Here is a 56,453-nt window from a genome sequence, read left to right as displayed (position 1 = left end):
AGCTATCAAGGCCAAAGGTCACAGTTCCAAAGTCTCCTGGAAAGAGTTTTGCTGGCACAGTGAGCCGATGCAGGTAACGCCCGTCAGGAAGTTCGCTTACCAAGGTGGATGCGTTGCTCAGAGTCAAACCTAGGTAATACGGCTTATCCCAAGGAAAGGGTGCAATTACTGCTACGCTGTAATCATCTGATTCATACGTTTTTGTTGATCTATTGAATACTGTCAAACTTAGTCGGGGATTGCTTGCCGGCACAGCTACCTCGAGCCCGTCTTGATCTAAAGACACATTACCGACGAAGACCTCGAGCCCGATTTGTTCTAGCTCGCCATCGATTGCTTCATAAGCAAAGTGTTTTACCCGTGGTGCTAGTTCCCTTCGAAGATCCTTGATCTGCCCTCCATAAACGACATGGGGGAAATGCCTCAAATCGAAGGGGATGTCGTCCGCTTGTTGCGTGAGAAGAATGACGTTCTTTCCTTGTGAGTGCGCATATCCAACTTCATAAAAGACATTGGGATTACGCCCAGTCATATCAGCTACTAGCAGATCAGCCGTCGAGATTTGGTTATAGATTCGATCAAGCATCGAGCCTGGAAAAATCTGTTCATCAACCCGTTCACAATAGACGCTAGCATCTTCGCAGGCTCCCCTAATACCAAATTCATACACATCATCGAATTTCCTATCGAATGGCATCAGTACGAAACAGAACGGTTTGGGGCGGGTACTGGCGTTCATAATTCCTCGTTAGTGGGCTACAGATTAGGCTCAATGAATTTGGTGCCGAGCGGCGAGTAGCTTTCATGAATACGATTGGGTGAATTGGAAGACGCGATGTTGGCGAATCAAGACGATTTAGGGTCGAGCCGGGTGACCAGCAGCTGGTCGATGCGGTGGTGGTCGACGTCGAGCACCTCGAAGCGGAAGCCGCCGTGGTCGACGCGCTCGGTCGGGCGCGGCACCTTGCGCAGCACGTACATCAGGAAACCGGCGATGGTCTCGAACTGGTCGTCGTCGGGGAAGGGCGGGACGCCGAGCAGGGCTTCGAGGTCGCCAACCGGAGTGAGCCCGTCGACCAGCCAGGAATTGTCGTCGCGGCGGATGATCTGCGCCTCGTCGGAAGCATCGAGGGTGGCGCCGACCAGCGTCGCGGTGACATCGTTGAGCGTGATCAGGCCGACGATCAGCGCGTATTCGTTGATGATCAGCGCGAAGTCCTCGCGCGCCGCCTTGAACTGTTCGAGGATCTCGCCGAGCGTCAGCGTTTCCGGCAGGATCAGCGCGTTGCGCAGCAGTCCCTCGGCCTGCAGGGTGAGCTGCTCGCCGTTGAGGATGCGGTTGAGGATGTCCTTGGAGTCGACATAGCCGACCACCTCGTCGATGCCGCCGGTGCAGACCGGGAACTTGGCGTGCGGATGGGCGCGCAGCTTGGCGCGGATCGCCGCCTCGTCCTCCCGGCTGTCGAGCCAGACGATGCTGTCGCGCGCCGTCATCGCCGACGGCGCGGTGCGCGCTTCCAGCTCGAAGACGTTCTCGATCAGCTGCTGCTCCTGCGCGGCGACGACCCCGGCGCGCAGGCCGGCCTCGGTCATGGCGACGATGTCGTCGGGCGTGACGTCCTCGGGCCGGCTTTCGGGCAGGCCGAAGCGCGCCATGATCAGGTTGGCGGCGCCGTTGAAGGCCCACACCAGCGGCGCCAGCAGGCGGATGCACAGCGCCATCGGGCCGGCGATGCGCAGGGCGATGGCCTCCGGGGCGACGATGGCGACGCGCTTGGGCAGCAGGTCGGCGAGCAGGACGAAGGCTGCGGTGACGAGTGCGAAGGAGAGGAGCGAACCGAGCGTGGCGGCGGTGGTCGCGCTGCCGAAGTAGGGCAGCAGCACGCCGGAAAAGAAGCCGCCGTACGCCTGTTCGCCGAGCACGCCGGCAAGGATGGCGACGGCGTTGAGGCCGATCTGGATGGTGGTGAAGAAATGGCCGGGCCGGCTCTGCAGCGCCAGCACCGTCGCGGCGCGGCCGTCGCCGCCCTCGGCGAGCTGCGCCAGCTTGAGCTTGCGCGCGGCGGCGAGGGCGATCTCGGAAGTCGAGCAGAAGGCGCTGATGGCGATCAGCAGCAGGATGATCAGGGTGTTCTCGAGCAGTCCCATCGGGCGCTCCGCGGTGCATGATGACCGCGTATTATCCGCGATCGCGGTATTTTTCCCACATGCTCCAGCTGAAAACGCCGAGGCCGAGCCAGATCAGGCCGAAGCTGACCAGCCGCGCCGGCTGCAGCGCCTCGCCGAAGAGCCAGACGGCGGTCAGGAACTGCAGGGTCGGGTTGATGTACATCAGCATGCCGACGGTGGCCAGGTCGAGGCGCTGGGTGGCGGCGGCGAAGGCCATCAGCGGCAGGGCGGTGATGATACCGGCGCCGATCAGCAGGGTTGCGGTCGACGCGTCGTGGGCGGCAAAAACCAGATGCCCGTGCTGCGCCTGCCACAGCGCCCAGAGGCCGCAGAGCGGCAGCATGGCCAGGGTTTCCAGCCACAGGCCGGACAGCGCATCGACCGGCACCTGCTTGCGCACCAGCCCGTAGCAGCCGAAGGTGGCGGCGAGGAAGAGCGATACCCAGGGCAGGCTGCCGAGGCTGACGATCTCGTTGGCCAGCGCCGCCAGCGCGAGGGCGACCGAAACCCATTCGAGCCGGTTCAGGCGTTCCTTGAGCACGGCCAGCCCGAGCAGGACGCTGACCAGCGGCGTCAGGAAGTAGCCGAGGCTGGAGGCGACCACCTGCCGGTTGGCGACGGCCCACAGGAACATCAGCCAGTTGCTGCCGACCAGCAGCGCGGCGAGCGCCAGCATGGCGAGCTGGCGCGGCGTTTTCAGCACCGCCAGCACGTTGCTCCAGCGCCGGCGCAGGGTGAGCAGCAGGCCGACGAAGACGCAGGCCCAGACGGCGCGGTTGGCGAGGATGTCCATCGGCCCGAGGTGCGCGAGCTGGCGGAAGAAGAGCGGAAAGAAGCCCCAGATGCCGTAGGCGATCAGGCCGAAGCCGATGCCCGCCAGTTGCCGGTTCGAGCGCATCGGCTCAGGGCTGGTCGCGCAGGATGTGGAGCGCCGGCGAGCGGAAGTCGCGCCGGTAGAGCACGATCAGCACGATGAGCGCCAGCGCGGCGAGGGCGACCGGGTTGAGCAGCCAGCCCGAGGCGGCGAGGCCGAAGTAGTAGGCGCGGATGCCGCGGTTGAAGTCGTCGCCGGCCAGGTTGTTGGCGCCGGCGACGCGCCGGGCGTAGGCGTCGATCCCCGGCGCGCCCGGCTTGCCGAAGGGCGCGGCGCCGACGAGGATGGAGAGCAGGTTGAACTGGCGCAGCGACCAGGTGAACTTGAAATAGGCGAAGACGAAGCTGGCGAGCACCAGCATCAGCTTGATTTCCAGCACTTCGCGGTTGGCGATGCCGCCGAAGGGCAGGTCGGCGGTGAAGTTGATCAGCTTGTCGGCGGCGCCGAGCGCGGCGACCAGGCCGGCGATGATGTAGATGGTGGTGTTGGCGTAGAACGAGACGCTGGTCATCAGATTGCCGATCAGCGTCGAATCGGTCACCCGCACGTCGCGCTCCAGCATGCGGTAGGCCCATTCCAGCCGGTAGTTCTGGCTGGTGCGGATGAGCCCGGCGGCGGCGCGGCGGCTGTGCTCGGAGAACCAGGCGTAGCCGCCCCAGCAGGCGAAGAAAATGGCCAGGGCCAGCCAGTCGACCGCAGCAAGGTGGGGGAATGCGTGCATTGCGGCATCTTGCCATATCCGGCCGCGGTCCGGCATTGGGGAAAACCGGGGGCGGCCGGCGCTTTCCATTTTCTCCGGTTTGGGGAATGATGCCCGTTCGCCGACAGCGTTCGCACGGATTGGGATCAAGCCGATGAAGAAACGACTGCACCCCCTGACCCTGAGTTTCCGCGACCCGGAGGCCGAGCGCGCCTTCGCGGCGCATTCGCTGGCGCGCCTGCGCCTGCAGGGGCGGGCGGCGATCCTGGTCGGGACCTTCGTCTACCTGTTGTACGGCGTCCTCGATCGCTGGTTCGTCCCGGAAGACCAGCAGGCGACGGTCTGGCTGATCCGCCTGCTGGTGCTCACGGTGCCGGCGGCGGTCTTCGCGCTGACCTCCAGCCCGGCCTTCGAGCGCTTCAACCACCTGCCGCTGGCCCTCACCGGGCTGGCCGCTTCCGGCGGCCTGATCGCCATCCTCTGGCACCTGCCGCTGGCCGCCGCTTCGTATTTCTATCCCGGGCTGGTGCTGTCGATCTTCTATACCTACAACTTCATCGGCACCCGTTTCATCTACGCGCTGGTCATCGATGTCATCGTAATCTTGGCCTATGTCCTGGTCTTCGGCCTGCTACGCGACTTTCCCGGGCCGGTGTTGGCGAGCCACGTCTTCTTCATCGTTTCCGCCAACCTGATCGGCGGCGGCGCCGGCTACCTGGCCGAATACCAGCGGCGCCAGCTCTTCGTCCACGAGACCGAGCTCGATCTCGAACGCAAGCACCACCTGGAACGCTCGCTGCACGACCGCCTGACCGGCCTGCCCAACCGCGAACTGCTGGAAGACCGCATCGCCCAGCTGCTGGCCCGGGCGCGTCGCGACCATGGCTGCCACGCCGGCCTCTACATCGACCTCGACGGCTTCAAGGCGATCAACGACACGCTGGGGCACGACGAGGGCGACGCCGTGCTGTGCACCGTGGCGCGCCGCCTGGTCGCCGCCGTCCGGCAGACCGACACGGTGTCGCGCCTGGGCGGCGACGAGTTCTTCGTGCTGGCGCACGACGTCGATACGCGGGCCGGCGCGGTGCAACTGGCGGAAAAGCTGCTCGACTGCATCCGCGAGCCGCTGCCGGGGCTGGCCGACGGCGAAAGCCTGGGCGCCAGCATCGGCATCTGCGTATTCACCGGCGGGCAGCCGGGCAGCAACGAGCCGGACGAGATCATCCGCCAGGCCGACCGCGCCATGTACCGGGCCAAGGCCGGCGGCAAGAACCGTCACGCCCACCCGCCGCCCTGACGCGCCGCGAAGGTTCGACAAGGCGCTTGCGCGCCGCTATGCTCCCTGCCTTTGCAAATTGCGGGAGCGATCATGGGGCAAGCCAAACAGCGCGGCAATCGCGAACAGCGCGTGGCGCAGGCGCAGGCCAAAATCGAGGCGACACGGCCGGAAAAACTGGTCTGCAACGGCTGCGGCGCCGATGTGACGACCATTCATCCGGTCAGCACGCGCGGCCTGCCGGGCGTCGAGGCGATCTGGCTCGGCCAGTGCGACTGCGGGCAGACCACCTTCGCCGCCAACGGCAAGCCGGAAGCGGTGCAGGCCTTCTTCGACGCGCTGAGCGCCGATACCGAACTGACGCTCGGCAGCCAGCGCCGCGACGGCAGCGGGCACGAAACCGCCTGAAGCGGCGCCTGCCGTCTCAGCGCGCGCCGCGCGGGGCGGCCGGCACCTTGTAGAGGTCGACCGGCTTGCCGGGTTTGGCCGGCGGCACCGGCGCGACCGGCGGCACCGGCCGCGGGTAGGGCCGGTAATAGCCGCCGCCATAATAGGCAGGCTGCTGGTAGGTCTCGTTGTAGACGGGCTCGATCCGCCCGGTCAGGCTGCAACCCGATTCCAGCTCGGCGCGCCGCGATGAATCAATGTTCATGCGACTGACGGTATTCAGGCACTGCTGGACGACCGCCGGCGACGGCAGGCCGCTGGCCTTGCGCTGCGCTTCCGCGTCACGGCGTGCCTGGGCCTCGTCGGCGAGACGGTCGGCCTGCATCTGGTCGGCCTGCCGCCGCATGCGGTCGGCGTTGCGCTCCGCCTGCTCGCGTGACGCTTCGGGCACGACGTCGTCCTGCATCGTTCTGACGGTGCTGCTGCCGGCAGCGCACGGCTCGCTGGAAATTTCCGTCCGCCCGTCGGGCTGGCGGCACTTGTAAACCTCGGCCGTCGCCGGCAACGCGAGCGCGAGGAAAAGTAGCGGTATCAATCGGCTGGTCTTCATGTTTCGTTTATAGCGCAAGCCGGGGCAAATGGGGAGCCGGAACGCGGCAGGCGTCCATCAAGCCGTTTCGCGGTCGCCGGCGGCAATCTTTCCGGAACTCGTGGTCGGGGCGTTGTCCAATCGAAGAAACCTGCCATCGCCGTCGGCGTTCGTCGCTCGCGCCCGGCGTTACCGGCGGGTAAAGGAGGTCGATCATGATGATGTCCCACATTCCCCACATGCTGGTTTCCGAAAAGGACGGCTGGGAAGAAATCGATCGCTCGCATTTCTCCGCCCGCTGGTTCTTCAAAAGTCTGGTGCTACCGATGTCGCTGTTGCCGCCGGCGCTTTACGCCTTCGCCGAGCTGGTCCATCCGGGCGCCATCTTTCCGCTGTCGGTGCCGGCCCTGACGCCGATGCAGCTGGCGGTGTCGGGCGTCGTCTTCTACGTTGCGCAGTTGCTGATGGTCGGCTACATGGCGATGCTGATCCAGCGCATGTCGCTGGCTCGCGACCATGATCCCGGCTATGACAGCGCCTACGCACTGGCCGCCATCGCGCCGGTGCCGCTGTGGCTGGCCTCGCTGTCCCTGCTGGTGCCCAGCCTCGGCTTCGTCCTGGCCGTCGGGGCGGCCGCCTGGGTCGCGTCGATCATGCTGATCCGGCACGGCGTTCGCCCGCTGCTCCATATCAGCGACGAGAAGACTGCGCACTATGTCGCCAACGTGGTGACCGGCGCCGGCATCGTCGCGTGGATCGCCTTGCTGGTGGTCAGCGCGATGATCCTCAGCATCCTGCTCGGCGTCTGGTCGGCGATGCTGTAGGCGGCCGTCGCGGCCGCCGGCGTTCAGCCCGGGCGGCCGCGCAGGCGGCGGAACAGCGCCTCGCCGATTTCGCTTGGCGCCTTGCCCTGCGCCTGCATCAGCCGGACATTGAGGACCAGGTTTTCCAGTACCAGCTTGGCGGCTACCGCCAGCAGCATCGTCCGGCGGTCCTCTTCGCCGAGCAGCGCAGTCTGCTCGGCGATTTCGCAGATATGGCCGCATACCAGGCGGCGCAATTCGTCCTCGTCGTAGGGCAGGTCGCCGTAATCGATCGGGTCTTCGACTTCGATCTCGCGGATCAGGGCGGCAAGTTCGCTGCTGGTGATAGTCATGGCATCCCCCGGTTTGTCGTATGGGACCGCAATTTTCCGGAAAAGGTCGCATGCGCTGCCTGCCGGCCAGGAACAGGAGGCGACAGTCGGGACTCCAAATAACAGGGAGTCAGGCTTCCGGACACCGCGAGTTGGGCAGGGCGGCCGGCGCGAGGAATGCGATGGAGAACGCAATGTTCGGCTTTATCGACAAACTGGCGCACTGCACGTGCAGCTTCCGGGTTCCCGGAGATCCGCGCAAGGTCAATTCGACCTACGTTTCCGAATTCACCGGCTTCATTGGTCACTACCTCGACGAGCATCCCGAAGTCGTCGCGGACCAGCGGACCGGGCGGCTGATCTATTGGGAGAAGCGGGTCGACCTGGCGGCGCAGGCCGCGGCCGAGCGGGAAAGCGCGCCGGCCGACGGCTACGGCTTCTACTGGCATCACGGCACCCAACATTGAATCGGCGGCTGTCGTAGCCCCCAACGAACAACGCCCCGCAGCAGCGGGGCGTCGGGAGGTCGGCGGTTGCCGGCGGGCGCTCAGAGGATCATCCCGGCGCCGACCGTGTTGTTGGTGCTCTCGTCGATGACGATGAAGGCGCCGGTGCCCCGGTTTTCCGTGTAGGGGTCGACGAACAGCGGTTGGGCCAGCTTGAAGCTGACTTCGGCGATATCGTTCATGGCCAGCTTGTCGGCGGCGACGTGTTCCAGCGTATTGACGTCGAGGCGGTGGTCGATGCCGGTCAGCTTGGCCTTGGAGTCGCGTGTCGTGTGGCGGATCAGGTAGGTGCGGGCGCGGTCGAGCGGCGCTTCCGCGAGCCAGCAGACGGTGGCGCGGATCTCCTTGACGGCGGCCGGCGCTTCCTCGCTCTTGACGATCATGTCGCCGCGCGAGCAGTCGATCTCGTCGGCGAGCAGCAGGGTCACGGATTGCTCGGTGAACGCCTCGCCGATGTCGGCACCGCCGATCTGCACGGCCTTCACCGTGGATTCGAGGCCGTTGGGCAGCACGGTGACCTTGTCGCCGACCTTGATCGAGCCGGATTCGACGCGGCCCATGAAGCCGCGGTAGTCGTGCAGTTCCGGATTGGCGGAATCCTGCGGTCGACAGACGAATTGCACCGGAAAACGGAACTTCTCGGCATGCTCGGTATGGGCGCCGGGGGCGGCTTCGAGGATTTCCAGCAGGGTCGGGCCGTCGTACCAGTCCAGGCTGTCGCCGCGGTCGACGATCATGTCGCCGTTGAGCGCCGACAGCGGGATGAAGCGAATGTCCTCGATGCCGACCTTCTTGGCGAATTCGAGGTAGTCGGCCTTGATCTTCTCGTAGGTTTCCTGCGAATAGTCGACCAGGTCCATCTTGTTGATGGCGACCACCAGGTGCGGGATGCCGACCAGGGCGGCCAGCTTGGAGTGGCGGCGGGTCTGGGTCAGCACGCCCTTGCGCGCGTCGATCAGGATGATCGCCAGGTTGGCGGTCGAGGCGGCGGTGACCATGTTGCGGGTGTACTGCTCGTGGCCTGGCGCGTCGGCGATGATGTACTTGCGCGTGCCGGTCGAGAAGTAGCGATAGGCGACGTCGATGGTGATGCCTTGCTCGCGCTCGGCCTGCAGGCCGTCGGTGAGCAGCGAGAGGTCGACGGCGGCCATGCCGCGCTTCTGCGAGGTCTTTTCGATGGCGGTCAGCGTATCGGCGAGGATGGTCTTGGTGTCGTACAGCAGGCGGCCGATCAGGGTGCTCTTGCCGTCGTCGACGCTGCCGCAGGTCAAAAAGCGCAGCAGGCCGTGGTCTTCAACTTGGTGGGCGCTCATTAGAAGTAACCCTCTTTCTTGCGTTGTTCCATGGAGGCTTCGCTGGTCTGGTCGTCCAGACGGGTAGCGCCGCGCTCGGTGATGGTGGTGGTGGCGGTTTCGAGAACGATCTTGGCGACGTCGTCGGCAGCCGACTCGACCGGCGCCGTGCAGGAAATGTCGCCGACGGTGCGGAAGCGCACCTGCAGATCGACGATTTCCTCACCGGCCTTGGGCAGGTTGGTCAGCTCGCCGCTCATCAGCGGCACGTTGACCGGTACGATCGCGCCCTGGCGGATGACCACCGGGCGCTTGTGGGCGAAATAGATCGACGGCAGTTCCAGGTCTTCGCGCTCGATGTATTGCCAGACGTCCATTTCGGTCCAGTTCGAGATCGGGAAGGCGCGGATGTTCTCGCCCTTGTGGCTGCGCGCGTTGTAGAGGTTCCACAGTTCCGGGCGCTGGTTTTTCGGATCCCACTGGCCGAACTCGTCGCGGAAACTCATGATGCGTTCCTTGGCGCGGGCCTTTTCCTCATCGCGGCGGGCGCCGCCAATGCAGCAGTCGAAGCCGAATTCTTCAATCGCTTCGAGCAGGGTCACCGACTGGTGCTTGTTGCGCGATTCGCCTTCGTGCTTGAGGACGACCGTGCCGCGCTTCATCGAGTCTTCGACCGAACGGACGATCAGGCGCTCGCCGAGTTCGGCGGCGCGCTTGTCGCGGAACTGCACGACTTCCTGGTAGTTGTGGCCGGTGTCGATATGCATCAGCGGGAAGGGGAACTTGCCCGGGCGGAAAGCCTTTTCGGCGATGCGCAGCATGCAGATCGAGTCCTTGCCGCCGGAGAACAGCAGCACGGGGTTGGCGCACTGGCCGGCGACCTCGCGCATGATGTGGATGGCTTCGGCTTCGAGCCAGTCGAGGTGGCTGAGCGTGGAAGAGGTGGAGCGTTGGGTCATTGCAGGGAAATCCGCGGGGATTGTCGAATGCTCGCCATTGTAGCAAGGGCCTAATATTCGTTTAAGAACGAGTGCGCATCTTGTTATTTCGTTTCGCTATAAAAGCCGGCACAATATTGCCTCCGTTCCCGGTACCCGATTCTCGAACTTCACAAAGGCCATTCAAGATGAAACTGCTTGCAAGCACCGCCGCCCTGCTGCTTTCGCTGACCCTCCCGGCGCACGCCGGCGACGCCAAGGAGGAAAAGACCGCCTCCGGCATCGGCATCACCACGCTGAAGGAAGGCACCGGCGCCAACCCGAAAATGACCGACACGGTGAAGGTCCATTATCGCGGCACGCTGGAAAACGGCCAGGAATTCGACAGTTCCCACAAGCGCGGCCAGCCGGCGACCTTCCCGCTGAGCCGGGTGATCCCGTGCTGGACCGAAGGCGTGCAGAAGATCAAGGTCGGCGGCAAGGCCAAGCTGGTCTGCCCGCCCAACCTGGCTTACGGCAACCGCGAGATTCCCGGAATTCCCGCCAATTCGACACTGATTTTCGAAGTCGAACTGCTCGATATCGTTCGCTGACGATCGATTTTTCCAGGAGGCCCGAACCGGAATCCATCCCGGTTCGGGCATTTTCATTTTTGACCATTTTTTGCTGTCGACCGCAGCAGACGCCGGCCCAGAGCAGTGCCGAAAGGCGGTCGAGGCCTATGGGGCCTTTCAATTCCTCGAGGATGGGCGTCCCATGCAACGATGGATCGAGCTGCCCTTACTCGTAGTGCGTCCACATACGGAGCACACGAACCACCCGTTCGTTGGGGAAGACTTCATAGACGAGGCGATGTTGAATATTGATGCGCCGTGAATATGCGCCAGCCAGATCCCCTACCAGTTTCTCGTATGGCGGCGGGTTTTGAAACGGATCGGCGGCAAGGACAGCCAGAGGTTCCTGTGCCTTTGCCTTCAGACCCGCCGTCGCCAGTTTCTTCGCGTCCTTCTGTGCGTGCTTCGAATAGACCACCTGCCAACTCACCATTCAAGCTCCGTGGCGCTCTTGCCAAGAGGCTCGGCCATGCCTTCCTTGATGGATTCGCGCATGCCCGGCACCGAGAGCAGGTGTAGCGTTTCCTGTATCGCGTCCCAATCTTCGGTAGATAGAAGAACCGCACTTGTTCGCTTACCGGCAATGTGGATCGGCTGATGTGATTCAGCCGCCTGGTCAATTAGACGATACAGGTTGGCGCGTGCTTCACTCGCAGTAAGGGTGGCCATGTTTGTTCTCCTGGTGAGGGAGTTATTATGGTACGTATTAGCGTACGTATCGTCAATCTACGCTTTGAGCGGCTTACGTTGATGTCACCGGCGCTGCGCGGCTTCCTCGCGCAGCGTCCGGTTCGCTGCCGTGTCATGCAACTTCACGGAGTCGTCTCCCTGCGAGTGTCGGCCGAAACGGTGACGGCGGCGGCCGGGCGGCGAAACAGGGCGTAAAGCATCTGCTGCGTGTCAAAACGCCACAGACGCAAACCCATGCCGCTGATCTGCGGTTGTTCGGTGGTGACCGGCCGGCGCAAGGTCTGCACGCACGGGGAACCCGTGCCGGCCGCAGCGTATTGATCCACGACGCCCCGCGAATCCTCGCGGCCGTTCTCCCGCATCCAGGAATACGTGACCAGGCCGCCAGGCACGCGCACCGGCAGCGCAAAGCCATCGGGCAGCCATTCGGGCGTGAAGGCAACCGTGGCCGCAACGGGTGGTGTCATTGTCCAGTCCGAGTAGGCGCGCTGGTCGTTGGCGTCTCGCCAATGAACTCGCCAGTTCGCCGGTGCCACGGCGCCGTGCCAGAACACATGGACGTCCTCGCCGTTCCGGCAAAGATAATTGGAACTTGCGTTGTCCACCGGAACATATTGGCCACGCACATTGAGTTCGATGCGTTCGATGCGCACGCCGGCGGGGGCTTGCCAACGCTCTGTCCAGACCTCACCAATTTCCGGCACAGTGAAGCGCTGTTGCTCAAGCACCTGATGCAACGGCGGCCTTTTCACGCCGGGCGAAAAGTTTGAACCTGGCGCAGCGCCAGTTCCATCCATGGCGCGCGCCAGATTGAACACCCAGGGTTGCACCTGATTGGCGAGCAGCACCGGCACCAGCACCATGAGCAAGCCTGAAAGGCCAATGGCCAGCCCATCCTTGCGCGCAAGTCCAGCGGCCAGACCGGCGAACCAATGCAGGCCGAAATAAACCAGCGGGCCGGCGGTGATAGCGAGCAGGTAGAACGCCGCCAGCGCCTCGGGCCCGCCGATGGCACGCGCCGGGATCACCACTGCCGCGGTGGCAGCGGCAGCAATCGGCAGGGTGGCAAGGCGCACGAACAGCCAGGCACCGGCCTGGTTCTGCGCGGCGAAGCGGCGCCGCTCGTAAAAAACGGCAACCAGCACAGCGATCACCATGAGCAGTGCAAACACGCTCCAGATCGCCATTACAGTCGGCGGCATCCTGCCGACGATGGCGTTAAAGCCTGCGTTCAAGGCTTCCATGTCAGGGTGGCAAAGGCCAAACGGTTGAAGAGGTGGTCATAACGTTTGAATTAGAAGGCGGTTGTAGTGTTTGACCTATCTGCGAATGCCACTTTTATACAAGAGCTCTTCCACAGTTGCGCGGTAGTTGCCGATTACGCGCTGCAAGTCTGGCCTACGACAGTTAAAGTAGATCTTGTGTGCTGCGAAGTTACCAAGGCTACGCAACTCATCCAGCATTACTTTTGTATCTCTGGCTAACCGTAGCGTCGTGTGATTCTTGGCATTGGCAATGATTCTCTCCAGTGGAAGATATTGGCCATTCCCATCTTGGATTTCTGAATCAATTTGGTTGTGCTCATAGGACAAGACCAGCAAGACCTCAACTAGCCGCCTCATAAGGACTGCACAGCCATCAAAAATGTTGTATTCGTAGGAGGCGTTGATCTGTCGGGCCAGTAGCTCTATGAAACCTCGGGTGTTTTCGTAGAGCGAGCGGGGAAGGATGCAGTCAGTTGATTCGACTTCTTCGGAATGGCTCGTGATGCCGGGAAATAGCCCCTGTAACTCATCTAGGTCGGCCGCATGTAGCTTCCATGATTCAGGACTGCTCCCTCGGACGAAGCTTTTAGATCTTTCTATCCGTCCCTTTAGGCGAGAAATATTCGGCGCATGGAGATGCAGACTCTCAAACCAAGAGCGGATATCTTCTAGACCAAACTCGCGCATCCCCACGGCCTTGTGCTGAAAGTAGGCTATCAATCGGACCTTCTCGATCTCAGTTTGATCGATGATTTCAGCCAATTTGGCAAAAGTTTCTAGCTTCATCTAGCTCTTATTCTTGTTTTGTCGGGGTAGATCATGCTCAACAAATACCGACCCTCGATGGGGAATGCGAAGATTTCCTTCGCTGTCAAACTCGACCCAGCCTTCCTTGTTCTTGGTGTCGATGAAACTCTGCCGGAAGGCCTCAGGAGGCCGGCGCCCGACCTCCGAGTAACATGTATATGCGTGATTGAGGGTCACCTGAGATAGCCCAACGATCTTCTGCAGATAATACACAGCGACTGCATTGAATTCCTTTGCTGATCCTGGTTGCTTTTCCTCAACAAAGGACTTGAAACCAGGAATGCTTTTGTCCCCTCGAAGATTTAGCTCCCGGTCAAGTTTGTAGCTCTCCTTCGATGCACCTCGTTTCGGCGCCACTTTCTCAATAGGTGCGCCATCGCTATCCACCTTCTCAGCTGAACTGCGCCGTCTCGTACGCTTCTTTGCTGGTGGTGCTGCAGAAGGGGAAGAAGGGCTTGCGAGAGGGGCGTTGCTTGAGAGTTGCAGCGCTTGTCCTAGAAAAGTCCGAACGAGAAGATCAAAAACTTGTGGCTTGACTGTTTCGGGGAATCGATCAACAACCTTGGATATGGATTCGAGTTCGCTCTTCAGTTCATCGTAGCTCGGCATCGCAGCCTCCTTTAGTTTGGAAATTGTTCCTGTGGGCCAATGACTGTGATTTCTAACTTCTAACGTCTGAGTTCAGGGGACGCTCCGCCGATAGGCGGAGCGTCCCCTGAAACGATGGGTTAGCCCGCACATCGGCTTCAATGAGCCCAATGAAAAGATGATGAAACGTCTCGCATGCTCGTTTAGCCTCTATTGAGTCCGAGCAGCCGTTCGGATTCCATGCGACCGACCTCGTAAGGAATTACCGTTCCGTCGGCGTTAGTTACAACTGGCCCCTTTGTTCTTAAAGCCTCTGTTCCCGTTTCAACTTTTCCACCGAGCTGAACGATTTGATTAGCAACCTCATTCATTCGTGACAAGAGAGCTTGCGCATCCAAAGTATTTGAATCAGCTAGCTGAACCCACGCCCGATGTGCGCCATACAACGCTTTGGCATACTCGAATATCAAGCTGCACTTTTCGTTAGAACTGCTATTCAACGTATGGCTCCCCTCTGTTACGAATTGGCAAGAACAGGCGTTTATGCGGGCTAACGTGATGTAGACGGCATTATTGACGTATACGCCGGACGACCGCCGCATAAGCTGACGAACACGGCACCGTAAAACGCGCGTGCCCTCTGGGTTTTCAGGAATATACTGTACATATGAACAGTTATATTAAACTGGAAATTAGTTCATGGATATAAATCAGCCACCAACCTTGCTTGGGCGGGTTCGCGAGGTGATTCGTTACAAGCATTACAGCATAAGGACGGAGCGGACTTATGTCGACTGGATAAGGCGTTTCGTCAATTTTCATGGCCGGAGACATCCATCGCGAGATGGGGGCGGACGAGATTCGGGCGTTTTTAGCCATTTGACATCCCATCTGGACGTGGCGGTTTCCACGCATCAGCGGGCTTTGTCGGCGCTGGTTTTTTGTACCGCGATGTGCTTGAGCTTGAGTTGCCGTGGCTGGAGAAGCTGAACCGCCCGATCAAGCCCAAATGCTTGCCTACTTTGCGGGCGGCAAACCCTGCATGATGTTTCCGCGAACCGGACGTGAAAGAAACGTTCTCGCCAGCAGGTCAAGCGAAAACGATTCATGCCGATTCCACGGCAGCAGGGATACGCAGCGCGCCATTGCGCAATAGCCGAATATCAGTTGCGCCCACGTTCCAATCGTGGGTACCCAGTAAATGATCCGTAGAGGTTCCGGAAAGGCAACAAGAAGAAGCATCAAGTACCAAAACCGGACCTGGACCGGAAAGGCGGTAACGTTGTGCTCGCGTATCGTGAAGTGAATCAACTGAAATACCGTGAGGCCGATTGCCAATGTGAAGCCGAATGGGTATCCAGTGACGCCCGCGGTGAGCAGGCAGGCGGTCACGAGCCAGTACCACCAACTGAGTCGTTTGTAGTCAATCATGAACATGCGGGCCTCCTTGGGTTTCACCACGCATCATGTAGCGCCAATTGGCGTGGAAGAGCGCAAGGCGTTCAGGCGAACCAGCGCAGAAACGCCGCCGAAGCCAGGGCCGTGACGCCAAGGAGGAGCAGCAGGGTCCAGACCAAGGCGCGTCTGGCGGGCTGCCAACCGGTGGCACGCTGCAGGTAGACGGTGGCCAGCAACACGCCGCCCGCCGCGCAGGCCAGCTTGATGAACAGCGCGCCGCGGGCGATGGCGTGGATGTCGGGGAATTTGCCGTAGAAGTGGTAGCTGACGGCGCCGAAGCTGGCGCCACTGGCAGCTTGGGCCAGCCAGCCGCCGAGCACCAGCCAGGCCAGGCAGCGCTGCGTAGCGGGGGCGTCGCGGACCAGCCAGTGAGCGGCGACGGCGCCGCCGACGATTGCCACGGCGCCGAAGTTGTGCACCAGCTGGACCAGGGCGTAGGCCAGGTTCTGGGGATCCACGGTCGCCGCGCCCAGAAAAGATGGTTCAGGCCGCCGTCATTCGACCATGACCTTGACGCACTTCTCGACGCCGATCGGCGTGTGGTTCTTGTTCACCACCTTGACGCAGATTTCGTGCGGGCCGGCGGCCAGCGTCTTGAGCGAGGCGCTGCCCTTCAGTTCGCGCAGCACGGCGACTTCCTTGCCGTCGACATAGAGGTGGCTGTGGTCGCCCTTCGGGCCGGGCACGATCTCGTAGGTGACGCGGTTGTCGGCCGCGGCCTGCAGCTTGGCGCCGTCGGCCGGCGCGCTGATGCTGACCGAGCCTTCCTGGGCCAGGGTGGTGAGGGGGAATGCGAGCGCCAGCGCGAGCAGCGGGGCGAAGTGGAGGCGGTTTTTCATGCTTGTTCTCCTTCTCGTCGGGGAAATGGCCGGGCTAGTCGAGGCCCGGATGGATCATGTCGGCCGGCACCACCCAGCGCGCGAAGTCGTCGGCCGTCACGTGGCCCGAGGCGAGGGCGGCGGCCTTCAGCGTGCTGCCCTCGTGGCTGGCGCGCTTGGCGATTTCGGCGGCCTTGTCGTAGCCGATGTGCGGCGCCAGCGCGGTAACCAGCATCAGCGAGCGTTCCATCAGCTCGGCGATGCGTTCGCGGTTGGCGGCGATGCCGCGTGCGCAGTGGCGATCAAAGCTGTCCATGCCGTCGGCCAGCAGGCGGACGCTTTGCAGCATGTTGTGGGCGAGCAGCGGCTTGAAGACGTTGAGCTCGAAGTTGCCGGCGGCGCCGCCGACACCGATCGCCACGTCGTTGCCCATGACCTGGCAGCAGAGCATGGTCAGCGCCTCGCACTGGGTCGGGTTGACCTTGCCGGGCATGATCGAGCTGCCCGGCTCGTTTTCCGGGATGGTGATCTCGCCGAGTCCGGAGCGCGGGCCGGAAGCCAGCCAGCGGATGTCGTTGGCGATCTTCATCAGCGCCACGGCCAGCGTCTTCAGCGCGCCGTGGGCGGCGACCAGGCCGTCGTTGGCGGCCAGCGCGGCGAACTTGTTGGCGGCGCTGACGAAGGGCAGGCCGCTGCGCGCGGCCAGCTCGGCGGCGACGCGGGCGCCGAATTCGGGATGGGTGTTGAGCCCGGTGCCGACGGCGGTGCCGCCGACCGCCAGCGGGTGGAGCGAGGGCAGGGTGGCGGCGATGACTTCCTCGGCATGGTGCAACTGGGCGACGTAGCCCGAGAATTCCTGGCCGAGCGAGAGCGGCGTCGCGTCCTGCAGGTGGGTGCGGCCGATCTTGACGATGTCGGCGAAGGCCGCCGCCTTGCCCGACAGCGTGGTCTTGAGCTGGCGCAGCGCCGGCAGTACGCGCTGGCTGATGCCGATGGCGGCTGCCACGTGCATGGCGGTGGGAAAGATGTCGTTCGACGACTGGCCGCGATTGACCTCGTCGTTGGGATGCACGAGGCGCCCGTCGCCGCGCGGGCCGCCGAGCAGTTCCGAGGCGCGGTTGGCCAGCACCTCATTGACGTTCATGTTGGTCTGCGTGCCGGAGCCGGTCTGCCAGACGACGAGCGGGAATTGCCCGACGTGGCGGCCGGCCGCCACCTCGTCGGCCGCGGCCATGATGGCGAGCGCCGTGACGTCGGGCAGCAGGCCGAGTTCGCGGTTGACCCGGGCGCAGGCGCGCTTGACCTCGGCGAGCGCGCGGATCAGTTCCTCCGGCATGCGTTCGCCGGAAATGGCGAAATGCTCCAGCGAGCGCTGTGTCTGCGCGCCCCACAGACGGTCCTCCGCCACCTCGATGTGGCCGAAGGAATCTTTCTCCAGCCGGGTCATGGCGGGGCGTCCGCTTTAGTGCCGTGCGCGCAGGTCGTTGTTCAGCTCGTCGACGACCTCGGCCCAGTCGCCATCCTCGAGGATGGCCTCGCGCAGGAAACCGGCCTGCGCGGGCGTCCAGAAGGTGGCCTCGTGGAGCTGCAGGCTGTCGGGCAGCGGGGCGTGGGTCTCGATGAAGCGCGCGATCGAAACTTCGTCGTTGGGCTTGCCGAGCTGGGCGAACAGGTTGCTCAGGTTATGCACGGGTCTTTCCATGACATCCTCCTTGACGGGCATGCCGGCGGCCTTGCCGGGGCTTGCAGATTGGATTCCGTTCGGCGGGAGAAGTTCGGGCGCCATTTTTGCCTGTTTCCGGACGTCGACCGCAACCGACGCTGCCGGCCGTCAAAGCGTCTTCAGATACTCGACCAGGGCATCCTTTTCCTCGGCCGACAACGCTGTCCCGAACTCGTGTCCGTGGTTGCCGCCGCCCTTGCTGGCGGTGTCCAGCTTCGTGCCGATGCGCTGCGCTGCCGGCGTGTCGCTGACGAAGCCGACCTTGGTCTGGTCGTAGACGTCGTAGCCGCGCCAGAACACTTTTGGCCGTTGCGCGGCGGGTTCGAGCAGGTCGCGCAGGGTGGGGACCGAGCCGTTGTGCAGGTAGGGCGCCTTGAGCCAGATGCCATCGAGGAAGGGGACGATGTAGCCGATCAGGTCTTCCTCGACCAGCCCGCGCCGTTCCAGCCCCATTTCCCGGACCACTTGGTTGGCCTTGATGGCGGCGCCCTTGTTCCATGAATCGAGGCGGCCGCGGTCGGTGCCGACCTCGGCCAGCGGCAGCGGCGTGCCGGTCCGCTCGCTGGCGTGGCAGGCGGCGCAGTTGGCGTCGAACAGCGGCTTGCCGGCGGCGGCGCGGGCAGCGTCGACGGGGAAGGGGTATTTCGGCGGCGGCAATTCCGACATGTAGTCCTTCAGCCACTGCACCTGCGTGAGAAAATCGGCCTTGTCGGCGGGCGGCGCGCCGAGCACGCCGAGCGCCGAATCCATCACCACCGAGTAGGCGTCGTGGCTGTCGCCGGCGTAGTTCATGCGGTGGCCTTTGTCCCAGACGTATTTCTTCAGGTTCCACACCGAAGGCATGTCGGTGGGGCCGAAGGTGTCGTCCATCGGCGCCCGGATCATGAAGTACTTGGTCAGGTTCATCGCGTCGTCGCGCCCGCGTCCCCATTCCGGGAAGTCGGGGCGGTAGAGCCAGGCGAACTGGGCCTCGCGTTCGAGCAGGCGCTTCTTGGTGACCGGGATGATGACGAAGCGGTAGAGCAGGCTGTCGATGAAATCGAGGTCGGTGACGCGGTTGATCTCGGCCATCAGGATGTCGGCGTTGAAGCGCGGGTCCCGGGCACAGTCGATGAGCAGCCGGAAGAAGCCCTGGACGTTGGCGGTGTGGGCCGAGCCGCCGACGACGAACACCGGGTTCGATTCCGGCGACACGCGGTAGCTGGTGGTGTGGCAGACGGCGCAGTTGTTGGCGACGCGGGCGAAACCGATGGTCTTCTTGGTGAAGCCAACCGGCAGTTCCTGGCCCTGTTCCCAGGCGACGCCGAGCGCCGCGTAGCCGCCAGGCGCGACCTTGCCGTCCTGGACGAATTTTTCCGGGAAGACGCGCGGCAGCACGTAGAAGATCCAGTAGGGCACGCCGGCGTCGTGCTCGGCGCCGATCGAGCCGTACTTGAAGCGCATCTCCGGCGTCGCCGTCACCCAGTCGGGCTGCGGGTATTCGCGGAAGCCGCGGTCGTAGCCGATCATCGCGCCGATGACGGCGATGACCACGACGGCGAGGCCGATGGCCTTGAACCAGGTCTTGCAGGAGCACGAGGTCGTCATGATGTCACCGCCTCTCAGAATGTCTTGAGGAACTCGACCAGCGCCGTTTTCTCGGCGGCGCTCAGTTCGGTGCCGTAGGCCTTGCCCTCGTGGCCGCCGTTGCCGTTGCCGGGCAGCGTGGTGTCGAGGCGGAAGAGTTTCTTGCCGTTGGCTTCGGGCTGGTCGGAGACGAAGCCGACCTTGACCGGGTCGTAGACGTCGTTGCCTCGATAAAAACTCGGTGGGCGGTTGGCGGCGGGTTCGAGCAGGTCGCGCAGGCTGGGCACCGAGCCGTTGTGCAGGTAGGGCGCGCGCAGCCAGAGGCCGTCGAGCGGCATGTTGGCGTAGCCGTGGGTCTTCTGGAAATGCGTGAAGCGCCACGGGTAGCCGGCGTAGAGGGTGGCCTGGTTGACCGCCAGCGTGTAGGTGTAGGAATCGAGGCGGCGGCGGTCGGTGCCGATCTTCGCCAGCGGCTCGACGGTGCCGACGTATTCGCCGCTGAAGTCGCTGCCCGAGGCGCCGTGGCAGGCGGCGCAGTATTCCTTGTAGATCGGCGCGCCCTGCGCGGCAAGGCTGCGGTCGACCGGGAAAAAGGCGGCAAAATCGGGCGGCGCGGCATCCAGGATCCACGCCTCGACGCGCTTGATGCGCTCGATGTCGATTGTCGGCGGCGTCGTGCCGGTGCCGAAGGCGGCGCTCTTGTTGCGCTCCTCGACCGTCGTGTTGTTGCCGTCCCAGTGCAGCTGCATCTCCTTCGGTTCCTTGCGCTGGCGCTGCCGCCAGATCGACGGGAAGTCGGCGGGGGCGTCGAACTCGGCCGGGTCGAGATGGGCCATCGGGAAGTTAAAGATGACCTTGGCCGAATTGAAAGTATCGACCCGTCCCGGTCCCCACTCGTGCTGCTTGAACACCCAGTCGAAGCGCCCGGCCAGCGCCAGCACGCGGTCGCGCATGATGGCGATGGCGATCGGGTAGACGAGGTAGCGGTCGAGCAGGTCGAGGTCGCCGCCCTGGCGGGCGATTTCGGGCAGAATGTATTCCTTCGAGAACTTGGGGTCGGCGGCGCAGCGGAAGAAAAATTCCTCGAAGCCCTTCATGTTGAAGGTGGCGGCCGGCATGCCGAGGACGATGGTCGGTGGCTGGTCGGCCCCGGTGCGCACGGTGCTGACGTGGCACACGGCGCAATTGACGAAAACGCGGTCGATGCCCTGGAAACGGCGTTTGGAGGTGCCGACCGGCACATCGCGCTCGCTGCCGTCGGGGTTTTTCTCATAGACCATGCCCAGCGACTGGTAGCCCTTGCCCGGCAGGTACTGCGGGCAGACCTCGGGCAGCGCGCGCCAGATCCAGTAGGGAAAGCCCATTTCGTGCTCGCCGCCGGTCGAGCCGTACTTGAAATGCTCGGTCGGGCTGGCGTAGTCGACCGGCACATCGCCGCTGAAGCGCTTGAGCAGGATCAGCCCGACCAGCAGCGGCAGGGCGACGGCGATCAGGAAGAGGAGGGTGAAGCGTCGCTTCCAGGGACTTGCGGCCTGTTCGCGTTCGTCGTTCATGGTGCTTCCCCCTCGATCTTCTGGTTACGGCGCCGGCAGGCAGGGCCGCAGGGCTTCGTAGCCGTTGACCAGCAGTTGCCGGAGGTCCGGCGGGCGGCCGGTTTCGGCGCGCAGCCAGGCGTCGACCTGCGCCAGCAGCGCCTGGCGGGCCGGGCTGGCGCGCCACGCGGCGCGGTCGGTGGCGAAGGCCGGCAGCATGCTTTCCGGCGGCATCGGCGTCTTGTCGCGCTGTTCGGGCGCCAGGTCGGCCATCGCCAGGCGCACGTAGAGGCGCGGCGCGCACTGGCGCAGGCGGGCGGCGACCTGGGCGCCGTCGCCGGCCAGGAAATTGGGCGGGAAGGTTTCCGCCGTCTGGTGGCAGGCCGCGCAGTACGGGTAGAAACCCTGCAGGGCGGGGTCGACCGGGGTGCTCGCCGGGCTGCCGGGGGCGATGGCATCGGTTTCCAGGCGCGCGGCGGGCAGCGCTTCGGCGGCGCGGCAGCAGGGGGCGGCGGCGGGGGCGCCAAGCTGGCCGAGCAGGGCGGCGAGCAAGGCCTGGCGCGGGAAGACGCCGGGCCCGAACAGGCTGGCGCCGGCCGGGCCGGCGGCCAGCGTTGCCAGCGCCTGCTCGACGGCGGCGAACTCCTCGCGCAGTTCCAGCGTAGCCGTCCACGCGGCCGGGTCGCCGGCGCCGCGCTCGATGCTCAGGCGGGTGATGGCGTGGCCGGCGGCGCTGCGCGGCGGGCGGCCGGCGAGACGCGGCGCGAAGGCCGCGCCGTTCGCCGTGGCCGGGCCGGCGAGCGCAAGGTCGAGATTGCTCAAGGCGGTACCGCCGGGCAGAGTCAGGCGCGCCAGCTGGCCGCCGCGCGGGCGGCCGCTGGCGAGGTCGATGCTGCCGGCCAGGGTCGGGCCGGCTTGCCCGCGCGGCGGCGCGCAGTGCAGCGACCAGCGCGAGGCCGGCGGACTGGCGTTCACCGTGCAAGGCACGCTCAGGCGCGTCATGGCGATGCCCGGCTGGCGAGCGAGGGCGGCTTCGATGCGCTGGCGGTCGGGGGTTGAAACGAATTCGGCGAGGCCGGCGACCAGCACGGTGAGCGCCTGCGGCGCGCCGGCCTGCCAGGTGTCGCGTGGCGGGCGCGGCAGTAGCGGCTCGAAGCGGGCCGGCACGTGTGAACGGGAGATGCGCGCAGCGTCGTCGGCCGGCCAGGCGTTCAAGCCCTGCAGCGGGTTGCGGTTGGGCAGATCGGGGTCGCCGACGGCCAGCCCGCCGGGCCAGCGGCGGCCGGCTTCGGCGCGCAGCGGCGCGGCGACGGTTTGTTCGAAATTCGTGTCCGGCGCCCAGGCCTGGCCGCCGGACAGCGCATGGCGCAGCGCGGCGGCGAACAGGCCGGCACGGCAGCGTCGCGCGGCCTGGTCGTCGCCGCCGCAGCCGTCGCGCCACAGGCGCTGGGTCAGGGCGAAGCCGTTGGCGCGTTCGGTGGCATTGTCGATGGCGTAGGGAATGTCCACGCCGCGTTCGGGCGGGATGCCGTAGAAGCTGCGGCGAGTGCTGGCAGATTCGGCGGCGAGTAGCGCGGCGGCCTGCGGGTTGGCGTTGGTTTCGTCCCACAGGGCGCGCGAGAAGATCGGCGCGCCGTTCTGGTGGCAGGCGAAGCACAGCGTGCGGTTGGCGTAGACCACCTGCGGCGTGGCGCCGGCGCGGTAGTCCTTGACCAGCTGGAACTCGAAACGGCCGGCGGCCTCGTTGTAGCTGATGACTTCGAGCACCGCCGATTTTTCCTGGTAGCCGATGTACAGGCGGTCCTTCAGGTAGGGCGTGGAATTCGCTGCCGGCTGGCCGTCGACCGCAACCACCACGCGTGGATAGGCGAAATAGTCGGGCGCCGCCGCGGTGCGCTGCAGCGAGCGGCCGAGCGGTATGAGGACGCGCTTGGCAGGCGGCAGCGCGCTGCCCGGGTCGGGCGCCAGTTGCGCATCGAGACGGGCGAGCAGGGCTTCAAAGGGAAACGGCAGTTCGATGCTTGAGCGGCCGTTGCGGTCGACGGCGAAAAGCTGGTCGAAAAGGGAACGGCCGGCGGGCGGCAGGTTGTCGCCGGGGACGGCCGGGTCGACGACCCAGGTCGGTGCCGGGTGGGCGGTTTCAGCCGCTGCCCACATGACTGCTCCCGGCCCGCAGGCCAGGGCCAGCAGCCCGGCCTGGAGGGCGTTGCGCAGGTTCATGGCGGGCTTCCATCGCTGGCTTTCAGTATGCTGCTTTGGCGGCCGCAGCGACGACGGTGCGCGCCTGCGTGCCGGGCCAGCACTCTTCCTGCACCTTGCCGGTCCTGACGAATTCTTCGCGCGCCTTGTCGTCGGTCGCCTTGTCGTAGAGGGTGAAGTTGAGCGCGAAGCCGCGGTCGAGGTAGGCGCGGCCAAGGTAGAAGCCGGGACGGATCATGCGGATCTCGTCGCGCACCTTGAGGCCGCGGCGGCCGGCGAGGAAGTCCGGGCTTTCCTGGTAGCCGGGGATTTCGTCGCTGAAGAAGTAGTCGATGATGATCGACTCGCGGCGCGCGTCGAGCAGGCTCTGACCGCAGTAGAGCTTGGCCGGGAAGAGTAGCCAGGTTTCCTTGCCGCCATAGCTCATCTTCTTCGGCTCGCCTTCGACGAGGCCGATCTTCTTCAGGATCGAGAGGTCTTCGATGCGATTGCGCAGCACCCGTTCGTCGCGGAAGAAGACCTTGCCGCGCCACAGGGTCTCGCCGATGTCCTCGACGACCAGGCCCTTGAGGTGCAACGCGGTGCCGGTGAAGCCGCCGACGATCTCGGACAGCCGGAACTTGCCGCTCTCGCCGCGCGGCAGCAGGATGCGGCCGTCGAAGGCGCCGTCGGGGATGGGGCCGGCGGGCAGGCGGGCGTAGATCTGGTCGAGCTGTTCCTGGTCGAGCGTGGCCAGCCAGTCGGGCGTGATCTTCGCCAGCTCGGCCGGCGCGATCGGGTACTTGTAGTCGACCTGGGCGAGGTCGAGCTTCGTCTGGTAACCCTTGTCGTAGGGGGCGAAGCCGACGTTGGGCGCTGCCGGCTGCCGGTCGCAGGCGGCGAGGACGAGGACAGCGAGGGCGATGAGGCCGGCGCGCGGAGTGATGGTGTGCGGCAGTCGCATGATGGTCCCCTCCCTCAGAGCGTGGCGAGGAAGGCGGTCAGCGCCTTCTTGTCGGCCGCGGAAAGGTCTTCGCCGAAGCGGTGACCGCCGTTTTCGATTTCCTCGGTGCAGGTCTCGTAGTTGGCGCTGAGGAAGTCGCGCTGTTCGCGCAGGATGTCGACGAAGCGGGCCGGGTGCTTGAGTACCTCGTCGGCGATCGCCTGCAGGGTTGCGAGCTGGGCCTTCTTGCCAGCCGCTTCGAGCTTGGCCGGGTCGCGCTTGGCGAGGAAGAGGTCGCCGACCAGCTGCTTGTGCTGCAGCCCGTTGAGGAAGCCGGCGCTGGCACCCTCGGGGATGCGGACCTGGCCGAAGCCGCCGAGCGGCTTCTCGGTCTTGCCGTCGAGCGGCCGGATGCCGACGTCGATGATCAGGTCGGCGTTGGTCAGGGTGCGCTTGGTGCCGCGCTCCTTCGGGTTCAGCAGTTCGTGCATCGACAGCTTGTAAAGCTGGAAGCGGCCATCGACGGTCGGATCGTAGCGCAGGCAGTCGGGCTGGCTGGCGAGCAGCTTGCCGTCCGTGCCGACGTAGCGCGCACGGTGGAAGTCGTTGGCCTTGTTGGCCGGCTTGCCGCAGATTTCCGGGCCGATGGCGTTGTTGTGCATGAACGGCGCGGTGGCCCAGACATTGACCAGCGAGATGTTGCGGTAATAGCCACGGCCGCCGTCCTTGAGTTCGGTGCGTTCCGGAATGTCCGCCACGACCGGCCGCTGGTGCAGGGTGTTGGAGGCGTATTCCATGTACAGGTGGCCGACCTCGTGATTGGAATGCAGGGAACGGCAGCGGAAGGTGCCGACCTCGGTGACCGGCGTCGCCTGGTCGTTGCTCAGGAAATCGGCGCGCACCTTGCGCGGGTGGGCGTCGTTGGGTGCGGCGAAGTCGCGCGTCTTGAAACTGCCGCCGGTACTTTCCGGGATGCTCGAATGGCAGCGCGCGCAGTTGTCGGCGAAAACGGCCTGGCCGCGGGCGACGGCGCCCTTGCCGAATTCCTTGTCGAGATCGGCGGCGAGGTCGGCGCGGCTGTAGCCCGGCTTGCCGGCCTTGGCGCGGGCGGCGTGGAGGTCGGTCTCGTCGGATTCGGCGGAGGCGAAGAAATCGAGGACGTTCTGCAGGCGATCCTCGACGGCGCGGAAGTTGGGGCAGTCGCGCCGGCACTGGCCGATGTCGAACGGCGTCTGGCCGAAGCCACGTTGCTGCGGATCGACCTGGCGCATGTCGGAGAAGTGATTGACCCAGCACTGCTCGGAACACGAGCCGATGTTGAAATAGACGCGCTGGATCGCTTCCAGGCCGCCGATCGAATCCTCGCCGCCCTTCAGGATGTGATGCACGCCGGGCAGCACGACCTTCTGGCCGCCCAGGAAAACCGTGGTGGTGTCGTCGTCACGCAGGCTCTTCTGCCAGCACTTGCCGCTGTAACCCGGTTCGCACCAGCACTTGCCCTCGTCCTTCTCGCCGCCGCAACTGGCGACCTTGCGCCACTTGGTGACCGCCTCGCCCTTGAACACCGGGCGCTGGGCGACGTTGATCAGGGCGTTGATGGTGCCCGGGTTGTTGATCTGGTCGTGCGAGATCGCCGAGGTGTCGGTCACGCCGGGGCGGGCGTGGGCGAACATCTGGTATTCGAGGCTGCTCATCGGCATGCCGGAGCCGAGCAGTTCGGACATGCGGGTGTACTGGTTGCCGATCAGCCCCTTGATGTTCTCCCATTTCGGATGGGCCGGGTCGGCCGGCGGGTTGAGCGGGTCGAAGGCGATGTGGCAGGAGCCGCAGGTGGTGCCGATCAGGAAGGGCGGCTCGACCGAGGCGTCGGCCAGTTTGGAAACGCGGCTGTCGGATTCGATGCCGGTGGCCGCCGCCTTGGTGGCGGCGAAGCCGGACCAGTTGGCGTTGCCACCATTCAGCGCCTGCCATTTGGCGGCGTCGAAGCGCGGGTTGGGGAACTTGCGCAGGCCGAGGGCGCCGGTCGAGGTGCCGAACCGCAGGTCGCAGGCCGAATGGCGCTGGTCCACCTTGCCGCCCTGGGTGTGCGGATCGTCGGCGTCGAGCGCGGCGTCCTTGAGGCCGCAGGCAGGGTCGACATAGCCGTTCTTGCCGACGTACTTGAGCAGCACGTCGTCGCCCGGACACCAGTCGAGGCCGTAGGTCTCCTCGGCAGTTTTGGCCGGGCAGTCGGGCGCGCCGGGCTTGCAGCAGGCCGGGTCGTTGATGATGCCCCAGGCCCAGAAACGGTCGTCGCGCTGGTCGGTGCGCAGCACGCGGAACCAGTCGACGAGGACGCCGATGCGCTGCTGGAAGGTGTAGGTGTGGAAACGCTCGTTGCCGCCGGTGGCCTTGAACCAGATCAGCCGGCCGACGCATTCCGATTCGTTGAGCCCCTCGCGGGCGCAGGCCTCGAAGTAGGGGGCGTCCTGGTCGACGCTGGCGGTCTCGGGAACCGGCTTGCCTGGCGGGGCCGCGGCGGCGGCCGGGGCGTTTTGCGCATGGGCGCTGCCGATGTTGCGGTCCTGAACCTGGAATATCCCGATGCCGACGGCAAGGGTGGCAATTGCCGCGATAGCGGCCAGCAGAGCACGTTTCATACGTTTTCTCCCCGATCAGCCACTACGAATTCCGGGTTGCCGGAATCACTGTAGTAACCTGATGACATTGATGCAGCGGAGAAGTTCAAACGCATGCACCCGCCGGCACGGCGCGGCGGGCGCGGTTTTTGGCCTTTTTTAGGCGTCGACCGCAACCGGGCGCCCCGCAGCGAAGTATCTGCAGCGACACGTCGGCATTCCGCTGCGGGGCCGGCGCGCCGATTACTTCTGCTAGGCTGCGACGGATTCCGCTCGCAGCGCAGGGACGGCTTGCGCGTCGCCCGCTGCTGGCCGGATCTTGAACCAGATCGCGTACAAGGCCGGCAGGAACACCAGGGTCAGAATCGTCCCGGCGAAGGTTCCGCCGATCAGCGTATAGGCCAGCGTTCCCCAGAACACCGACTGGGTGAGCGGGATGAAGGCCAGCATGGCGGCAAGCGCGGTCAGGATGACCGGGCGGGCGCGCTGCACGGTGGCCTCGACCACTGCATCGAAGGGCGCCAATCCATCCGCGATGTTGTCGCGGATCTGGCCGATCAGGATCAGCGTGTTGCGCATCAGGATGCCGGACAGCGCGATCAGACCGACCAGGGCATTGATGCCGAACGGCTGCCCGAACAGCAGCAACGTCGGCACGACGCCGATCAGGCCAAGCGGTGCGGTGGCGAATACCATCATCATCGCGGCGATCGAGCGTACCTGGAAAATGATGGTGATCAGGGTCAGTGCGATCATGATCGGAAAGACCGGTGCCAGGGCGCGATTGGCCTTGCCCGACTCCTCGATGGCGCCAGCCATTTCGATCCGGTAGCCGGCCGGCAGTTTGGCGATGATCGGTTGCAGATCCTGCCACACGGCGCTGGAGACATCCGGCGGCTGCAAGCCCTCGGCGATATCGCCACGCACGGTGATGGTTGGGGTGCGGTCACGGCGGCGCAGGATGGGGTCTTCCATGCGCACCTCCACCTTGCCGACCTGCGCCAGCGGAATCTTTTGACCGGCCGCGCCGACCAGCGTGAAGTCGCCAATCCGGCCCGGATCAAGGCGCGTGTTGCCGGCCGAACGGGCGGTGACCTGCACCGAACGGATATCCTCGCGCACTTCCGTAATGGGGATGCCGCTCAGCAGGAACTGCAGCTGCTGGGCCACATCGGTAGACGTCAGGCCGATGTTCTGCAGGCGATCCTGGTCGAGCGAGAAATGCAGCGCCGGCACGCGCTCGCCCCAGTCGGTGTTGACCGTCCGCATCTGGGCCGAGGCCTGCATGACGCCACGCACCTCTGCCGCGATGTCGCGCAGCTTGTCCGGGTCCGGTCCCATGACGCGGAAGGCCACGGGAAATGGCGAAGGGGGTCCGAAGACGATCTGGGTCACGCGCACCCGCGCCTCGGGCGCCAAGCCATCGGCCGCCGCCTGGCGCAATCTGAACTTGAGGGCTTCGCGTTCCTTGTCATCGCCCGTGAGGACGACGATTTTGGCGAACGACGGATCGGGCAGTTCAGGTGACATCGCCAGGAAGAAGCGGGGCGCGCCCTGGCCGATGTAGGACGTGACGAACCTGGCCTCCTTCTGCTCTGCCAGCCAGGTTTCGACCTTGGCTGTCGCGGCGCTGGTTTGCGCAATCGAGGTGCCATACGGCATCTGCACCTCGACCAGCACTTCCGGCCGGTCGGAGGTCGGGAAGAACTGCTTGTTGACCACGCCCATGCCGAGAATCGCGACGACGAAGGCGCCGATCACGCCCGCCGCGACCAGCCATTTCCGCCGGATCACCCAGACTAGCAGCCGGCGGAAGCGCTCGTAGTTCGGCGTGCCGTAGATGGCCGCGTGCCCGCCCGCATGCTTCTCGTAGTTCGGCAGCAGCTTGACCCCGAGGTAGGGTGTGAACACGACAGCCACGATCCACGAGGCGATCAAGGCCGTGCCGACGATCCAGAACATGTTGCTGGTGTACTCGCCGGCGGTCGACTTGGCGAAACCGTTCGGCATGAAGCCGATCGCCGTCACCAGCGTGCCGGCCAGCATCGGCGCGGCGGTATGGCTCCAGGCATAGGCGGCGGCGCGGATGCGGTCGTAGCCTTCCTCCATCTTCACGACCATCATCTCGATGGCGATGATCGCGTCGTCGACCAAGAGCCCGAGGGCCAGGATCAAGGAACCCAGCGTGATGCGGTCGAAATTCTTGCCGGTCGCCGCCATGATGATGAAGACGGCGGCCAGGGTCAGGGGCACAGCGCCCGCGACCACGATGCCGGCGCGCCAGCCCATGCTCAGGAAGCCGACCAGGATCACCACGCCGAGGGCGACCATGAACTTGACCATGAATTCGCCGACGGCGGAGTGGATATTGACCGCCTGGTCGGTGACCTTGGACAGGCTCATGCCGAGCGGCAGCTCGGCGTTGATCGCCGCCGCTTCCGCCTCCAGCGCCTTGCCCAGATCGAGGCCGTTCCAACCCTCGCGCATGACGACGCCGAGCAGCAGGGTCGGTTCGCCGTTGTTGCGGATCAGGAAGGTGGCCGGGTCTTCGTAGCCGCGCTTGACCTCGGCGATGTCGCCGAGCTTCAGCGTCCGGCCGCGCGCCGCGACCGGCGTATTGCGGATCGCCTCCAGATCGTCGATGGCGCCGTCCAGGCGGATGAAGACCTGCGGGCCCTTGGCTTCGACCGAACCGGCGGGCGTCATGACGTTACGGCTGTTGAGCGCGGCGAAGAGGTCGCGCGGCGAGACGCCCAGCGTCGCCAGGCGGTCATGCGAAAACTCGACAAAAATCCGTTCGGCCTGCTCGCCGATGATATTCACCTTCTTGACGCCGGGTACGTGCAGCAGACGTTGACGCATTACCTCGGCGTCGCGCACCAGGTGCCGATGCGGCTCGCCCTTGGCTTTCAAGGCGAAGAGCGCAAAGGTCACGTCGGCATATTCGTCATTCACCATCGGGCCGATGACGCCCCGCGGTAGTTTGAGCGCCTCGTCGCCGAGTTTCTTGCGCGCCTGATAGAACTGATCGGGGACTTCGGCGGGCGGTGTACTGTCGAGCAGGTACACCGTGGTGAAGGCCAGCCCCTGTCGCGTAAAGGTCTCGGTTCGGTCATACCAGCGCAGTTCCTGCATGCGTTTTTCCAGCGGCTCGGCGATCAGTTCTTCCATCTCTTTGGCCGTCGCGCCGGGCCAGGCGGTGACCACGGTCATCTGCTTGATGGTGAAGGCGGGGTCCTCCGCCCGGCCCAAGGTCAGGAAGGCCACGATGCCGGCGATGAAGATCGCCAGCATCAGAAACAGGGTGACCGGGCGCTCGCGTACGGCGAGGGCGGAGAGGTTGAAGTCACTCATTTCCCTTCCTCGCCGGGTACCGTCACGCTTGGCGCTGCTTCGCCGTCAGCGAGTCGCACCTGCTCGCCTTCGTGCAGCAGATGCGCGCCGAGCACGACGACGCGATCGCCTGCGGCGAGGCCGCCGACGACTATAGCGGTTTCGCTACCCAGGCCGACCACCTGCACGGCACGCCAAGTGACCTGAGACTCCTTCCCCGCGACCAGCCAGACGCCGGGCCCTTTGCCGGGATCGAAGATCGCCCCGAGCGGCACCTGCAGCGCCGGAACAGAGCGGTCATGCGGGATGTGGATGGCGACGGTCGAGCCCAGGGGCGCATCGGCCAGTTGGCCTTCAAGCACGTAGCGCGCCTCGAATGTCCGCGTCTGCGGGTTGGCGGCATCTGACAACTGGCGCAGTTTTGCCGCGCCGGTCAGTCCGCTGCCATACAACGCCGCACGGGCTACCGATCCGATCGCCGGGCGCAGGGTTTCGGGGAGTTCGATGAGCGCCTCGCGGCGACCGGCATGGGCCACCCGGACGACGACCTGCCCGGCCCCGACGACCTGGCCCGGCTCGGCCAAGGTCTCGACCACCACGCCGTCGGCGTCGGCGAGCAGGGTCGTGTAACCTGTTTCGTTGCGGGCAACGTTGGCCTGAGCCTTGGCTGCATTGAGCTCTGCCCTTGCCGACTCGGCGGCGGCCTTGATCTTGTCGTAGGCCGAGGCGGACACCGCCCCCGCCGCGACCAGATCGCGGTACCTGGCCTCGTCGTCGGCGCTCTGGCGGGCGCGCGCCGTGGCGGCAGCAACGGCCTCGTCATGGGCACGCGTGGCGAGCTTCAAATCAGTGGGGTCGATGCGCATCAGAGGCTGGCCGCGCTTGACGGCCTGCCCGGTATCGACCAGGCGTTCCAGAATCTTGCCGGGAACGCGGAAACCCTGGTCGCTCTGCACCCGCGCCGCAACGATGCCGGTGAATGAACGCTCGGTGTGGGCGGCGGCCTCCACCGCACCCACCCGTACGAGGGGGCTCCGGGTACGCGGATCGTTTGACGACGTGGCGTCGCTGCACGCTGCCAAAGCTATGGGCAACAGACCGACGACGGCGAGGAAGGGAAGATTTCGGTGCTGAAGCATGGCGACCTCCAGGAATGCGAAGGTCTTCATCTTCAATCGAGTGACCATTGTTGTCAATAGTCACTTTTTTGCCCAACTAGCGTTCTAAGGCGCGAGACTACGCAACACGAGGTTCGACAGCTGGGTTGGCGCATCCTCGACGAGGTCGAGGTTGTACTGAAGCAGGAGCGGATTCACATAGGGCTGCATGACGAGATAGATCGCATGCACCGTCTCGTCGAGCGGCGTCTTGCGCTCGAACTCGCCCATCTCCCGCCCTTCGCGGACAATTTCCGTCAGGGTCTGCCGGATACGCTGTCCGTAGGCAAGGGCAGACGGCCATCCCTCGCCGGCGGAATGCGCGGCGATGTCATACAGCTTACGGTCGTTGAAGAACAGGCTCACGCTGGTCGCCACCAAGGTCTTGAATAGTCGGCGGAATTTTTCCGTCGGCGTACTGGCATTGGCGACTGCCTCATCGACTGCAGCAACGATCTGGCTCAGGGTCTGGGTGCAGATGGCCTCGCCGATCGCCTGCTTGGAGTCGAAGAACTTGTAGATATAGGCCTTGGAAAAGCCGATGGCCTTAGCCAGGTCGGAGACCGTGGTTTTGTCATAGCCGTAGTGGCTGAAGTGCTCGCCGGCCGCCTCGACGATCTGCTCGCGAACACTGTGGTCGGCAGGACCGCGCGCTTGCGGGGTGGAAGATTCGATTTCGTTCATGGGAAAAACAATACATCGTCTGCAGTCACTTGACAACTAGTGACCATTTTGGGTTATAGTCACAACAACAGCTCAAACCCCGAAGGACTCCCATGTTCGCCCATCCCCGCTCCCTCGCCCTGCTTCTGAGTGCCGGCATCGTGACGGGCTGCGCCGTCGGCCCCGACTACCGGTCGCCCGAGATCGCGTTGTCGTCCTCGTTCCTCGGGCAGGAAGCTGTCGATCACCGGCAGGTTCGGCAGCAGGCCGACCTCACGATCTGGTGGGCGGCCTTTGATGATTCCCTGCTGACGCACTTCATTTCGCTCGCCCTCGAACAGAACCTCGACATCGCGCAAGCAGCGGCCCGGGTCGCCCAGTCGCGCGCGTCATTGCGCTACGCCGATGCGGCGCTGCTGCCAGCGGCCAACGTGAGCACAGGCGCGGCGCGAGTCTACCAGTCGGTCGAAACCCCGCTCGGGCAGCTACTCAATGCCACTCCCGGCTTCGATCGCTATGGCAGTTACCACGAGGCCAACCTCGGGGCAAGTTGGGAGATCGACGTGTTCGGCGGTCTGCGCCGAGGGCAGGAGGCGGCACGCGCCGCGTACGAGGCTTCCGAAGCCGGCGCGGTGGCGACCCGGCTGGCCGTGGCCGCGCAGACAGCGGATGTGTACGTCACGGTCCGTGGATTGCAGGCGCGCATCGCGATCGCCCGGCAGCAAGTGGAAACCCGCCGCCAGTTGCTCGCCATGGTCAGGCTCCAGTACGAGAAGGGGATCGCCGCCGAACTCCAGATGAACCAGGCCGCGGGTTCATTGACCCAGGCCGAGGCGCAAATCCCGGTCCTGGAAACCGGCCTCGATGCGGCAATGAACGCGCTGGACGTGCTGCTCGGCGTGCAGCCGGGAACCTACCGCGCAGAACTGGCCGCGGCGACGCCGATTCCCGTCGCGCCGGGCCTGGCGGCGAACGCTACGCCAGCCGACCTGATGCGGCGCCGGCCGGACCTGATCGCCGCCGAGCGCCGCCTGGCGGCAGCCAATGCGCGCATCGGCGTGGCGATTGCGGAGTACTACCCCAAGTTCTCGCTCGCCGGTCTGCTCGGTAGCGCCACCGCGATCGCGAGCGGCAACCTCTTTACTGACGGTGCGAGCCAGGCCCAGGGCATCCTCGGACTGCGCTGGCGCTTGTTCGACTTCGGCCGCGTCGATGCGCAGATCGCTGCCGCGCGCGGCCAGGAGGCCGAAGCCCTGGCCGCTTACCGGCTGGCCGTATTGCGGGCGACCGAGGATGTCGAAAACGCCTTTTCCGCCCTCGTCAAACGCGAGGCCCAGGTCGGCATCCTGACGCGGGGTGAATCGTCGTTCGCCCGGGCGCGTGAGAACTCCTTTGCCGCCTACCAGGGCGGAGTCGTCAGCCTGATCGAGGTGCTCGATGCCGACGGCAATCTGCTGCAGGCGCGCGACGCCAAGGCCCAGGCGCAAACCGAGGCCGCGCGCGCCGCCATCGCCTCCTTCCGGGCCTTGGGCGGCGGCTGGGATGCACTCCATGCAAACAGCGAGCGCCTCTCCACCAACGACTACAGGTAAGCAAAATGACCACAACAGAGAATTCATGGGTTCTCATCACGGGCGCGTCGAGCGGCTTCGGCGCGGAGTTCGCCCGCCAGTATGCCGAGCAAGGTCAATCGCTGGTTCTCGTGGCGCGCCGGCTGGACCGGCTGCAGGCGCTCGCCGAAACGTTACGCCGGCAATACCGCATCGACGTCGTGGTGGAGCGGGCCGATCTCTCGGACATCGCAGCCGTCACCCAACTGCATCAGCGCCTCCAGGAGCGAGGCATCGCCATCGACATCCTGATCAACAACGCCGGCCATGGACTGCAAGGCCCGTTCGTCGATAGCCCCTTGGACGCGACCCTGGCGATGGTGCAGCTGGATGTCGCGAGCCTGACCGCGGTCACCCACGTCTTCGCCCAGGACATGCGGGCGCGCGGACGCGGGAAAATCCTGCTGGTCGCCAGCCTGTTGGCTTATCAGGGCGTGCAGAACTTCGCCGTCTATGCCGCCGCCAAGGCCTACGTCTTGCGTCTGGGTGAAGCGCTGCATCGCGAGCTCAAGCCCGATGGCGTCACGGTGACAACGCTGTGCCCCGGCATGTCGGATACCGGCTTCGCCGCCGCAGCACGGCAGAAGCTCACGCCCGCATTAAAGCTGTTGATGATGCAGCCGGCCCCCGTCGTACGCGCCGGTATCGGCGCCTTGCAGGCCGGGCGTATCAGCGTCGTGGCGGGCTGGGCGAACAAGGCCCTGGTGATACTGACCTGGGCGACGCCGCGCTGGCTGCACCAGGCCTTTATGTCGCGCGCGATGAACGGATGAAGCCTCATACACCAAGGAGTTGAACCCATGACAACACAAGCCGCCACGATGAATCCCGAAGAATCGCTTGCCTGCTGGCGGGCCGAGGAAGCGGCCGTACGCGCCCGCCTCCAGACGGCTCCCGGCGCGGCCTCACCTGCCCAGGTCGCCGGGCGCAGCGGGTTGCAGATATTCCAGGCGCTGCTCGCCGGGGAAATTCCGCCCCCGCCGATGGCTGTCACGCTCGACTTCACCCTGCTGTGCATCGAGCCCGGATTGGCGGTATTCCAGGGACAGCCGCGCTTCAACCACTACAACCCGATGGGCACGGTGCACGGCGGCTGGTTCGCGACCCTGCTCGACTCCGCCATGGGCTGCGCCGTGCATTCCACGCTGCCGGCGGGCAAGGCCTACACCACCCTGGAACTGAAGCTCAATCTGGTCCGCGCACTCACCGACGCGGTTCCGCTGGTACGTGCGGAAGGCCGGCTGGTCCACGGCGGCCGCCAGGTGGCGACCGCGGAAGGGCGGCTTGTCGGACCGGACGGCAAGCTCTACGCTCACGCAAGCACCACTTGTCTCGTTTTTGACCTGGCTTCATAGAGCGGAACGAAAGGCTTTGGGCCGGCTCGCGCCTTGAATGGGCACTTTGCAGCCGTTGAGCTTGTAACTCCCCGGCAGGCTTGCGGTATCGCGGTTTTTGGCCTTTTTCAGGCGTCGACCGCAACCGGGTGGGCTTTGGCGTATTCGGCGAGCAGGCGGCCGTGCAGTTCGCAGCCCGCCAGCGTCAGGCCGGGCGAGGCGACGCCGAAGAAGCGGGTTTCGCCGTCGATCAGGTCGGTCGCCAGGTCGAGGGTTTCCTCGCCGTGGAGGCTGACCAGGGCTTCCTCGAAAACGTTCGGGTCGTCCATTTCGAGCAGCGTGGCAATGCATTGGTAGACGCGGCGGCGGCCGCCGTCGAGCTGTTCGAACTGGCGTACCCACTCGCAGCCTTCGCGGGTCGCCTCGGCATCGCCGACGGCCAGCGCCAGCATCGTCTTCAGTTCTCCGACGCGCAGGTCGGCCCACAGCGTGCCGGCGTCGGGGGCGAGGCCGATCAGCGCGGCGACCGGGCGTTCGTCGGCGAGGTTCATTTCGTTCAGCATGTCGAGCAGCTGGCCGCACTGGTCGTCGTCGAGCTCGGCCAGGTTGAGGATGGCCGGGCGCAGCGCGGCGCCGTTGCTGTTGTTCTCCCATTCCAGGTCGTCGACCGGGTAGATCTCCGACATGCCGGGCACCAGGATGCGGCAGGCATAGACGCCGAGGTGGTCGAAATCGGCGACGTAGATGTCGTGGCCGTCGGCGTGGATGCGCGCGGCCAGCCAGGCGTAGTCGTCGGCGGTCTTGCCGTTTTCGAGGTCGTTGAAATTCCAGTCGACGAAGTCGAAATCCGGCGTCTCGCCGAAGAAGTTCCAGTGCACGATGCCGCTGGAGTCGACGAAATGGATCTCGATGTTCGGCGCGCTGGCCACTTCATCGAGGTCGAAGCCGGGCGGCGGGAAGCCGTCCAGCGCTTCGAGGGCGCGGCCCTGCAGCAGTTCGGTCAGCGCCCGTTCGAGGGCGATCTCGAAGCGCGGGTGGGCGCCGAAGCTGGCGAAGACGCCTTGGTCGTGCGGGTTGAGCATGGTCACGCACATCACCGGGTAGTGGCCGCCGAGCGAGGCGTCCTTGACCAGGATGCCGAAGCCGGCGGCGCGCAGGCCGGCAATGCCGGCGGCGATGGTCGGGTAGCGGGCGATGACTTCTTCCGGCACGTCCGGCAGGCACATCCCTTCGGCGATGACCTTGAACTTGACGTGGCGTTCGAGAATTTCCGACAGCGCCTGGGCGCGCGCTTCGGCGGGCGTGTTGCCGGCCGACATGCCGTTGCTGACGTAGAGGTTGGCGATGATGTTGACCGGGAAGAAGACCTCGGCGCCGTCGCGCTGGCGCACGTAGGGAATGGCGCAGATGCCGCGCTCGTAATGGCCGGTGTTCATGTCGATCAGCGCCTCGGCCGGGATGTTGCCTTCCGGGTTGTAGAAGGCCTGCAGTTCGGGGGTCAGCAGGTCGGCCGGCCAGTCGCTGCCGGTGACCGGGAACCAGCGTTCGCGCGGGTAGTGGGCGAATTCGCGATTGGCGACGGCCTCGCCGAGGTAGTAGTGGTTCCAGAAATAATTGCACGACAGGCGCTCGAAGTATTCGCCCAGCGCACTGGCCCGCGCGGCCAGCTCGGTCGCGCCCTTGCCGTTGGTGAACATCAGGTGGCAGGCACGGTTGCGCACGTGCACCGACCACACGTTGTCGACCGGGTTGAGCCACGAGCATTCCTCGATGTCGAAACCGCGCGCGGCCAGCTTGGCCTGCATCGAGGCGATGGAGTGTTCGAGCGAGGCATCCTTGCCCGGTATGAAGTGTTCGTTGTGCATCGGGCGTCCTGCCTGAAGGTTTGTCGGGGTGGCGGCGACGGCCGGTTGCGGTCGACCGCGAAAAATGGGCAAATTTGCCCGTTCAGTCCTTGCGGCGGCGGGCCGGCAGCGGTTTGCGCTGGCGCTGGCCGGGGCGCCCCGTAGGAGCGGCCGGCTTCGGCTTGGGCACCAGCAGGTTCTTCGCGCTGCCCTGGCCGGCGGCGCGGTGGGCGAGAATTGCCGCGCGCAGCGATTCCGGCGCGACGTCGACGGACGGGTGTGCGCCTTGGGCCGTGTAAACGGAAAGTTCGTCCTTCAGGCGGAACAGGCGTTCCGCCGTTTCACCCTTGTGCGGCAGGGTTTCGATCATTTTCTGTGCAGCCGGCGTCAGCGCGAAGCCGTCGTCCGCCGCGTGGAGCAGGCCGTGCGCGGCAAGCCGCGAGAAAGCCTCGCTCAATTTGTCCTCGCCGGGGATGTTGCCTTGAAGCAGATCGATGGCCGCCACGATGTCGACCGCTGCGGCCGGCCGCCGTTTGGCGGCGAGTGCGGTGGCGAGCAGGAGAAGGACGTCTACATCGTGGATCGGGTGCATGGTCTGGCCTTTGAAACGGGTGAAAAAAACCGGCCGGGGCGGTGCGGTTTTTCGAGAGGGTGGCAGTGTAAGGCCTGACGGTCGAAAATCCGCGCCCGATTTGCCGGAGGGCGGAGGAAATCGTCGGTCGCCGTTCAGAAACCGAGCGACAGCCCCTTGGGGTGGAAGGCCTGGTAGCGGCGGGCGGTCTGGTCGGCCTTGCGGCTCCACGCCTCGGTGGTGGAGGTGAGGTAGTTGAAGTGCAGGCGCGGCTTGCCGGGGCCGGGGTGGCTCTTGAGCAGCAGTTCGACGCAGCGCGGGTGCGGGTGGTGGAAGATCGCACCGTTGGTCGAGATCAGGTAGTTGGCGCATTGCAGCCGGGCGAGCAGGGGTTCGCTGATGTTGGCGACGCTGCCGTGGTGGGCCAGCTTGAAACCGTCGAGGGCGAGGCGCGCGCCGGGCGCCAGCAGGCGGTCGAGCGAGGCTTCGAGCACCGGCGCCCAGGCGTCGCCGGTGAGCAGGAAGCGCACTTCCGGCTGGCCTGCCGGGTATTCGAGCAGCAACGCGATGCTGCTGCCGTTGGCGCGGCTGGTGTCGCCGCCGAAGGGCGCATCGGCGCCGGGTTCACCGGTGCCGCCGCCGAGGGTGTCGGCGAGATCGGCATCGGTTTCATCGTCGGGCGCGTTGTCGTCGAGGTCGTCGTCGGCGCCCAGCACGTCGCCCAGCGGGCGCAGGCTGCGGCTGGCGGCAAGCCGTTCGCGCAGCTTCGCGATGTCGCCCGAGGGCACCCGGGCCGCCTTGAGCTCCTTGGCCCAGTTGTCCTTGAGCTCCAGCAGGCGCTCATGGTCGGGCGAGAGCAGGGTGAGCCGGCAGGCGCCGGGCAGTTCGACGACCGGCAGCGCGGCATCCTTGCGGTCGATGGCGGCCAGCGCCCCGGCGAAGCCGAGATTGTGGACCGCCTGGCCGGTGCGTTGCTCGTAGTCGGCGATCAGCATGCCGAGCAGCTCGCCCTGGACGCCGCCGAGGGGTTCGCCGGCCGGGTCGGGAACGGCGTTGAGCTGGTCGCGGCCGTTGAACCAGATGCGCTCGAAGCGGCAATCGAGGGCTTCGGCGTCGAGCAGCAGGCGGACGACGCCCTCGATGTGGTCGGCGTCGATGTGGGTGATGACGAGCAGGTCGAAGCGGCGCTCGCCGGCGGGCAGGTGCAGGATGCGCTCGCGCAGGGCCGGGTAGGCGTGGGCCGGGCCGCCGTCGATCAGGATGCGATGGACTTCCCGGCCGTCGCCGTATTCGATCCACAGGCAGTCACCGTGGGCGGCGGGGAGCATCTCGATGCGGAACATGGCGGCGATCGATCCTTTCAGGTCGGCGTGGAGACGGGTTGCGCTACGGGCGTCAGCCGCCATTCGGCGTCGCCGAGCGCGACGAGGCAGAGGGCGAGCAGGTAGCCGCGCGCCAGCATGCGGCGGCGGACGCGGCGCATCAGGGTGCCGAAGTCGGCGTTGGCGTCGTCGACCGCGACCAGCTGCGTGACCAGTTCGCGGGCGAGCGGCGCCGCGTGGCGGCCGAGGATCTGGGCAAGGGTGCCGAGGACGATGGCCGTCTTCAGCTTCTGGAATTCGCGAACGACCTGGACGTAGCCGAGTTCGGACTTTGCGCCGGTGCGGCAGCCGAGCAGGAGCAGGACAGGTCCCGGCTCGCGGCCCCCGGGGTTGATGAACTCGGGGATTATCTGGCCGCGCCGCAGGCGGGCGAGATCTGCAGCCAGGTTCTCGTCGCCGATTTCAAGAAAGTCATCCACGTTTTCGTGGTCGTGATGTGGCAGCGCGATCAAGAGTCGCGGGTGGTTTTGCACCGCCGAGTACCATTCGGGCCAGTCGTGGGCGAGGGTGGCCTTGGCGAACAGTTTTTCAATTGCCGTCCAGGTGGCCGTGCGCTCGTCTTCAGGCACCTTGTGGCTGCTGGCGAAGACGGCCGAGTCGATGGGCGGCAGGCTCCGGCGGATGGCCGAAGGGGCCGAGGCATTGGCGGCGCAGTCTGGGTTGAGGCGCTCGATGACCTTGCGCAGCGACCAGAAACCCAGCGGGCAGATGGTCTTCGCGTAGACCTGTTCCTGGGGCGTCAACGGGGCGTTGCCGCAACTTGGGCAGACTCCGGCATCGCCTTCCAGAGCTTTTTCCCAGCCTTCGCACAGGGGCGCCGCATCGATCGGGTAGCCGCGGTCGTAGACGAATTCGAGCGGCAGCACAACGTCGGGATCGAAGGTCAGGAACTGGATGCGGTCGCCGGGGTCGCTGAACCCCTGTTGCTTGAGCTGGTTGAACAGATTAGTACCCAAGCGCGCCATGTCGCGCAAGAGAACCCGGACTTCCTCGTCGGTGGCATCGAGCGCCGCTTCGCTGTCCGGGGTGGCGGCGCGGCGGCGCACCAACGACTTCTCAGTCGAGAAGAGCGAAGCATTGAGGTTCTCGATTGCCTGGCCCGGCGAATCGAACTTGTAGTCGTGCCCACCGGAACCGTCGAAGACGCGCAGGCTGCCCTTGGGCGGCGCGGGTTGCCCCGGCACCGGCGCCTGGCCGTAAACGAGGGTCGCATTGCACTGTTGGGCGTCTTCGAGAGCAATGACCTCGCGCCGGCTGAGCTGCGTCCGCACGCGCAGGGCATCGCGCGGCCCGGCCTGCTCGCCGGGGGCGAGCGCTGCTGCCTCGACTCGCACCACCTCGAAGCTGCGCCCGCGATAGCGGAACATGATCTCGGCGCTGACGTAGCGTTCGTCGGCAGGGACGTCGATGCACAGGTCGCAGTCGCCGCTGCGCGCGCTGCGCGAGGCGGGGAGCAGCAGCGTGGTGGCGGCGCGCTGCTCGCCCCAGCATAGCTCGACGCTCAGTTCCAGGCCCTTCTGCGGGATGGGGACGGTGGGGATGGCGGCGTCGGAACTCGCCGCGCCGTCGTCCTCGGGCAGGCCGATCCAGCAGCGGATGGTGTTGGCGGCGCCGGCGACGAAGGTGTCGCGCTGCTTGCCGTCGTGAAGAATGGTGGCGCGGACGTGGCGCTCGTCGGTGGCGGCCGGCGCCGGTTGAACGGGCGGCGCGCCGCGGCTGGCGGTCTGGAATTCGACGTGGGTTGTGTCGATCGTGACGCCGCGCGGGTGGCTTGCCGGCGGGCTCGGTGGCGGGGGGCTGCTGCCGGTCCGGGCGCCGGGTGGCGTCAGGTCGGAGGCGTCGGCCGGCACCGAACGGTTGGCGGCCAGGAGATCGACATCGGGCATCTCGAACGTCATGTCGCGCGGACGGCTTGCCGGCGCCGGTGCCGGTGGGTGGATCGGCGGACGGGCGCTGCTGCGCGTCCGGTCGTCGATGAGGACATGGCGCAGTGGTGGCGCGGCACCACCGCCGGCGCCGCGGTAGGGCGTGGGCGCGCAGCCCGCCTGGACATCGGCAGCCTGGCCGAGGATGTCGAGCAGGCGCAGGCGGGCCGTCTCAGGCGCCTGAGGCGCCAGCGCGACCGTTTCGCGGATCATTTCTTCGGTCGGTGTGTCGGCGATCATCCAGGCGATCTGGCCGTCGTCGTGCCCGGGCTGTGCTGCGGTGAGGTGCTCGTACAACAGTTGGGCGATTGGCCTGTCGCGGCGGAATGGTTCGGGAGCGAGCACCGGACCGAAGGGGCGCGGTGGCGGCAGTGGCAGGCCTTGCGCATCGGCGATCCCGGTGGCGGCCCAGACGGTCAGGCGCAGCGCGCGGTCGAGGTTGTGCTCCAGGCGCGGTGCGCCCGGCCCGTCAAGACGGGCGAGCAGGCGTTCGAGCATGGCGCGCAGCCGCTCGGGGATCGGGCGAATCGCCGCGATGCGGTCATAGGCGGTCCACGGGCTGCCCCAGAACAGGGTCGGCTCCGGCGCGCCCGGCGAAAATACGCTTTCGAGCGCGGTGAAGTCGCCGAGCCGGCCGATGGCCAGCGCCAGCCAGAACTTCGCGTCGGGATCCAGGTGGTGGGCGTGGCACAGCACTTCGCGGGAGATCAGCGTGGTTTCTTCGAGCGGTGCCAGCGCCAGCCGGCGCCAGAGTTCGGGGTCGCCGTTCTCGGCGCGCACCAGCAAGGCCGGGATGCGCGATGGATCGCCGGCGGCTTCGAGCGCCGCGGCGATGGCGTCGCGGTCGGCTTCGCGCGGGTCGTCGGCCATCCGGCACAGTTCGTCGCGTACTGTCAGCAGCGGAACGCTCGCGGCGAAAGCCAGCGCCTGGCGGCGCACCGGCGCTCCGGGCGGGAGGTTGGCGACGAGCTGCCTGCCGGGGCCGATCATCCTTTGCCAGCCCGCGCGGCCGAGCGGAAAGTGGGCTGCTGCCGCCAGCGCGGCGAGCCGGACCTCGGGGGACGGGTCGTCGTCGGCAAGCTCCAGCAGCGGCCAGAGCCAACGGTCCGAGAAGGGTTCGACGCGGGATGGGTCCATGCCGGTGGCCTCGTCGGGCGGTGGGTCAGGCGCCCAGGATTTCGGGCACGTAGGTCTGCAGGCGGTGGGTCAGCAGGGCGCCGGCGTGCCGGCCGAGCACGGCCATTTCCGGGGCCGAGAGCCGGGTCAGGTTGGTGCTGATCGCCGAGGCGAAGGCGGCGTCGCCCTCGCGTTCCTCGCCGATCGTGCTGTCGATGGAGAACCACACCGGCTTGGCGCCGCCCGCGCTGGCGTTCAGTTCCAGCCGCTTGAACTGCAGGCCGCGGACCTGCTCCATCAGGATGTCGATGGCCGCCACCAGCACCGCGGTGCCGGATTCCGTGGGCCGTTCGTCGATCGAGAACGGCTTGCCGCCGTCGCTGACGATCAGGTAGTCGAGGGCATTGCGCTTGCGCAATAGGGGGTTGACCCCGAGGTTGTCATAGACGCCGCCGTCAGAAAGCGTGACGTAATCGACGCCGGCAGCCGGGTACTGGTCCTGCTCGACCTTGAGCGGCGGGAACACCGGCGGGAAGGCCGACGACGCGGCGACCGCGCGGCTGAGCGGGAAGCCGGCGGCCTCGTTGGTGCCGAGTTCCCATTCCCCCATCTCGGCCTTGCCGCTGGCGCCGCCGCCGGTGACGAAGAAGAACATGTTGCCGGTCGCCAGGTTGGTCGAATTGAGATACAGGCGCGGCCCGTTCTGCAGCGAACCGAGCGTGCGCTGGCCGTAGAGGTCGCGCTCGTAGGTGGCGGCCAACTTGTCGAGACGGCTGTGGAAGGGATCGAGAACGCCGCCGATGACCGACGAGACCGCGATCGAACTGGTGCGCAGGTATTTTTCCAGCTTGTCGAGCGCGTCGTCCTCGCCCCAGTGGCAGGCCAGGAAAGCCCCGGCGATGCTGCCGCCGCTGACGCAGGTCAGCAGGTCGAGCTTCCACAACAGGCCGAACTGATGCAGCTTGCGGAAGGCGCCGAGATGGAACGCCGCGGCGCGAAAACCGCCGCCCGAAAGCGCCATCCCGATACGCTTTTCCGAATTGCCGACGTTGATGGTCATGACATCCTCCTCTCGTGATGGGCGGGCCATACTGCCGGCGGCGCCGGTGATGATGCATCGGTCATGCTGCGCGCGACTTTTCTTACTATAGGCGGCGCTGGGGGAAACTCAAGGGGCGGGGGTCGGGCAGAAGCGGGCGCTCGTCCGGCCGTAAGGCCAGCCTTTTGAATGGACGCTGAGTTCTCAAATTTGCCTGACAGCCTACGTGTGTAATCGGCCAAAGTGGCCCTTTAACTCGAAGCTCTTGAATGCCAGTAGCAGTATCCAGCAGTTGCAGGACAAGAACCTCGAAGAGGCGTTTTTCATAGAAACGAACGAAACCGAAGTTGCGTACGCTTATTGCCTTCTCAAGTTCTATCGCCAGTGTCGTAACCAGCGAGGTCAGCGTCGAGGGACCAAATTAGCACTTGGGACATTGAATGCCGGTCCTTGGACTGTTCCCACTCCTTTATCATAGAAAGATCGCTCAGGCTGACGCCCTCACGCGCTTTCTTCGCTGTCTTGCTCTTCTGGGCATGTAACGGAAAGTCGGCAAGCCACGCGAGAAACTCCTCGCGGGAAGGGAAATGCGTGGGGCGGTATGGGGTACTCCCATTGATTGCCCTAGTCACGTCCTCCACGAGTTTCTGCCCAAATTGAAGTCGAAGTCCACCATTTCCAAGATCAGCGATGTGATTACCCGTTTCCCATATCGCGGCCATTGGGAGTAGGAAATAATCTCCTTGGTTCAGTCTGATTTCGAACTCGGCAAAGATGTCATCGCGGTTTTGGTTGTTGCCCGGAACATCGAGGATATTCAAATACACGGAGGTGTCGAGCAGGACAATCGCGCTCATTCGGTGTCTCCAGTACGCATTTTCTCGAGCCATGCCAGGGCTCGCTTTTTACGCTCCTTGCCTCCGGGGTTTTGCTTGACGAAACGCTCCAGAGTGCCGGATGTCATCAGGTGACCAAGGGTCCCTTGAGCAATTAGCTCCGGATAGTCAGGCACTTCCTCTAGACGCACGAGGCGGCTAGAGCCATTGCCCGGATCGCGGTAGCAGAACACCACGTCGGGGACTGCGGAGTCGGGCAAGGCGTCCAGCATGGCCGGGTTGTGGGTGGACAGCAGGACTCGCAAGGAGCGGCGCTGGGCGATCGCCTGGATCCGTTCCAGCAAGTGGCGTGCACGACTCGGATGGACACCGTTGTCGATTTCCTCGATCACCACAAGGCTACCCTCAGTCGCCGATAGCATCGCTGCAGCGATTGCGAGGACGCGCAAGGTGCCGTCAGAGAGCAGTGACGCGTCGTAGCGGCGCTTCTCTCCGCCGAAGGTCTCCACCAATTCGACCATGACCTCGCCGCGCGGCCCCCTTAGGAACCCTAAGGTGCCGATGTCTTGCTCAGGTAGGCTCTGGATGAATTGAAGAATCGCTTCGCGCTGCTCCTTGATTGGTGAGTCAGTTGCCGCAGTATCCGTTCCCCAAAGGGCGTACAACACGCTTGAAAGATTAGTGCCGTCACCCATCAGGCGGTGGTCTGAAGGGAAACTGTAACCCCGCATTTTCGCTGGTACCGGATCGAGAAACAGGATGTTTGAGAGCCATTCCTGGTATTGCCGGACAGTTTTCGGAATGATCCGGCGGGCTTCCTTGTGCTCTGTGGAAAAAGTCGCAGGGCTGTCCAATTGCGTGAAGATTGCGCCTTGGTCGCTGCACGTAATGTGTGGCTTCTTCCCGCCCCTAGCGAAATTGTTGTAAGCCACCCCGGCATCGGAACTACGTCCTTCCGACGGTTGGTCGAGTACGTAGAGCGGAACTGCGGTACTTGGCGAGGTGATAGATTCTGAGGAAACGTGCAATCCGTCATCCCTAAGGGAAATTTCCAACTCCAGCCGATTCCAGTCCGTCAGGTTGGTTTCAGAGCCAATTCCGAAACGTACCGCACCCGCATAGCCAAGATCATTAACCCGACCTCGCAGCACGCGCTCAGAGTTCTGCACCTCATATTGGATGGACGAAAGCTTCTGCCCTTGAGCCAACCAGGAGAGCAGGCGCAAGCCTTCGATGGCGTTGCTCTTGCCGGAAGCGTTGGCGCCGATCAGCACGGTGAGCGGCCCGAGCGGCAGTCGTGCGTTATGGTAGCTTTTGAAGGTGGTCAGGGAAAATGCGGTCAACATGTTTCGGATTCCTGCAATTCGGTTGTTGTAAGCGGCTTATGCTTCTTGCTAGTAAGCATATCTGTATCAAGCCAGCGCTGTAGAGCCTTCAGCGCTTCGACTTGTTTGAGTAAAAAGCGCAATCTCCCGTCGGGCGGGCCCAGAACACATGTGGTCACATCTAGGGATGTCTAGTCTCTCAGAGTTGTATGTCAAGCGAGTGCTAGATGTCGATATTGTAATCAGGTTTCTGCCATTTGCTCCCGTCGCCTGAACGGCGCCTAAGGCAGAGGGTTTGTTGCCTGTGAGCAGCCACTTGGATCGTCTGCAGTGCATTTGTACCTGCCCTTCAATCTTTGATGGTTGGAAGGGTAGCAACAGGTCGGCAACGGCCGGTTAGCGTCATCCAGCATGCGCTATGATGAACATCGGCAGCGGCCGCTGAGACGTGTTGGTTGCAACATTCAAGGTAACGCAGATGCAAGTTCCCAAAGCCTTTCTGGCGCTTCTTCTTTGTCTCGCTGCCACCGGCAGCCGGGCGGACATCTACGGATTCGTCGACGGCGACGGGGTGTCGCATTTCGCGACCGAGCAGGTGGATGCCCGTTACCAATTGCTGGTGCGCGGCAACAAGTTCGGGGTCATGAACCTGGGCGTTGCCGGGAGCGGGAAGCAGCCGCAGGTCAGCCGGCTCACCGAACATCCCAACCTGAAGACCTACGAACCGCTGTTGCGGGCGGCGAGCAGCGAGTTTGCGGTGGACCTGGCCTTGCTCAAGGCGGTCGCCGCGGCGGAGTCGGGCTTTGATCCGGATGCGGTGTCGCCGAAGGGGGCGGTCGGCCTGATGCAGGTGATGCCGGCGACGGCTGAGCGTTACGGGCTGGCCGGCGACGGGAAGCGGTCGCTCGAAACCAAGCTGCGCGACCCGCAGACCAACATCCGCGTCGGCGCACGCTACCTGGCCGATCTCTTCAAGCTTTACCCGCGCCAGCAGCATCTGGTGCTGGCGTCGTACAACGCCGGCGAGGGCGCGGTGCAGCAATACCGGAACGCGATTCCGCCCTATCCCGAGACGCAGAATTACGTCGCGCTGGTGACTGAACTGCACCAGGCGTTCCGCTCGCGCGCGCTATACCGGCAGTCCGGGGTGCGGGTGGAGCGGGTGGCGCCGGAAAAGCGGCTGGCAACAAAATGACGATGGCCGGATTGCCCGGCCATCCTGCTTCGCGTTGCGCCGTCGGCCGTCAGTGCCGGCTCTGGATTTCCTCGATGTAGCCGAGCATGCCGGTCTGGATGTTGCCGGCGTTGCCTTCGTCGGTATCGATGTGCATGGCGAGGCGGAAGTTGGGATTCACGCGGACGACGACGTCGCCGAAGATCAGCTCGCGGTCGCCCTCGATGCGCACGCGGACGACGTAGTTGTCGCGCACGCGAAAGCGCATGGCGTCTTCGGGCGACATGTGGATGTGGCGCTGGGCGCAGATGACGCCGCGCTCGATCTGTGTGCTGCCGGCCGGGCCTTCGAGCGTCAGGCCGGGGGTTCCGGCGAGGTCGCCGGACTGGCGAATCGGCGGCTGGACGCCGAGCTTGAACTGCTCGGTCATGGCGATCTCGACCTGGGTTTCCTTGCGCGTCGGGCCGAGCACGCGGACATTGGCGATACGGCCCTTGGGGCCGACCAGATGCACCTTTTCCTCGCAGGCGTACTGGCCGGGCTGCGAGAGTTCGTGCATCGGCGTGAGCTGGTGACCGGGGCCGAACAGCGCCTCGACGTCGGCCTGCGCGAGGTGGACGTGGTGGGCGGAGATTTCGACCGGGATGGGCATTTCCTCCTCGGCCCTGGCTTCGAGCAGGAGCTGGTTGCGCTCGATGGCGCGCAGGGTTTCCCAGGCGACGAGTCGTTCATCGTCGTTGGCGACGACGAGGATGGCGACCGGCGAGTCGTCGGCCGAGATGACGGCGTGCGAGCCGATGTGGCCGAGGTTGCGGTTCTTTTCCTCGTCGAGCTTGATGCCCATGTAGCCGAGGCCCTGGCAGGCGAGACTGCGCACGGCGGCGCTGGTTTCGCCGATGTCGCCGGTGAAGGCGAGGACGTCGATGCCGCCCATCGCCGCGACGTAGGCGCCGATGTTCTTGCGCACCTGGTAGCAGAAGGCCTTGTGGGCGAGCAGGGCGCGGTGGTGGCCGTCGTCGGCGGCGGCCTCGATGTCGTGGATGTCGGCCGAGATGCCGGAGATGCCCTTGAGGCCGCTTTCCGTGTTGATCACGGTCGACAGCTGTTCGGGCGACATCTTGTGCTGCTCGATCAGGTGCAGCATGACGGCGGGGTCGATGCTGCCGGAGCGGCTGGGCATGATCAGGCCGTCGGTCGGCGTCATGCCCATTGTCGTGTCGACCGAACGGCCATGGTCGATGGCGCACAGCGAGGCGCCGATGCCGAGGTGGCACGAGACGATTTCGAGTTCGCCGAGCGGGCGCTTGAGGACTTCGGCGGCTTTCAGCGAGACGTAGCGGTGCGAGGTGCCGTGGAAGCCGTAGCGGCGGATGCCGTGCTGCTTGTAGAGATCGTAGGGCAGGCCGTAGAGGTAGGCGTAGGGCGGCAGCGTCTGGTGGAAGGCGGTGTCGAAGACGGCGACGTGCGGGACGCCGGGGAACTGCTTCATGGCGACGCGGATGCCGGCGGCGTTGACCGGGTTGTGCAGCGGCGCGAAGGTGGCGAGCTCCTCGATCTCGGAAATCACCGCCGGGGTGATGACGACGGAGCTGGCGAAGCGGTTGCCGCCATGCACGACGCGGTGGCCGACGGCGACGACGTCCTCGGGATGGAAGGCGAAGGCCTCGCCGAGCTGGGCGGTGGCTTCGCCGATCACCGTGAACAGCTCGGAGAGCTTGAACGGCCCGCGTTCCAGCACCTTCTGCTGCGGTCCGACGGTGACGGTGACGCATGTCGTCTGCCTGTCGGCGTTGTCGACGATGCCGTGGATGTCGGCGCCGCTTTCATGGGTGTCGTAGATGCCGAAATGGATCTGGCTGAGGCCGACGTTGAGCACGACGACCTTGCCCGGCGCGCCGGTGTGCAGCGACAGGGCGTAGGGATCGTCGGCATTGGCCACGGCGCGGGCCTGGGCGGTGACGATGTCGACCGACATGGCGCGCGTGCGGTCGGCGAGCAGGCGGGAGAGGTAGCCGACGGCCTTGGGGTTGGTCAGGATGTGGCTGTTGAAGACTTCCTGCGGGATCATCAGCACGAAGCAGCGGTTGCCGGCGATGACGTCGGCGACGATGCGGTCGCCGGTGAGCAGCGACATGACGCCGAACACGTCGCCGGCTTCGAGCTGACTGATGACGGTGCGCGTGCCGGTGTTGTCGGTCATCGAGATTTCGGCGTGGCCGCTGACGACGACGCCGATGAACTTGCCTTCGTCGCCGGTTTCGAGGATGGCTTCGTTGCCCTCATAGGTGGCGAAGCGGGACTTGATGACGATTTCCTCGACCTTGTCGGCCGGGAAGTGCTCGAACAGGCGCACCTGCTCAAGGAAGAAGCGTTTCAGATCGATTTCGCTCATGCTGGTTCTCGCTTGCAATCGGTATTTTTTTATAGGTTGAAGACTACCACTTTGCTGCATTGCAGCATAGGGGCGTTCCGTAACCGTCGGCCTGCTGTCGTTTTTTTGTCGCGGCGACCGTCGTTTTTGCGAAACTGTCACCGTTTTCTGCAAGAATTCCGGTCTTGAACAACCGCCACGATTCCGGATTCCCCATGACCTACAAAGTCTTTGTCGACGGCCAGGAAGGCACCACCGGCCTGCAGATCAACGAATACCTCGCCAAGCGCGCCGATATCGAACTGCTGAAGATCGATGCCGACAAGCGCAAGGATCTTGCCGAACGCAAGCGCCTTATCAACGCCTCCGACGTCACCTTCCTGTGCCTGCCGGACGAGGCGGCGAAGGAATCGGTGACGCTGGTCGACAACCCGGACACCTGCGTCATCGACGCCTCCACCGCGCACCGCGTCAATCCGGCGTGGACCTTCGGCCTGCCTGAACTGGCGCCGGACCAGCGCGCGAAAATCCGCGCCAGCAAGCGCATCGCCAATCCCGGCTGCCATGCCTCGGCATTCATCCTGGCGCTCAAGCCGCTGGTCGCCGACGGCCTGGTTGCGGTCGACACGCAAATTGCGGCCAATTCCATCACCGGCTATTCCGGTGGCGGCAAGTCGATGATCGCCCACTACGAAAGCCCGGCCCGCATCAATGCGCCGCGCCCCTACGCGCTCGGCCTGGCGCACAAGCACCTGCCGGAAATGCAGGCCTACACCGGGTTGACCGCAGCCCCCATCTTCCAGCCCATCGTCGGCCCCTTCTACAAGGGCCTGGCGGTCACCGCCTACCTGCACCCGAAGCAATTCTCCCGCAAGGCCGGCCCGGCGGACGTGCAGAAGCTGATGGCCGACTACTATGCCGGCGAACCCTTCATCCGCGTCGCGCCGGTCGACCTCGAAGCCAACACCGAAGGCGGCTTCTTCAACGTCGAGGCCAACAACGACACCAACCGCGTGGACCTCTTCGTCTTCGGCAACGACGAGCGCATGCTGCTCGTCGCCCGCCTCGACAACCTCGGCAAGGGGGCGTCGGGCGCAGCGGTGCAGGCGATGAACGTGCATCTGGGCGTCGAGGAGAGTCTCGGGCTGGTTTGATCGTTCGCCCTCGCGCAGGACGGGAGCCCGCCGGAAGGCGGGTTTTTGCTTTTTGGCAAGGCGGTGAGCGGCCCGATGTGGCCGCCGTCCAGTCAATACAACCGGATGGCCGTGTCGAAGTGCCAGGTCCGGCGGATCTCGATGACATCGACGTCGCGGGCGAGCGCCGGCTGGAACGGCAGATACGGGGTCTGGCTGAACACGATGCGTCGTATCGCATCGTCGATGGCCGCCACGCCGCTCGAACGGACGAATGTCACGGACTCGACCGAACCGTCGCTACGGATCGCCACCGTGACGACAGGATCGGAGTGGGGCTGTTTCACCAGTTCGCGCACCTTGTCGAACGTCATGTTGAAGTGGATTTTCTGGCTCCAGGCTTCCACGTAGCGAATGATTTCGGCATTGGGGTCGGTGCGCCCGAAGACCCGGGCGCGGCGTAAGCCGCTCGCCGAAGGTGACGGACGTGCCGCCTGCGCCGCGTCACGGCGGGCGGCCTCCTCGTCCAGTTGCCGTCCCATCGCCCGACGTATCGCATCCCGTCGAGCATCCTGCTCCTGCCGGGCGGCCGCTTGGCGGGCACCTTCCTGGCGCTCGGCCTCCAGTCGCGCCGACTCGGCGCGGGCCGCATCCTGGCGCGCCTGTTCCTGCCGGGCGGCGGCCTGGCGGGCGCCTTCCTGGCGTTCGGCCTCCAGCCGCGCAGACTCGGCCCGTGCCGCATCCTGGCGTGCCTGTTCCTGCCGTGCGGCGGCCTGGCGGGCGCTTTCCTGGCGCTCGGCCTCCAGCCGCGCAGACTCGGCCTTTGCCGCTTCCTGGCGTGCCTGCTCCTGCCGGGCGGCCGCCTGGCGGGCGCTTTCCTGGCGTTCGGACTCCAGCCGCGCAGACTCGGCCTGTGCTGCTTCCTGCCGCGCCTGCTCCTGACGGGCGGCAGCTTGGCGGGCGCCTTCCTGCCGCTCGGCTTCCAGCCGCGCAGACTCGGCCTGTGCTGCTTCCTGCCGCGCCTGCTCCTGACGGGCGGCAGCTTGGCGGGCGCCTTCCTGCCGCTCGGCTTCCAGCCGTGCGGACTCGGCATTTGCTGCTTCCTGGCGTGCCTGTTCCTGCCGGGCGGCCGCCTGTCGGGCGCTTTCCTGCCGTTCGGCCTCCAGCCGCGCAGACTCGGCCTTTGCCGCTTCCTGGCGTGCTTGCTCCTGCCCGGCGGCTGCTTGGCGGGCATTTTCGTGGCGTTCGGCTTCCAGTCGCGCCGACTCCGCGTGCGCCGCTTCCGCGGCGACTCGTTTTTGCGCCGGCGGGTCGCCCCGGGGCTGCGCCGCCGCGCCGCCCTCTCCTGAGGCTGCCGCGACGGCCGGAGCCGGCGCCGGCTCCGGCGGAGGAGGAGGCACGACGAACTCTGCTTCGTCCGACTGCTCGACGGTGATCACGGAGGGAACCGGCTTCGGCGGGGGCGCCAAACCGGGTCGTGCGGTCGCTGGTGATGTTCCGGTCGCTTTCTTAGGTTTTGGGCTCGCCTTGACCGCTGGCGTGCTTGGCGAAACGATCTTCCGGGCGGGCTGCGCCGGGCGCTGCTCGGGAGACTTGAATGTGACGACTGCCCGACCGGCGGTTATGGGTTGCCCGAGCGACGGTGGCGGCAACGGGGCCGGCGTGGTGCCTAGCTGCGAGTCCGTGGCCGGCGCCGGAACGAGCTCGACGCGCAGCAGGTCGGGCGCCTGGACCCGTCGCTCCTGCCAGGGGAAGGCGAAGCCGGGAAGGCCGAATTCCTGGCCGCTGAAGGTCAGGGTCAACAGCCATGCGTGGGCGACCAGGGAGAGCAGCAACGAAAGACGGAGCCGTCTCGCGCGATCAATCTGTTGCGGGCCGCTGCGGGCGGCTTCCATGGCGGACGCCGGCAACGGATCGGGTGGCGCTTCCGGTGCGCTGCCGGATGCCATGGTGTTCAAGCGTCCCCCACCGACAGCGGAACCTGTGCCTCGCCCATGCCGGTCACGCTACCGGCCGCTGAGCCGGTTCGGCCAATACCCATGCGCCGGACGGCAGGCCGGCAAATGTGCAAGACACTGGCTGGATGGCTTCGGTCAGCGCGAAGCCTTCGGGAAACAGCGGGGCAGCGCCGACGAAAGCGGTCTTCGCATTGGTGGGTCCATCAGCCGAGGGAAGAACGCCGCGCGGAGCACCCGCACGGACGAGGATTCCCATGGGCTGCCGGAGGCTGGCAGGGTTTGCACAGACACCGGAGTCCGTGGCCGAATCGGTATTCATGAGCCAATTATGCGGGCAGAATCAGGCGGCTGGCAACGAAACCATGTTGGCCGGTTTCGTGGAGGACTTCCGTCGGTTCCCGCAACCGGTTGCCGAATGGTCTGTCAGCGACCCTTGCTCATGGAAGGGTCATCGGGCTGGAACGGCCAAATTCCCCGCATTCGGGTGGTGCCGATGTTCAGGCGCCGTCCGCCCGCGGTGCGTCCGTCAGCCGGATCGGTCGTTGGGCGTCGTTATCGAATTCCCGTTCGTCTTCTCGCCACCGGCGGGCTTGCCGATTCCCAGCTTATCGGAGACCTTGTCGGATGCCTTGTTCAGGGCGCGGCCAGTGGCCTGCAGACCGCGCTCGATCCCATGTCCGGCCGCCTTGGCGCCGCGTTCGACGCCGTTTGCGGCAGCTTTGGCGCCGTGCTCGATCGCCGCGCCGGTTTTCTCGAGAACCGTTGGCGAGCTGGTTTCGCCCTCGCCGTTCGAAGCGGCGTGGGCGCCGGCCATGAAGGCGCAGCCGATGGCCAGCGGGAGCAGGGGCCTGAATGGATTCATCGTGATTTCGTCAGATCATGTTCATTCGCACCATATCACCATCGATCGGATTGGTCCCGGTCGAGATGTAACCTCTTGTTTCAATAATCGAAACACCGTGCCGATGGCCGCATCCGGCGGACCATGCCGATTTGCCGGCTGCCGGCGCGGTTGCGCGCCGGGCAGCCGATGGCGGGCCTGTCGCGGTCGACCGGATAAACAGGCCAAATTCCGGCATTGCCGCGCTGCTTCGCTGATGCGCTCCGGCGGCTTGACAGTGCCATGGGCAAGGATGATCCTTGTAATGTGCGATTCCGTTGGGGGTGCGGTCATGGCAAGCGTCCGGTTTCTGCTGTCCTTCCTGCTTCTCGCCTGGTTTTCCGCCTGCGCGCTAGCGGCGTCGGAAAACGGCGGCAGCGCCGCTGCCGCCAAGGCCCCGCCGACCAAGGTGCGCAGTCTCGAGATCGCCAACAAACCCTGGAAGGGCGATTTCGACGCCATGCTGGAGCGGCGGATCATCCGGGTGGCCGTTCCCTACAGCCGCTCCCTGTATTTCGTCGATCAGGGCCGCGAGCGCGGGCTGTCAGCGGAGCTGATCCGCGACTTCGAGCGCTGGGTGAACAAGAAGCACGCGAAGAAGCTCGGCAAGCGGCCGGTGACCGTCTACATCGTCGCCGCGACGCGCGACCGCCTGCTGCCTGATCTGGAAGCCGGCCTCGCCGATATAGCCGTCGGCAATCTCACGGTGACGGACGAGCGGCTCGCCATCGTCGATTTCGTCGCGCCGGATAACGAGGTGCTGAATACCGAAATCCTGGTAACCGGCCCGGCGACGCCGGAGATCAGGACTGTGGACGACCTTTCCGGCAAGACCGTGCATGTGCGCAAGACATCGAGTTACCACGCCAGTCTCGGCGCGTTGAACGAGCGGCTGCGCCGGGCGGGCAAGTCGGAGGTCAGGCTGGTCCTCGTGCCGGAGGCGCTGGAGGACGAAGACATGCTGGAGATGATGAACGCCGGCCTGCTCTCGGCCATCGTGGTGGACGACTGGAAGGCGAAGATGTGGGCGCAGGTGCTGCCGAAGATCGTGGTGCGCGAGGACATCGTGCTGCGCGAACCGACGCGGAAAGGCTGGGCGGTGCGCAAGGGGAGCCCGCAACTGGTCGCCGAACTGAACGAGTTCTACGTGACCTGGGCGCGGAAACAGGGGGTGCTGCCATATCGCCAGAAGCAGTACATGCGGACCATCAAGGCGCTCAACAGCGCCGCCGCCGAGCGTGACCGCCAGCGCTTCGAGGTGCTCATCGATGTCTTCGAAAAATACGGTGCGCGCTACAACTTCGACCCGCTGATGCTCGCGGCGCAGGGTTATCAGGAATCCACGCTGGACCAGAGCAAGAAGAGCCACGTCGGGGCGATCGGCATCATGCAGGTGATGCCGACGACCGGGAAATCGCTCAACGTGGGCGACATCGGGGTGACCGAGGCCAACATCCACGCCGGCGCCAAGTACATGGACCAGCTGATGACCCGCTATTTCACCGACGCGAAGTTCACCGAACAGAACCGCACCTTGTTCGCCTTCGCGAGCTACAACGCAGGGCCGGGCAACATTTCAAGGATGCGCAAGGAGGCGGCGAAACGCGGCCTCGATCCGGACAAGTGGTTCAACAACGTCGAGGTTGTCACTGCCGAGAAGATCGGCATGGAAACGACCACCTACGTGCGCAACATCTTCAAGTACTACGTTTCCTACAAGCTGGCGACGGATGCGGAGGAGCGGGCGGAGCAGCTGAAGCAGAAGGCGGGAATGCAGTGAGGGGGATGGAGGAAGGCGCGGGGGAGGCGGTGAGCCTTCACGTGCGGCCCGCACTCCCTGGACTCGGGGGTTTTAGCTCCGGCCGGGCCTGCGGCCCTTAACTCCGCTGTGCGGAGTTAGCCTGCGCTGAGCGCCGGATGTCACGCTTTTAGATGTAATTCACACTTCTTGGGTTCCGGCGCACCTGTCTCGAACCAAAGGGGTCAGGAACCAAAGGGTTCAGAGACAGTTCCCATTTTCGTTCTATCGCCTTTTCCATTCCAGTCACTATTCAAAATCCAAAATCCCCTTGTCCGACATGCGTCTGCGCCGGAGTTTCGACCATTTCGGCAGGCATCGGCGGCCTTCCCCGACGTCCAGAATTGTGGCGTATGCCCAACCAGGTGCAGATGGCTTCGGCAAAACGTTCGCTGCCCGAGGGCATGCCCAGTTGCAGGGCTTTCCGGATGTCATCGACCGCCTCGGCATCGAGTTCGGTTCGAAACAACTTCCTGTAGGCTGCGCGTCGTTCTTCGTCATCGCTGCCGAGTTGGCGGTAAAGGACGTGCGGGGTGAGACGCCCATTCATTTGCCCCAGCCCGTTGGCGCGGTAACTCGACCAGCGGTATTGCGCCGGGTCAGCCACCATCCCTGCCCGCACCGGGTTGAGTTCGATGTAGCGCTGGCACGCGAGGAGATAGCTTTCAGCTTGCACCACGCTGGATTTGTAGCGCCCTTCCCACAGGCTGCCGGTGCGCCGGTAGAAGCGGTTGGCGTACTGGACATAGCGGCGCCCGAGCGATTGCATGAGCCGGGACGGCGCGCCAGTCTCGGCCGGTGTCAGCAGCAGATGGACATGGTTGGTCATCAAGGCGTAGGCGTGGATGGCGCAGCCACAAGCGCGAGCTGCCTCTTCCAGCCAATGGAGATAGCAGTAGTAAAGCAGTAGTAATCTTCATCGGTGAAAAAGCACGGCTCGCGGTTGATGCCGCGCTGGACGATGTGCAGCGGGGTGTCGGCGAGCAATACGCGGGGGCGGCGGGGCATTTTTTCTAATGATTCAGAAAACTAAATGTCTCTGACCCCTTTGATTGGGAAAAAATGGTGTCCATCCTTGCGGTGTCGGTATCCAATTGAGTTCGGCGCGTGTTGTGAGATATGCGTGGCCTGCCATCAATGCGCAATCAATTTCGAATGGTGTTGCCATGATTACGTCACTCCTGAAAATATATGCTTGATCGGGTCGTAGCAATCTGTTTTATTTCGGTAGGAGTTTTGGTTCTATAGGATTGGGAGCCTTAGGTCCGCTGGAGTACTTGGGGCATGGCTCTGGCATCACCTTCTTCCGAAGGACGGTTCCATATTGGTGTTCAACATACCGATTCTCTTCCTGGACCTGCGCCACACTGTAAAAGGGTTTCAGCAACTTGCTCGCTGGGCTACCGACGATGACGTTGGCTTTGTTTAGCTCAACCGGGAATTCGGCCAAGGCAATACGTTTCCATTGACCCTTTTCGTACTTGAACAGGATTTGCGGGGGGTTGGGGCGCTGCCATTTGTTGTAGGCAATGCAGCCGGCCGGATAGGTGGCGATGTAGGGTATGCCTCTCATCACATCGAAAAGAATCAGACCCAGGCCGTTCGCTTCCGGCTCGCTGTCCCGGTAATCGGTTTTCCAGGTAATTTTTTGGTTAGAGCCAGGCAGGCTAAATGTCACAGTCTGATCCAGTGCCTCACGCTCTCTGCTCTCAATTGCCGGATACCCTCCAAGGTTATAGAAGCGCTCTGCAACAACGATTTGTCCGTCGTGTAACAATATTTCTTCTTTCCAGTTCATCGTATGACCACTAATTCCGAACAACCCTGCATGTGCATTCATGCTTATCACCAAGGCCAAAATCAAACCGATGGTGTCGGCGGTTTTTAACAGCCAATGTCTGTTATTCATGCTGCACTCCTTGATTGCTTAAAATACGAGGTGTTGGCAGCCGTTTTCGTCGGCATGGGCCCAGCTAGGGTTTTGCGTTCTTGGCCATTTTTTCCGGTTGACCGTAACAGTCGTGAATTCCGTTCTATTCTCAAATCCATTGCCTTCATTTTTCTTCCTCCACGACTTCCATCTGCCGGTTCGTGTTTGCTCCAAGCTCGATGACTTCATCCACCATCAACCCCCGTGGAATCTGGGAATTGCCTCGGACCCTGTAGACGCTCCGAAGCCTTAAATTTCGGCAAAAGGAGAGGTCATGGGCAGAAAGCGTTACGCAAATGACATCTCTCCGGTAGAGTTCGAGAATCAGTATTTCAACCGGCTACGGAGTGTCTAAGAATACCGGGGCGATTCCAATTGGGTATTCTCCGGACAGGCTGATGTCAGGTC

Annotated in this window: 51 protein-coding genes (1 of these 51 cut by a window edge); 12 read left to right on the top strand and 39 right to left on the bottom strand. The window is 64.7% G+C overall.

Annotated elements, in window-relative coordinates; translation table 11 throughout:
• From GH660_RS00790 to GH660_RS00775, 4 genes are all read right to left on the bottom strand, one after another.
• On the bottom strand, positions 1–739 hold the 5' portion of the coding sequence (locus GH660_RS00790) for a hypothetical protein (protein ID WP_153144675.1). 128 nt of this gene lie to the left of the window's left edge; the window shows 739 of its 867 coding nt (coding positions 1–739); its start codon is at positions 737–739; its stop codon lies off the left edge, out of view.
• A gap of 107 nt (positions 740–846) precedes the next feature.
• Positions 847–2,148: a hemolysin family protein gene (locus GH660_RS00785; protein ID WP_228276306.1), complete on the bottom strand. Its 1,302-nt coding sequence runs from the start codon at positions 2,146–2,148 to the stop codon at positions 847–849.
• A 31-nt stretch (positions 2,149–2,179) separates the two neighbouring features.
• Positions 2,180–3,067 (bottom strand): EamA family transporter RarD, encoded by an 888-nt coding sequence (gene rarD / locus GH660_RS00780; protein ID WP_153144674.1) that lies wholly within the window; start codon positions 3,065–3,067, stop codon positions 2,180–2,182.
• A gap of 4 nt (positions 3,068–3,071) precedes the next feature.
• Positions 3,072–3,764, bottom strand: coding sequence for a DUF599 domain-containing protein (locus tag GH660_RS00775; RefSeq protein WP_228276305.1), 693 nt, complete (start codon positions 3,762–3,764; stop codon positions 3,072–3,074).
• Between the two features lie 133 nt (positions 3,765–3,897).
• Between GH660_RS00775 and GH660_RS00770 the strand changes: the two genes are divergently transcribed.
• Together GH660_RS00770 and GH660_RS00765 are read left to right on the top strand one after the other, a co-directional pair.
• Positions 3,898–5,040: a GGDEF domain-containing protein gene (locus tag GH660_RS00770; RefSeq protein WP_194266186.1), complete on the top strand. Its 1,143-nt coding sequence runs from the start codon at positions 3,898–3,900 to the stop codon at positions 5,038–5,040.
• 72 nt (positions 5,041–5,112) lie between these two features.
• Entirely contained in the window at positions 5,113–5,427 is a 315-nt protein-coding gene (locus GH660_RS00765) for a hypothetical protein (RefSeq protein WP_153144671.1), read from the top strand.
• Positions 5,428–5,443: 16 nt separating this feature from the next.
• Here the strand turns inward: GH660_RS00765 and GH660_RS00760 are convergent, their stop codons facing one another.
• The gene (locus GH660_RS00760; RefSeq protein WP_153144670.1) at positions 5,444–6,016 is read right to left on the bottom strand and encodes a DUF4124 domain-containing protein; all 573 of its coding nucleotides are present in this window, start codon (positions 6,014–6,016) and stop codon (positions 5,444–5,446) included.
• Between the two features lie 194 nt (positions 6,017–6,210).
• Between GH660_RS00760 and GH660_RS00755 the strand changes: the two genes are divergently transcribed.
• Entirely contained in the window at positions 6,211–6,819 is a 609-nt protein-coding gene (locus GH660_RS00755) for a Yip1 family protein (RefSeq protein WP_153144669.1), read from the top strand.
• Positions 6,820–6,842: 23 nt separating this feature from the next.
• Here the strand turns inward: GH660_RS00755 and GH660_RS00750 are convergent, their stop codons facing one another.
• A complete protein-coding gene (locus GH660_RS00750) occupies positions 6,843–7,151 on the bottom strand; it encodes a hypothetical protein (RefSeq protein WP_153144668.1) in 309 nt (102 codons plus the stop codon).
• 173 nt (positions 7,152–7,324) lie between these two features.
• On the opposite strand from GH660_RS00750, the gene GH660_RS17825 reads away from it, so the two are divergent.
• Complete coding sequence (locus GH660_RS17825) at positions 7,325–7,597, top strand: DUF3460 family protein (protein ID WP_194266184.1); 273 nt, start codon at positions 7,325–7,327, stop codon at positions 7,595–7,597.
• Between the two features lie 80 nt (positions 7,598–7,677).
• Here the strand turns inward: GH660_RS17825 and cysN are convergent, their stop codons facing one another.
• Both cysN and cysD read right to left on the bottom strand, forming a co-directional pair.
• Complete coding sequence (gene cysN, locus GH660_RS00740) at positions 7,678–8,949, bottom strand: sulfate adenylyltransferase subunit CysN (protein ID WP_153144666.1); 1,272 nt, start codon at positions 8,947–8,949, stop codon at positions 7,678–7,680.
• A complete protein-coding gene (gene cysD / locus GH660_RS00735; RefSeq protein WP_153144665.1) occupies positions 8,949–9,887 on the bottom strand; it encodes a sulfate adenylyltransferase subunit CysD in 939 nt (312 codons plus the stop codon). Before cysD ends, cysN begins: the two co-directional genes overlap by 1 nt.
• 167 nt (positions 9,888–10,054) lie before the next feature.
• Here cysD and GH660_RS00730 point away from each other — a divergent pair, with 167 nt between their 5' ends.
• Positions 10,055–10,459: an FKBP-type peptidyl-prolyl cis-trans isomerase gene (locus tag GH660_RS00730; protein WP_153144664.1), complete on the top strand. Its 405-nt coding sequence runs from the start codon at positions 10,055–10,057 to the stop codon at positions 10,457–10,459.
• Between the two features lie 187 nt (positions 10,460–10,646).
• On the opposite strand, the gene GH660_RS00725 is transcribed toward GH660_RS00730, so the two are convergent.
• The 5 genes from GH660_RS00725 to GH660_RS00705 all read right to left on the bottom strand — a co-directional run bounded on the left by GH660_RS00725 (position 10,647) and on the right by GH660_RS00705 (position 13,851).
• Positions 10,647–10,913, bottom strand: coding sequence for a Txe/YoeB family addiction module toxin (locus tag GH660_RS00725; protein ID WP_228276304.1), 267 nt, complete (start codon positions 10,911–10,913; stop codon positions 10,647–10,649).
• The gene (locus GH660_RS00720) at positions 10,907–11,149 is read right to left on the bottom strand and encodes a type II toxin-antitoxin system Phd/YefM family antitoxin (protein ID WP_153144663.1); all 243 of its coding nucleotides are present in this window, start codon (positions 11,147–11,149) and stop codon (positions 10,907–10,909) included. Before GH660_RS00720 ends, GH660_RS00725 begins: the two co-directional genes overlap by 7 nt.
• Before the next feature lie 143 nt (positions 11,150–11,292).
• Positions 11,293–12,414: a hypothetical protein gene (locus GH660_RS00715; RefSeq protein ID WP_153144662.1), complete on the bottom strand. Its 1,122-nt coding sequence runs from the start codon at positions 12,412–12,414 to the stop codon at positions 11,293–11,295.
• A gap of 75 nt (positions 12,415–12,489) precedes the next feature.
• Positions 12,490–13,221 (bottom strand): DUF4145 domain-containing protein, encoded by a 732-nt coding sequence (locus GH660_RS00710; protein WP_153144661.1) that lies wholly within the window; start codon positions 13,219–13,221, stop codon positions 12,490–12,492.
• On the bottom strand, positions 13,222–13,851 hold the full coding sequence (locus GH660_RS00705) for a hypothetical protein (protein WP_153144660.1): 630 nt from the start codon (positions 13,849–13,851) through the stop codon (positions 13,222–13,224).
• Between the two features lie 678 nt (positions 13,852–14,529).
• On the opposite strand from GH660_RS00705, the gene GH660_RS18160 reads away from it, so the two are divergent.
• The gene (locus tag GH660_RS18160; protein ID WP_153144659.1) at positions 14,530–14,820 is read left to right on the top strand and encodes a phage integrase N-terminal SAM-like domain-containing protein; all 291 of its coding nucleotides are present in this window, start codon (positions 14,530–14,532) and stop codon (positions 14,818–14,820) included.
• Between the two features lie 27 nt (positions 14,821–14,847).
• Here GH660_RS18160 and GH660_RS00695 read toward each other — a convergent pair whose 3' ends face one another.
• The 13 genes from GH660_RS00695 to GH660_RS00635 form a co-directional block, all read right to left on the bottom strand.
• Positions 14,848–15,267 carry a hypothetical protein gene (locus tag GH660_RS00695; RefSeq protein ID WP_153144658.1) on the bottom strand — a complete coding sequence of 140 codons (420 nt, stop codon included), beginning with the start codon at positions 15,265–15,267 and terminating at the stop codon, positions 14,848–14,850.
• Positions 15,268–15,332: 65 nt separating this feature from the next.
• Positions 15,333–15,746, bottom strand: a complete 414-nt coding sequence (locus tag GH660_RS00690) for a hypothetical protein (RefSeq protein ID WP_153144657.1) — start codon at positions 15,744–15,746, stop codon at positions 15,333–15,335.
• Positions 15,747–15,782: 36 nt separating this feature from the next.
• Positions 15,783–16,127: a hypothetical protein gene (locus GH660_RS00685; RefSeq protein ID WP_153144656.1), complete on the bottom strand. Its 345-nt coding sequence runs from the start codon at positions 16,125–16,127 to the stop codon at positions 15,783–15,785.
• A gap of 34 nt (positions 16,128–16,161) precedes the next feature.
• Complete coding sequence (gene fumC / locus GH660_RS00680) at positions 16,162–17,553, bottom strand: class II fumarate hydratase (protein ID WP_153144655.1); 1,392 nt, start codon at positions 17,551–17,553, stop codon at positions 16,162–16,164.
• 15 nt (positions 17,554–17,568) lie between these two features.
• The gene (locus GH660_RS00675; protein WP_153144654.1) at positions 17,569–17,808 is read right to left on the bottom strand and encodes a DUF2789 domain-containing protein; all 240 of its coding nucleotides are present in this window, start codon (positions 17,806–17,808) and stop codon (positions 17,569–17,571) included.
• Positions 17,809–17,937: 129 nt separating this feature from the next.
• Positions 17,938–19,416 (bottom strand): c-type cytochrome, encoded by a 1,479-nt coding sequence (locus GH660_RS00670; RefSeq protein ID WP_153144653.1) that lies wholly within the window; start codon positions 19,414–19,416, stop codon positions 17,938–17,940.
• Positions 19,417–19,430: 14 nt separating this feature from the next.
• On the bottom strand, positions 19,431–20,948 hold the full coding sequence (locus tag GH660_RS00665) for a cytochrome c (protein WP_153144652.1): 1,518 nt from the start codon (positions 20,946–20,948) through the stop codon (positions 19,431–19,433).
• A 24-nt stretch (positions 20,949–20,972) separates the two neighbouring features.
• Positions 20,973–23,147, bottom strand: a complete 2,175-nt coding sequence (locus GH660_RS00660; RefSeq protein WP_153144651.1) for a hypothetical protein — start codon at positions 23,145–23,147, stop codon at positions 20,973–20,975.
• Positions 23,148–23,169: 22 nt separating this feature from the next.
• The gene (locus GH660_RS00655; protein WP_153144650.1) at positions 23,170–24,069 is read right to left on the bottom strand and encodes a hypothetical protein; all 900 of its coding nucleotides are present in this window, start codon (positions 24,067–24,069) and stop codon (positions 23,170–23,172) included.
• A 14-nt stretch (positions 24,070–24,083) separates the two neighbouring features.
• Entirely contained in the window at positions 24,084–26,687 is a 2,604-nt protein-coding gene (locus GH660_RS00650; protein ID WP_153144649.1) for a cytochrome c, read from the bottom strand.
• A gap of 231 nt (positions 26,688–26,918) precedes the next feature.
• The gene (locus tag GH660_RS00645) at positions 26,919–30,020 is read right to left on the bottom strand and encodes an efflux RND transporter permease subunit (RefSeq protein WP_153144648.1); all 3,102 of its coding nucleotides are present in this window, start codon (positions 30,018–30,020) and stop codon (positions 26,919–26,921) included.
• Positions 30,017–31,018 carry an efflux RND transporter periplasmic adaptor subunit gene (locus GH660_RS00640; protein ID WP_228276303.1) on the bottom strand — a complete coding sequence of 334 codons (1,002 nt, stop codon included), beginning with the start codon at positions 31,016–31,018 and terminating at the stop codon, positions 30,017–30,019. The genes GH660_RS00645 and GH660_RS00640 overlap by 4 nt, the downstream gene beginning before the upstream one ends.
• A gap of 204 nt (positions 31,019–31,222) precedes the next feature.
• Positions 31,223–31,840 carry a TetR/AcrR family transcriptional regulator gene (locus GH660_RS00635; RefSeq protein ID WP_153144647.1) on the bottom strand — a complete coding sequence of 206 codons (618 nt, stop codon included), beginning with the start codon at positions 31,838–31,840 and terminating at the stop codon, positions 31,223–31,225.
• A 92-nt stretch (positions 31,841–31,932) separates the two neighbouring features.
• Here GH660_RS00635 and GH660_RS00630 point away from each other — a divergent pair, with 92 nt between their 5' ends.
• The 3 genes from GH660_RS00630 to GH660_RS00620 are packed head-to-tail and all read left to right on the top strand — an operon-like array spanning position 31,933 to position 34,784.
• Positions 31,933–33,411, top strand: coding sequence for an efflux transporter outer membrane subunit (locus GH660_RS00630; protein ID WP_153144646.1), 1,479 nt, complete (start codon positions 31,933–31,935; stop codon positions 33,409–33,411).
• Between the two features lie 5 nt (positions 33,412–33,416).
• A complete protein-coding gene (locus GH660_RS00625; protein WP_153144645.1) occupies positions 33,417–34,202 on the top strand; it encodes an SDR family oxidoreductase in 786 nt (261 codons plus the stop codon).
• Between the two features lie 27 nt (positions 34,203–34,229).
• A complete protein-coding gene (locus GH660_RS00620; protein ID WP_153144644.1) occupies positions 34,230–34,784 on the top strand; it encodes a PaaI family thioesterase in 555 nt (184 codons plus the stop codon).
• A 107-nt stretch (positions 34,785–34,891) separates the two neighbouring features.
• On the opposite strand, the gene ycaO is transcribed toward GH660_RS00620, so the two are convergent.
• From ycaO to GH660_RS00585, 7 genes are all read right to left on the bottom strand, one after another.
• Positions 34,892–36,628, bottom strand: a complete 1,737-nt coding sequence (ycaO, locus tag GH660_RS00615; protein WP_153144643.1) for a 30S ribosomal protein S12 methylthiotransferase accessory factor YcaO — start codon at positions 36,626–36,628, stop codon at positions 34,892–34,894.
• Positions 36,629–36,710: 82 nt separating this feature from the next.
• Positions 36,711–37,199 carry a hypothetical protein gene (locus GH660_RS00610; RefSeq protein WP_153144642.1) on the bottom strand — a complete coding sequence of 163 codons (489 nt, stop codon included), beginning with the start codon at positions 37,197–37,199 and terminating at the stop codon, positions 36,711–36,713.
• Between the two features lie 134 nt (positions 37,200–37,333).
• Positions 37,334–38,584: a hypothetical protein gene (locus tag GH660_RS00605; RefSeq protein WP_228276302.1), complete on the bottom strand. Its 1,251-nt coding sequence runs from the start codon at positions 38,582–38,584 to the stop codon at positions 37,334–37,336.
• Complete coding sequence (locus GH660_RS00600; protein WP_153144641.1) at positions 38,539–41,622, bottom strand: hypothetical protein; 3,084 nt, start codon at positions 41,620–41,622, stop codon at positions 38,539–38,541. Before GH660_RS00600 ends, GH660_RS00605 begins: the two co-directional genes overlap by 46 nt.
• 25 nt (positions 41,623–41,647) lie before the next feature.
• Complete coding sequence (locus GH660_RS00595) at positions 41,648–42,661, bottom strand: patatin-like phospholipase family protein (RefSeq protein WP_153144640.1); 1,014 nt, start codon at positions 42,659–42,661, stop codon at positions 41,648–41,650.
• 347 nt (positions 42,662–43,008) lie between these two features.
• Positions 43,009–43,497, bottom strand: a complete 489-nt coding sequence (locus GH660_RS00590; protein WP_153144639.1) for a hypothetical protein — start codon at positions 43,495–43,497, stop codon at positions 43,009–43,011.
• Entirely contained in the window at positions 43,494–44,822 is a 1,329-nt protein-coding gene (locus tag GH660_RS00585) for an AAA family ATPase (RefSeq protein WP_153144638.1), read from the bottom strand. Before GH660_RS00585 ends, GH660_RS00590 begins: the two co-directional genes overlap by 4 nt.
• A gap of 457 nt (positions 44,823–45,279) precedes the next feature.
• Here GH660_RS00585 and GH660_RS00580 point away from each other — a divergent pair, with 457 nt between their 5' ends.
• Positions 45,280–45,996: a lytic transglycosylase domain-containing protein gene (locus GH660_RS00580; protein WP_153144637.1), complete on the top strand. Its 717-nt coding sequence runs from the start codon at positions 45,280–45,282 to the stop codon at positions 45,994–45,996.
• Between the two features lie 49 nt (positions 45,997–46,045).
• Here the strand turns inward: GH660_RS00580 and GH660_RS00575 are convergent, their stop codons facing one another.
• Positions 46,046–48,367 carry an acetate/propionate family kinase gene (locus GH660_RS00575; protein WP_153144636.1) on the bottom strand — a complete coding sequence of 774 codons (2,322 nt, stop codon included), beginning with the start codon at positions 48,365–48,367 and terminating at the stop codon, positions 46,046–46,048.
• Between the two features lie 194 nt (positions 48,368–48,561).
• Between GH660_RS00575 and argC the strand changes: the two genes are divergently transcribed.
• Complete coding sequence (argC, locus tag GH660_RS00570; RefSeq protein WP_153144635.1) at positions 48,562–49,500, top strand: N-acetyl-gamma-glutamyl-phosphate reductase; 939 nt, start codon at positions 48,562–48,564, stop codon at positions 49,498–49,500.
• Between the two features lie 92 nt (positions 49,501–49,592).
• On the opposite strand, the gene GH660_RS00565 is transcribed toward argC, so the two are convergent.
• The 3 genes from GH660_RS00565 to GH660_RS00555 form a co-directional block, all read right to left on the bottom strand.
• Positions 49,593–50,879: a TonB C-terminal domain-containing protein gene (locus GH660_RS00565; protein WP_153144634.1), complete on the bottom strand. Its 1,287-nt coding sequence runs from the start codon at positions 50,877–50,879 to the stop codon at positions 49,593–49,595.
• A 601-nt stretch (positions 50,880–51,480) separates the two neighbouring features.
• Complete coding sequence (locus tag GH660_RS00560; protein ID WP_153144633.1) at positions 51,481–51,693, bottom strand: hypothetical protein; 213 nt, start codon at positions 51,691–51,693, stop codon at positions 51,481–51,483.
• A gap of 270 nt (positions 51,694–51,963) precedes the next feature.
• Complete coding sequence (locus GH660_RS00555) at positions 51,964–52,299, bottom strand: hypothetical protein (RefSeq protein ID WP_153144632.1); 336 nt, start codon at positions 52,297–52,299, stop codon at positions 51,964–51,966.
• Between the two features lie 310 nt (positions 52,300–52,609).
• On the opposite strand from GH660_RS00555, the gene GH660_RS00550 reads away from it, so the two are divergent.
• Positions 52,610–54,097, top strand: a complete 1,488-nt coding sequence (locus GH660_RS00550; RefSeq protein ID WP_153144631.1) for a transporter substrate-binding domain-containing protein — start codon at positions 52,610–52,612, stop codon at positions 54,095–54,097.
• A gap of 271 nt (positions 54,098–54,368) precedes the next feature.
• Here the strand turns inward: GH660_RS00550 and GH660_RS00545 are convergent, their stop codons facing one another.
• On the bottom strand, positions 54,369–54,944 hold the full coding sequence (locus tag GH660_RS00545; RefSeq protein WP_255478642.1) for a transposase: 576 nt from the start codon (positions 54,942–54,944) through the stop codon (positions 54,369–54,371).
• A 390-nt stretch (positions 54,945–55,334) separates the two neighbouring features.
• Positions 55,335–56,024, bottom strand: coding sequence for a hypothetical protein (locus GH660_RS00540; RefSeq protein WP_153144630.1), 690 nt, complete (start codon positions 56,022–56,024; stop codon positions 55,335–55,337).
• Positions 56,025–56,453: the final 429 nt, after the last annotated feature.

The organism is Dechloromonas sp. H13 (assembly GCF_009469615.1).
Taxonomy (GTDB): domain Bacteria; phylum Pseudomonadota; class Gammaproteobacteria; order Burkholderiales; family Rhodocyclaceae; genus Azonexus.
Note: the sequence above shows the minus strand (reverse complement) of the source record. Positions and strands in the feature narration are given on the sequence as shown.

Coding starts and splice junctions, on each gene's coding strand:
- GH660_RS00785 (WP_228276306.1), bottom strand. CDS start 2,148: ATGGGACTGCTCGAGAACACCCTGATCATCCTGCTGCTGATCGCCATC.
- rarD (WP_153144674.1), bottom strand. CDS start 3,067: ATGCGCTCGAACCGGCAACTGGCGGGCATCGGCTTCGGCCTGATCGCC.
- GH660_RS00775 (WP_228276305.1), bottom strand. CDS start 3,764: ATGCACGCATTCCCCCACCTTGCTGCGGTCGACTGGCTGGCCCTGGCC.
- GH660_RS00770 (WP_194266186.1), top strand. CDS start 3,898: ATGAAGAAACGACTGCACCCCCTGACCCTGAGTTTCCGCGACCCGGAG.
- GH660_RS00765 (WP_153144671.1), top strand. CDS start 5,113: ATGGGGCAAGCCAAACAGCGCGGCAATCGCGAACAGCGCGTGGCGCAG.
- GH660_RS00760 (WP_153144670.1), bottom strand. CDS start 6,016: ATGAAGACCAGCCGATTGATACCGCTACTTTTCCTCGCGCTCGCGTTG.
- GH660_RS00755 (WP_153144669.1), top strand. CDS start 6,211: ATGATGATGTCCCACATTCCCCACATGCTGGTTTCCGAAAAGGACGGC.
- GH660_RS00750 (WP_153144668.1), bottom strand. CDS start 7,151: ATGACTATCACCAGCAGCGAACTTGCCGCCCTGATCCGCGAGATCGAA.
- GH660_RS17825 (WP_194266184.1), top strand. CDS start 7,325: ATGTTCGGCTTTATCGACAAACTGGCGCACTGCACGTGCAGCTTCCGG.
- cysN (WP_153144666.1), bottom strand. CDS start 8,949: ATGAGCGCCCACCAAGTTGAAGACCACGGCCTGCTGCGCTTTTTGACC.
- cysD (WP_153144665.1), bottom strand. CDS start 9,887: ATGACCCAACGCTCCACCTCTTCCACGCTCAGCCACCTCGACTGGCTC.
- GH660_RS00730 (WP_153144664.1), top strand. CDS start 10,055: ATGAAACTGCTTGCAAGCACCGCCGCCCTGCTGCTTTCGCTGACCCTC.
- GH660_RS00725 (WP_228276304.1), bottom strand. CDS start 10,913: ATGGTGAGTTGGCAGGTGGTCTATTCGAAGCACGCACAGAAGGACGCG.
- GH660_RS00720 (WP_153144663.1), bottom strand. CDS start 11,149: ATGGCCACCCTTACTGCGAGTGAAGCACGCGCCAACCTGTATCGTCTA.
- GH660_RS00715 (WP_153144662.1), bottom strand. CDS start 12,414: ATGGAAGCCTTGAACGCAGGCTTTAACGCCATCGTCGGCAGGATGCCG.
- GH660_RS00710 (WP_153144661.1), bottom strand. CDS start 13,221: ATGAAGCTAGAAACTTTTGCCAAATTGGCTGAAATCATCGATCAAACT.
- GH660_RS00705 (WP_153144660.1), bottom strand. CDS start 13,851: ATGCCGAGCTACGATGAACTGAAGAGCGAACTCGAATCCATATCCAAG.
- GH660_RS18160 (WP_153144659.1), top strand. CDS start 14,530: ATGGATATAAATCAGCCACCAACCTTGCTTGGGCGGGTTCGCGAGGTG.
- GH660_RS00695 (WP_153144658.1), bottom strand. CDS start 15,267: ATGTTCATGATTGACTACAAACGACTCAGTTGGTGGTACTGGCTCGTG.
- GH660_RS00685 (WP_153144656.1), bottom strand. CDS start 16,127: ATGAAAAACCGCCTCCACTTCGCCCCGCTGCTCGCGCTGGCGCTCGCA.
- fumC (WP_153144655.1), bottom strand. CDS start 17,553: ATGACCCGGCTGGAGAAAGATTCCTTCGGCCACATCGAGGTGGCGGAG.
- GH660_RS00675 (WP_153144654.1), bottom strand. CDS start 17,808: ATGGAAAGACCCGTGCATAACCTGAGCAACCTGTTCGCCCAGCTCGGC.
- GH660_RS00670 (WP_153144653.1), bottom strand. CDS start 19,416: ATGACGACCTCGTGCTCCTGCAAGACCTGGTTCAAGGCCATCGGCCTC.
- GH660_RS00665 (WP_153144652.1), bottom strand. CDS start 20,948: ATGAACGACGAACGCGAACAGGCCGCAAGTCCCTGGAAGCGACGCTTC.
- GH660_RS00660 (WP_153144651.1), bottom strand. CDS start 23,147: ATGAACCTGCGCAACGCCCTCCAGGCCGGGCTGCTGGCCCTGGCCTGC.
- GH660_RS00655 (WP_153144650.1), bottom strand. CDS start 24,069: ATGCGACTGCCGCACACCATCACTCCGCGCGCCGGCCTCATCGCCCTC.
- GH660_RS00650 (WP_153144649.1), bottom strand. CDS start 26,687: ATGAAACGTGCTCTGCTGGCCGCTATCGCGGCAATTGCCACCCTTGCC.
- GH660_RS00645 (WP_153144648.1), bottom strand. CDS start 30,020: ATGAGTGACTTCAACCTCTCCGCCCTCGCCGTACGCGAGCGCCCGGTC.
- GH660_RS00635 (WP_153144647.1), bottom strand. CDS start 31,840: ATGAACGAAATCGAATCTTCCACCCCGCAAGCGCGCGGTCCTGCCGAC.
- GH660_RS00630 (WP_153144646.1), top strand. CDS start 31,933: ATGTTCGCCCATCCCCGCTCCCTCGCCCTGCTTCTGAGTGCCGGCATC.
- GH660_RS00625 (WP_153144645.1), top strand. CDS start 33,417: ATGACCACAACAGAGAATTCATGGGTTCTCATCACGGGCGCGTCGAGC.
- GH660_RS00620 (WP_153144644.1), top strand. CDS start 34,230: ATGACAACACAAGCCGCCACGATGAATCCCGAAGAATCGCTTGCCTGC.
- ycaO (WP_153144643.1), bottom strand. CDS start 36,628: ATGCACAACGAACACTTCATACCGGGCAAGGATGCCTCGCTCGAACAC.
- GH660_RS00610 (WP_153144642.1), bottom strand. CDS start 37,199: ATGCACCCGATCCACGATGTAGACGTCCTTCTCCTGCTCGCCACCGCA.
- GH660_RS00605 (WP_228276302.1), bottom strand. CDS start 38,584: ATGGCGGCTGACGCCCGTAGCGCAACCCGTCTCCACGCCGACCTGAAA.
- GH660_RS00600 (WP_153144641.1), bottom strand. CDS start 41,622: ATGGACCCATCCCGCGTCGAACCCTTCTCGGACCGTTGGCTCTGGCCG.
- GH660_RS00595 (WP_153144640.1), bottom strand. CDS start 42,661: ATGACCATCAACGTCGGCAATTCGGAAAAGCGTATCGGGATGGCGCTT.
- GH660_RS00590 (WP_153144639.1), bottom strand. CDS start 43,497: ATGAGCGCGATTGTCCTGCTCGACACCTCCGTGTATTTGAATATCCTC.
- GH660_RS00585 (WP_153144638.1), bottom strand. CDS start 44,822: ATGTTGACCGCATTTTCCCTGACCACCTTCAAAAGCTACCATAACGCA.
- GH660_RS00580 (WP_153144637.1), top strand. CDS start 45,280: ATGCAAGTTCCCAAAGCCTTTCTGGCGCTTCTTCTTTGTCTCGCTGCC.
- GH660_RS00575 (WP_153144636.1), bottom strand. CDS start 48,367: ATGAGCGAAATCGATCTGAAACGCTTCTTCCTTGAGCAGGTGCGCCTG.
- argC (WP_153144635.1), top strand. CDS start 48,562: ATGACCTACAAAGTCTTTGTCGACGGCCAGGAAGGCACCACCGGCCTG.
- GH660_RS00560 (WP_153144633.1), bottom strand. CDS start 51,693: ATGGGAATCCTCGTCCGTGCGGGTGCTCCGCGCGGCGTTCTTCCCTCG.
- GH660_RS00555 (WP_153144632.1), bottom strand. CDS start 52,299: ATGAATCCATTCAGGCCCCTGCTCCCGCTGGCCATCGGCTGCGCCTTC.
- GH660_RS00550 (WP_153144631.1), top strand. CDS start 52,610: ATGGCAAGCGTCCGGTTTCTGCTGTCCTTCCTGCTTCTCGCCTGGTTT.
- GH660_RS00545 (WP_255478642.1), bottom strand. CDS start 54,944: ATGACCAACCATGTCCATCTGCTGCTGACACCGGCCGAGACTGGCGCG.
- GH660_RS00540 (WP_153144630.1), bottom strand. CDS start 56,024: ATGAATAACAGACATTGGCTGTTAAAAACCGCCGACACCATCGGTTTG.